The 56,135-nt window shown below is 73.4% G+C and carries 53 protein-coding genes and 1 tRNA gene (2 of these 54 running past the window's edge); 27 read left to right on the plus strand and 27 right to left on the minus strand.

Annotation, left to right across the window (positions count from 1 at the left end; all coding sequences use genetic code 11):
* Positions 1-258 carry the 3' portion of a phosphoadenosine phosphosulfate reductase domain-containing protein gene (locus ACTJK8_RS06385; RefSeq protein ID WP_440761712.1) on the plus strand. 1,020 nt of this gene lie to the left of the window's left edge, so only the last 258 of its 1,278 coding nucleotides appear in the window; the start codon falls outside the window, past its left edge; the stop codon is at positions 256-258.
* 19 nt (positions 259-277) lie between these two features.
* Here the strand turns inward: ACTJK8_RS06385 and ACTJK8_RS06390 are convergent, their stop codons facing one another.
* Complete coding sequence (locus tag ACTJK8_RS06390) at positions 278-490, minus strand: hypothetical protein (protein ID WP_440761713.1); 213 nt, start codon at positions 488-490, stop codon at positions 278-280.
* A gap of 394 nt (positions 491-884) precedes the next feature.
* Between ACTJK8_RS06390 and ACTJK8_RS06395 the strand changes: the two genes are divergently transcribed.
* The 5 genes from ACTJK8_RS06395 (at position 885) to ybaL (ending at position 6,033) form a co-directional block, all read left to right on the plus strand.
* A complete protein-coding gene (locus tag ACTJK8_RS06395) occupies positions 885-2,093 on the plus strand; it encodes a tyrosine-type recombinase/integrase (protein ID WP_440761714.1) in 1,209 nt (402 codons plus the stop codon).
* Positions 2,094-2,372: 279 nt separating this feature from the next.
* Positions 2,373-2,573: a hypothetical protein gene (locus ACTJK8_RS06400; RefSeq protein WP_059408933.1), complete on the plus strand. Its 201-nt coding sequence runs from the start codon at positions 2,373-2,375 to the stop codon at positions 2,571-2,573.
* A 55-nt stretch (positions 2,574-2,628) separates the two neighbouring features.
* The gene (locus ACTJK8_RS06405; RefSeq protein ID WP_012319089.1) at positions 2,629-3,177 is read left to right on the plus strand and encodes an HD domain-containing protein; all 549 of its coding nucleotides are present in this window, start codon (positions 2,629-2,631) and stop codon (positions 3,175-3,177) included.
* 107 nt (positions 3,178-3,284) lie between these two features.
* Positions 3,285-3,680 carry a hypothetical protein gene (locus tag ACTJK8_RS06410; RefSeq protein WP_234742019.1) on the plus strand — a complete coding sequence of 132 codons (396 nt, stop codon included), beginning with the start codon at positions 3,285-3,287 and terminating at the stop codon, positions 3,678-3,680.
* Positions 3,681-4,158: 478 nt separating this feature from the next.
* Positions 4,159-6,033 carry a YbaL family putative K(+) efflux transporter gene (gene ybaL, locus ACTJK8_RS06415; protein ID WP_059408935.1) on the plus strand — a complete coding sequence of 625 codons (1,875 nt, stop codon included), beginning with the start codon at positions 4,159-4,161 and terminating at the stop codon, positions 6,031-6,033.
* Between the two features lie 61 nt (positions 6,034-6,094).
* On the opposite strand, the gene ACTJK8_RS06420 is transcribed toward ybaL, so the two are convergent.
* Positions 6,095-7,273 (minus strand): DUF1624 domain-containing protein, encoded by a 1,179-nt coding sequence (locus ACTJK8_RS06420; protein WP_012319086.1) that lies wholly within the window; start codon positions 7,271-7,273, stop codon positions 6,095-6,097.
* A gap of 356 nt (positions 7,274-7,629) precedes the next feature.
* Positions 7,630-8,529: a cupin domain-containing protein gene (locus ACTJK8_RS06425; protein WP_440761715.1), complete on the minus strand. Its 900-nt coding sequence runs from the start codon at positions 8,527-8,529 to the stop codon at positions 7,630-7,632.
* A gap of 96 nt (positions 8,530-8,625) precedes the next feature.
* On the opposite strand from ACTJK8_RS06425, the gene ACTJK8_RS06430 reads away from it, so the two are divergent.
* Positions 8,626-9,372, plus strand: a complete 747-nt coding sequence (locus ACTJK8_RS06430) for an SDR family oxidoreductase (RefSeq protein WP_053622691.1) — start codon at positions 8,626-8,628, stop codon at positions 9,370-9,372.
* 97 nt (positions 9,373-9,469) lie between these two features.
* Here the strand turns inward: ACTJK8_RS06430 and ACTJK8_RS06435 are convergent, their stop codons facing one another.
* The 4 genes from ACTJK8_RS06435 to ACTJK8_RS06450 form a co-directional block, all read right to left on the minus strand.
* Positions 9,470-12,514 (minus strand): PAS domain-containing protein, encoded by a 3,045-nt coding sequence (locus ACTJK8_RS06435; RefSeq protein WP_440761716.1) that lies wholly within the window; start codon positions 12,512-12,514, stop codon positions 9,470-9,472.
* Between the two features lie 319 nt (positions 12,515-12,833).
* Positions 12,834-15,296: a two-component system VirA-like sensor kinase gene (locus ACTJK8_RS06440; RefSeq protein WP_440761717.1), complete on the minus strand. Its 2,463-nt coding sequence runs from the start codon at positions 15,294-15,296 to the stop codon at positions 12,834-12,836.
* The gene (locus ACTJK8_RS06445; protein ID WP_063110002.1) at positions 15,293-16,342 is read right to left on the minus strand and encodes a cytochrome-c peroxidase; all 1,050 of its coding nucleotides are present in this window, start codon (positions 16,340-16,342) and stop codon (positions 15,293-15,295) included. The genes ACTJK8_RS06440 and ACTJK8_RS06445 overlap by 4 nt, the downstream gene beginning before the upstream one ends.
* 2 nt (positions 16,343-16,344) lie before the next feature.
* A complete protein-coding gene (locus tag ACTJK8_RS06450; protein WP_063110001.1) occupies positions 16,345-17,106 on the minus strand; it encodes a response regulator in 762 nt (253 codons plus the stop codon).
* A 375-nt stretch (positions 17,107-17,481) separates the two neighbouring features.
* On the opposite strand from ACTJK8_RS06450, the gene ACTJK8_RS06455 reads away from it, so the two are divergent.
* The 4 genes from ACTJK8_RS06455 to ACTJK8_RS06470 all read left to right on the plus strand — a co-directional run bounded on the left by ACTJK8_RS06455 (position 17,482) and on the right by ACTJK8_RS06470 (position 21,310).
* Positions 17,482-17,784 (plus strand): hypothetical protein, encoded by a 303-nt coding sequence (locus ACTJK8_RS06455; protein ID WP_053622695.1) that lies wholly within the window; start codon positions 17,482-17,484, stop codon positions 17,782-17,784.
* A gap of 147 nt (positions 17,785-17,931) precedes the next feature.
* Positions 17,932-19,215, plus strand: a complete 1,284-nt coding sequence (locus tag ACTJK8_RS06460) for a glycosyltransferase (RefSeq protein WP_024830211.1) — start codon at positions 17,932-17,934, stop codon at positions 19,213-19,215.
* The gene (locus ACTJK8_RS06465; RefSeq protein ID WP_440761718.1) at positions 19,206-20,456 is read left to right on the plus strand and encodes a multidrug effflux MFS transporter; all 1,251 of its coding nucleotides are present in this window, start codon (positions 19,206-19,208) and stop codon (positions 20,454-20,456) included. The genes ACTJK8_RS06460 and ACTJK8_RS06465 overlap by 10 nt, the downstream gene beginning before the upstream one ends.
* Positions 20,453-21,310, plus strand: a complete 858-nt coding sequence (locus tag ACTJK8_RS06470) for an alpha/beta fold hydrolase (RefSeq protein WP_012319076.1) — start codon at positions 20,453-20,455, stop codon at positions 21,308-21,310. Before ACTJK8_RS06465 ends, ACTJK8_RS06470 begins: the two co-directional genes overlap by 4 nt.
* Before the next feature lie 39 nt (positions 21,311-21,349).
* Here ACTJK8_RS06470 and ACTJK8_RS06475 read toward each other — a convergent pair whose 3' ends face one another.
* Positions 21,350-21,589 (minus strand): hypothetical protein, encoded by a 240-nt coding sequence (locus tag ACTJK8_RS06475; RefSeq protein ID WP_024830213.1) that lies wholly within the window; start codon positions 21,587-21,589, stop codon positions 21,350-21,352.
* Between the two features lie 244 nt (positions 21,590-21,833).
* On the opposite strand from ACTJK8_RS06475, the gene ACTJK8_RS06480 reads away from it, so the two are divergent.
* The 4 genes from ACTJK8_RS06480 to ACTJK8_RS06495 all read left to right on the plus strand — a co-directional run bounded on the left by ACTJK8_RS06480 (position 21,834) and on the right by ACTJK8_RS06495 (position 26,010).
* Positions 21,834-23,072: a cytochrome P450 gene (locus ACTJK8_RS06480; protein ID WP_029359505.1), complete on the plus strand. Its 1,239-nt coding sequence runs from the start codon at positions 21,834-21,836 to the stop codon at positions 23,070-23,072.
* A 160-nt stretch (positions 23,073-23,232) separates the two neighbouring features.
* Positions 23,233-24,534 (plus strand): glycosyltransferase, encoded by a 1,302-nt coding sequence (locus ACTJK8_RS06485; RefSeq protein WP_012319073.1) that lies wholly within the window; start codon positions 23,233-23,235, stop codon positions 24,532-24,534.
* Positions 24,535-24,799: 265 nt separating this feature from the next.
* Positions 24,800-25,045, plus strand: coding sequence for a hypothetical protein (locus ACTJK8_RS06490; RefSeq protein WP_012319072.1), 246 nt, complete (start codon positions 24,800-24,802; stop codon positions 25,043-25,045).
* Positions 25,046-25,053: 8 nt separating this feature from the next.
* Positions 25,054-26,010, plus strand: coding sequence for an adenylate/guanylate cyclase domain-containing protein (locus tag ACTJK8_RS06495; protein WP_440761719.1), 957 nt, complete (start codon positions 25,054-25,056; stop codon positions 26,008-26,010).
* Between the two features lie 57 nt (positions 26,011-26,067).
* Here ACTJK8_RS06495 and ACTJK8_RS06500 read toward each other — a convergent pair whose 3' ends face one another.
* A complete protein-coding gene (locus ACTJK8_RS06500; RefSeq protein WP_440761720.1) occupies positions 26,068-27,672 on the minus strand; it encodes an ATP-binding cassette domain-containing protein in 1,605 nt (534 codons plus the stop codon).
* Between the two features lie 234 nt (positions 27,673-27,906).
* Here ACTJK8_RS06500 and ACTJK8_RS06505 point away from each other — a divergent pair, with 234 nt between their 5' ends.
* The 8 genes from ACTJK8_RS06505 (at position 27,907) to ACTJK8_RS06540 (ending at position 34,784) form a co-directional block, all read left to right on the plus strand.
* Entirely contained in the window at positions 27,907-28,656 is a 750-nt protein-coding gene (locus tag ACTJK8_RS06505) for an SDR family oxidoreductase (RefSeq protein ID WP_440761721.1), read from the plus strand.
* Positions 28,653-29,645, plus strand: a complete 993-nt coding sequence (locus ACTJK8_RS06510) for a sigma-70 family RNA polymerase sigma factor (protein ID WP_116656019.1) — start codon at positions 28,653-28,655, stop codon at positions 29,643-29,645. Before ACTJK8_RS06505 ends, ACTJK8_RS06510 begins: the two co-directional genes overlap by 4 nt.
* A gap of 86 nt (positions 29,646-29,731) precedes the next feature.
* Complete coding sequence (locus ACTJK8_RS06515; protein ID WP_029359510.1) at positions 29,732-30,229, plus strand: peptide deformylase; 498 nt, start codon at positions 29,732-29,734, stop codon at positions 30,227-30,229.
* A gap of 132 nt (positions 30,230-30,361) precedes the next feature.
* Entirely contained in the window at positions 30,362-31,129 is a 768-nt protein-coding gene (locus ACTJK8_RS06520) for an FkbM family methyltransferase (RefSeq protein WP_440761722.1), read from the plus strand.
* 188 nt (positions 31,130-31,317) lie between these two features.
* Positions 31,318-32,436, plus strand: a complete 1,119-nt coding sequence (locus ACTJK8_RS06525; protein ID WP_012319065.1) for a sensor histidine kinase — start codon at positions 31,318-31,320, stop codon at positions 32,434-32,436.
* A complete protein-coding gene (locus ACTJK8_RS06530) occupies positions 32,433-32,891 on the plus strand; it encodes a response regulator (RefSeq protein WP_287081595.1) in 459 nt (152 codons plus the stop codon). Before ACTJK8_RS06525 ends, ACTJK8_RS06530 begins: the two co-directional genes overlap by 4 nt.
* Before the next feature lie 66 nt (positions 32,892-32,957).
* Positions 32,958-33,152, plus strand: a complete 195-nt coding sequence (locus ACTJK8_RS06535; RefSeq protein WP_012319063.1) for a ComEA family DNA-binding protein — start codon at positions 32,958-32,960, stop codon at positions 33,150-33,152.
* A gap of 387 nt (positions 33,153-33,539) precedes the next feature.
* Positions 33,540-34,784, plus strand: coding sequence for a capsule biosynthesis protein (locus ACTJK8_RS06540; RefSeq protein ID WP_024830223.1), 1,245 nt, complete (start codon positions 33,540-33,542; stop codon positions 34,782-34,784).
* Positions 34,785-35,041: 257 nt separating this feature from the next.
* Here ACTJK8_RS06540 and ACTJK8_RS06545 read toward each other — a convergent pair whose 3' ends face one another.
* From ACTJK8_RS06545 to ACTJK8_RS06555, 3 genes are all read right to left on the minus strand, one after another.
* Entirely contained in the window at positions 35,042-37,771 is a 2,730-nt protein-coding gene (locus ACTJK8_RS06545) for an ATP-binding protein (RefSeq protein ID WP_440761723.1), read from the minus strand.
* A gap of 78 nt (positions 37,772-37,849) precedes the next feature.
* Positions 37,850-38,887 carry an HD domain-containing phosphohydrolase gene (locus ACTJK8_RS06550; RefSeq protein ID WP_127991109.1) on the minus strand — a complete coding sequence of 346 codons (1,038 nt, stop codon included), beginning with the start codon at positions 38,885-38,887 and terminating at the stop codon, positions 37,850-37,852.
* Between the two features lie 53 nt (positions 38,888-38,940).
* Entirely contained in the window at positions 38,941-40,332 is a 1,392-nt protein-coding gene (locus ACTJK8_RS06555) for a TadE/TadG family type IV pilus assembly protein (protein ID WP_012319059.1), read from the minus strand.
* Between the two features lie 404 nt (positions 40,333-40,736).
* Between ACTJK8_RS06555 and ACTJK8_RS06560 the strand changes: the two genes are divergently transcribed.
* Together ACTJK8_RS06560 and ACTJK8_RS06565 are read left to right on the plus strand one after the other, a co-directional pair.
* The gene (locus tag ACTJK8_RS06560; protein ID WP_234742008.1) at positions 40,737-41,363 is read left to right on the plus strand and encodes a TadE/TadG family type IV pilus assembly protein; all 627 of its coding nucleotides are present in this window, start codon (positions 40,737-40,739) and stop codon (positions 41,361-41,363) included.
* The gene (locus tag ACTJK8_RS06565) at positions 41,357-41,944 is read left to right on the plus strand and encodes a TadE/TadG family type IV pilus assembly protein (protein WP_043073658.1); all 588 of its coding nucleotides are present in this window, start codon (positions 41,357-41,359) and stop codon (positions 41,942-41,944) included. Before ACTJK8_RS06560 ends, ACTJK8_RS06565 begins: the two co-directional genes overlap by 7 nt.
* Positions 41,945-42,028: 84 nt before the next feature.
* Here ACTJK8_RS06565 and ACTJK8_RS06570 read toward each other — a convergent pair whose 3' ends face one another.
* Complete coding sequence (locus tag ACTJK8_RS06570; RefSeq protein ID WP_012319056.1) at positions 42,029-42,250, minus strand: hypothetical protein; 222 nt, start codon at positions 42,248-42,250, stop codon at positions 42,029-42,031.
* Between the two features lie 444 nt (positions 42,251-42,694).
* Here ACTJK8_RS06570 and ACTJK8_RS06575 point away from each other — a divergent pair, with 444 nt between their 5' ends.
* On the plus strand, positions 42,695-42,850 hold the full coding sequence (locus ACTJK8_RS06575) for a hypothetical protein (protein WP_234742006.1): 156 nt from the start codon (positions 42,695-42,697) through the stop codon (positions 42,848-42,850).
* A 20-nt stretch (positions 42,851-42,870) separates the two neighbouring features.
* Here ACTJK8_RS06575 and ACTJK8_RS06580 read toward each other — a convergent pair whose 3' ends face one another.
* Both ACTJK8_RS06580 and ACTJK8_RS06585 read right to left on the minus strand, forming a co-directional pair.
* Positions 42,871-43,251, minus strand: a complete 381-nt coding sequence (locus tag ACTJK8_RS06580) for a cell envelope integrity protein TolA (protein WP_029360805.1) — start codon at positions 43,249-43,251, stop codon at positions 42,871-42,873.
* 87 nt (positions 43,252-43,338) lie between these two features.
* A complete protein-coding gene (locus ACTJK8_RS06585) occupies positions 43,339-44,088 on the minus strand; it encodes a sigma-70 family RNA polymerase sigma factor (protein WP_440761724.1) in 750 nt (249 codons plus the stop codon).
* A 299-nt stretch (positions 44,089-44,387) separates the two neighbouring features.
* Between ACTJK8_RS06585 and ACTJK8_RS06590 the strand changes: the two genes are divergently transcribed.
* Complete coding sequence (locus tag ACTJK8_RS06590) at positions 44,388-44,633, plus strand: hypothetical protein (protein ID WP_012319052.1); 246 nt, start codon at positions 44,388-44,390, stop codon at positions 44,631-44,633.
* A 37-nt stretch (positions 44,634-44,670) separates the two neighbouring features.
* On the opposite strand, the gene ACTJK8_RS06595 is transcribed toward ACTJK8_RS06590, so the two are convergent.
* The 12 genes from ACTJK8_RS06595 to ACTJK8_RS06650 form a co-directional block, all read right to left on the minus strand.
* Positions 44,671-45,003, minus strand: a complete 333-nt coding sequence (locus tag ACTJK8_RS06595) for a metal-sensitive transcriptional regulator (protein WP_234742004.1) — start codon at positions 45,001-45,003, stop codon at positions 44,671-44,673.
* A gap of 92 nt (positions 45,004-45,095) precedes the next feature.
* On the minus strand, positions 45,096-45,953 hold the full coding sequence (locus ACTJK8_RS06600; protein WP_116656016.1) for a manganese catalase family protein: 858 nt from the start codon (positions 45,951-45,953) through the stop codon (positions 45,096-45,098).
* Positions 45,954-46,374: 421 nt separating this feature from the next.
* Positions 46,375-46,656, minus strand: a complete 282-nt coding sequence (locus ACTJK8_RS06605) for a hypothetical protein (RefSeq protein WP_012319049.1) — start codon at positions 46,654-46,656, stop codon at positions 46,375-46,377.
* A 123-nt stretch (positions 46,657-46,779) separates the two neighbouring features.
* A tRNA-Thr gene (locus tag ACTJK8_RS06610) sits at positions 46,780-46,854 on the minus strand.
* 103 nt (positions 46,855-46,957) lie between these two features.
* On the minus strand, positions 46,958-47,392 hold the full coding sequence (locus tag ACTJK8_RS06615; RefSeq protein WP_012319048.1) for an NUDIX hydrolase: 435 nt from the start codon (positions 47,390-47,392) through the stop codon (positions 46,958-46,960).
* 226 nt (positions 47,393-47,618) lie between these two features.
* A complete protein-coding gene (locus ACTJK8_RS06620; protein WP_440761725.1) occupies positions 47,619-49,244 on the minus strand; it encodes a heme biosynthesis protein HemY in 1,626 nt (541 codons plus the stop codon).
* Positions 49,245-49,369: 125 nt separating this feature from the next.
* Positions 49,370-51,556 (minus strand): translation initiation factor 2, encoded by a 2,187-nt coding sequence (locus ACTJK8_RS06625; protein WP_440761726.1) that lies wholly within the window; start codon positions 51,554-51,556, stop codon positions 49,370-49,372.
* Positions 51,557-51,661: 105 nt separating this feature from the next.
* Positions 51,662-52,381 (minus strand): uroporphyrinogen-III synthase, encoded by a 720-nt coding sequence (locus tag ACTJK8_RS06630; RefSeq protein WP_012319045.1) that lies wholly within the window; start codon positions 52,379-52,381, stop codon positions 51,662-51,664.
* Between the two features lie 3 nt (positions 52,382-52,384).
* The gene (locus tag ACTJK8_RS06635) at positions 52,385-53,260 is read right to left on the minus strand and encodes an aldose 1-epimerase family protein (RefSeq protein ID WP_043073655.1); all 876 of its coding nucleotides are present in this window, start codon (positions 53,258-53,260) and stop codon (positions 52,385-52,387) included.
* 77 nt (positions 53,261-53,337) lie between these two features.
* Positions 53,338-55,089 carry an ABC transporter ATP-binding protein gene (locus ACTJK8_RS06640; protein ID WP_440761727.1) on the minus strand — a complete coding sequence of 584 codons (1,752 nt, stop codon included), beginning with the start codon at positions 55,087-55,089 and terminating at the stop codon, positions 53,338-53,340.
* Positions 55,090-55,168: 79 nt separating this feature from the next.
* Entirely contained in the window at positions 55,169-55,477 is a 309-nt protein-coding gene (locus ACTJK8_RS06645) for a hypothetical protein (protein ID WP_440761751.1), read from the minus strand.
* A 92-nt stretch (positions 55,478-55,569) separates the two neighbouring features.
* A protein-coding gene (locus ACTJK8_RS06650) for a hypothetical protein (protein ID WP_058607638.1) crosses the window boundary here: on the minus strand, positions 55,570-56,135 show its 3' portion. Its footprint extends 121 nt past the window's final position; 566 of the gene's 687 nt are visible here — the last part of the coding sequence; its start codon lies beyond the right edge, outside the window; its stop codon occupies positions 55,570-55,572.

The following is a 56,135-nucleotide window of genomic DNA, read 5'->3' on the forward strand; positions in this document are numbered from 1 at the left end:
CTCGACGCGCTCGACCGGATCCTCGCCATCCAGTCCGCCTGCAACGTCGAGGCTGACCGGCTCGGCCGGCCGCGCGTCGACCTGCTCAACGCCGAGGAGGAAACACGCATTCGCGAGCTGATCGCCGCCGGCACGTGGCCACAGCGGTGGACCGGCGAAGAGCCGACCGCGGACGTGCCGCTCGATGCCGTCTTCTCGGACGGGTCCGTGCAGCCACTCCTATTCACTGACCACACCGACCTCACGCCCGCGGAGTAGCAGAATGTTCGGGTTGGTCTCAGACGGTGATGTCGACCACACGCTTCTGCGATGGCGGAAGGTTCAGACCGTCCTTCTTCTCCTGAATGCTCTCATCATCGGGTCCTTGCACCGCCGCCGTAACGGTGTGCAGTCCCGATCTGTGTTCGAGTGCGGCCTCAGCTTGCGCCGATTGGATCATCTCCGTCGCCCTCACCGGCCCAACGGCGTTGATCGAGGTGGTGATCGTCATGGCTCGGACCTCCTCGAACAGGATCTGAGCACGAGACTATTGATTGATCAGTTTCGTAAATTCGGTCAATTTTTCAAATCCGTGAAAGCGCATCGAAAGAACAGTTTTTCGGCCCTCTTCTTTCTGATCGCGGAGTAGCAGCATGGCCGAGTCCAGCACCATCCCGCGCGACGTCGGGCTGAAGGGAGGGGGATGGGGCGATGCCGCGTGAGCAGTTGGCCAGCGCCGCCGACCTGGTGCGCGAATTCGGCTTCACCGAACGGCACTGGATCCGTCAGGCTGCGGCCGGGCGAATCCCCGGTGCTCGACAGCCGTTCGGTCCGCGGTCATCGTGGGTGTTCGACCTGCGTGCCGTGCGTCAGTGGTGGGATGCTTCGACGAGGACGGTGCCAGAATGGCCGACATCTACCTCCGCGGTAAGACGTGGTGGGGCCGGATCCAGAAGAACGGCCAGGACATCCGCGAATCCCTCGGAACACGATCTGAAAGCGTTGCTCGCCAACGTCTTGCGGTCTGGCTCTCCGACCTCGAAGCCCAAGCGTGGGGCGGGAAGCCGCGGCTGACGCTGAACGCCGTCATCGCGTCGTTCATCACCGACCACGGGCCGTCACTGCGCCCCAGCACGCTCCGCCGCTACGGGGTGTCGATCAACTGGCTGAACGAGCACTTCAAGGGCAGCCTGCTCCTCGAACTGCGGGCCAAGGATCTGAAGGAGTTCGAGACCGCGCGGCGCACGGCCGGCGCGTCGGCTCCAACGGTGCGGCGCGACCTCGCCTGCCTGTCGACGATCTTCGGCTTCGCGATCGAGAACGAGTGGGCCGACCTCAACCCGGTGATCCCGTTCCTCAAGCAGCGAGCGAAGCGCGGGCTGCGCGAGGCGCCTCCGCGCACCCGCTACCTCAACCGGGCGGAGGAGGGGAGGCTGCTGGATTCGGCAGTGCCCTACGTCCGTGACGCAATTCTGTTCGCGATCTACACCGGCCTGCGCCAGGAGGAGCAATTTTCGCTCACGTGGCCGCAGATCGACCTCGCCCGGAAGCAGCTCACCGTCTCGGCCGAGACCGCCAAGGGCAAGCGTGAGCGCACGGTGATCCTGCTGAAGCCGGCGCTCAAGGTGCTCGCCCGGATGCCGCGGCATCTGACCAGCCCGTACGTGTTCCATCACGGGGCGGCGACGACGAAGCGCGGAGCTGCTCGGGCAGCAGCAGCGGCGCGGCCGGAGCGCAACGACGGCGAGCGGTTCAATCACCTGGACCGCGGGCTCCGGAACGCGGCCGACCGGGCGAAGGTGAAGGACCTGCGCTGGCACGACCTGCGCCGGACCCACGGCTGCCGGCTCCTCCAAGAGGAGAAGTGGACGATGGAGATGGTGCGCGATCAGCTCGGCCACCGCAGCGTCGTCCAGACCGAACGGGCCTATGCATTTTTGGAGGTTGAGGCCCGGCGCGCAGCGGCGCATGGAGTCGGCACAAATCCCGGCACAGGGGAAGGCGGGTCATTCCCGCAGGAGATCGACGCCGCGACCGGCCTGCCGATCGTTGCACAAAAACCGGCACAGGGTCAGCGGACTGATTTGGAAAAGCGAAGGCGGGCAAGAGGTTAGCACTTGGGGACATTGGCTTTTGGTACCGCCATTCCCAGGTTCGAATCCTGGCGCCCCAGCCAAATTTCCCAAGGAAAACAGGACGTTCGGGACCGGGATTGAGCGGGCGGCCGGGTCGCGCGTGGCGTTTGCCCGCGGCGCGGAAATCCGCTCTGGCCCGAACGCCCTCCGGCGCCGGCGCTCTCAGGCGAGGAGCCTGCGCGCCGACACCGACACCGCGCCGGGGCTTCGCCGCACGAGGGTGATGGCCGCGGTCATCATGGGCTTTCCGAGACCGACATGAGCGACGTGCCCGATCAGAAGCGGACGAAGATCGCCGAGAGCGTGCTGGTTCGTCTCAGCACGTTCGCGCTGGGCGCCGGCCTCTGCGATGGCATCGCCCGGAGCATCGTCGAGAAGGTGGTTGCCGACATGCCGGAAGCCTCCGTCGAGCAGATCGCGGCGGCGGCGCGGATGATGATGCTGTTCGTGTCGGGCTGAGCGCGGTACATGGCCCGGACCGCCCCGCTGGCACATCCGGTGAAAGGATGAGCGCGTGATCCTGCCGCCCCTCCGCCGGACCGCGGCCGATGCCCAGACGGTGGCCACCGTCGTCCACCGAGGCCAAGTCGACAAAGCCGGCAGGCCGTACATCGAGCATCTGGCGCGGGTCGTTGCCGGCGTGCTCAGGCTGTCGGAAGGGTGCCCGTCCTGGTCCGATCTGGAGCGGGACGAGGCGGTGCAAGCCGCATGGCTGCACGATGTGGTCGAGGATACCAGCTACGGGTTCGGCCACTTGGCCAAAGAGGGCTTCAGCGACAACGTGCTGACCTCGGTCGCCATGCTCACGAAGCCCGGTGGGCGCGTCACCTACGCGGCCTGGATCAACAACATCGCGAAGGTGGGCACCCTTCGGGCCACGCTCGTGAAGCTCGCCGACCTGGAGGACAATTCGGATCCCGGGCGTCTGGCGCTCCTCGCCGCGGAGACTCGGGAGCAGCTCATCCTCAAGTACGAACCGGCCAAGGCCAGCCTGCGCACAGCGGCCGCGGCGAAGGGCTGGCTCGGTTCGCCGACGACGGTCGAGGGCGACAGGCCGCGTTAGCCCGGCGCCCTCCGAAGGCACCGCCGCCGGGAGCGGCACGGCACCGTCGGGCGGCCCGGTCGGGACGGGATCAGCCGCCGCGTCGATCCGCGTGCCCGGACCGCGCGATGCGGTCCGCCACGGGACATCCTGAAGAACCGGACATTTTCCGGAAGATCAACCGATCTTCTCTGCAGACCGAGAGCGTGCGTGAGCGCACGCGTTTCACAATCCCCGCCGCAGACCGCCGCGCGCGCGCGGATGAAGACCCGATGATGGGACCGTTAATACAGGGGGCCTCGATTTTGGGGAGGCAGCACGTGGGCCGCACGTATCCGAACACTCGCAGAGGGCGAGCCTTGCTGTTCAGCCGGCGAGCCGAGCCGGCCATTCGGACGTCGGATCTGGTCGGCGCCACGGCCGGGGTCGCGCTCCTCGGCGGCCTGTGCTTGCTGCTCGTGGCCCTGTTCACGAGCGAGGCGCAGGGCTTCACGGATCTCGCGTCGATCCTCCCCGGATCTTAGGTCCATCGCCGGCCCTGCCGGAGACCGGCCACGCGCCTGCATCCGCGTCGGCCGGCGGCGTCTCTCCCTCCGGCGCGGGCCGGCCCGCGACCCGCGGGGCGGGGCACGCAGCGGCCGCGCCGCCGGTCGCGGGCACCACCGGACACATGCGCATGTGGCGCGGCCTCCGACGGCGCCCGGTCGCGGCAGCGGTGAAGCCGCGGGTGCCGGGTCCCGGCCGATCGTCCCGCCCCGACCCGCCTCGGCCCGCGACCGCGCGCCGGATCCCTGCACGATGGCCGCGATTGGAGACGCGGGCGGCGCCGGCCGCCCGACCATCGCGGCGCGGCGGCCGTGGTCTCGCAACGCCCGGATGGGACGCGGCGATCGCTGACGGCGATCCGCACAGCTGTTCGGCCGGAAGAGGGTTGAATCGCGTTCGCCAGTCGAGAAGGCTCGCTCCGCCCGACCCGCATCGCCCCTCGGAGGTGAAGACCCTGTGCCGCACGCGACCGAACTGATCGCCGTCATCGCCCTCGGGCTGACCCTCGCCTTCATCTGCGGGATGGTCGCGCAGCGCCTCAGGCTGCCGCCTCTGGTCGGCTACCTGGTCGCGGGCGTCCTCGTCGGCCCCTACACGCCGGGCTTCGTGGGCGACAGCAACCTCACGGGCCAGCTCGCGGAGATCGGCGTCATCCTGCTGATGTTCGGGGTCGGGCTGCACTTCTCCTTCAAGGACCTGATGGCCGTGCGCGCCATCGCCCTGCCCGGCGCGGTGGTGCAGATCACGGCGGCGACCGCCATGGGCATCGGCCTGGCCCTCGCCTGGGGCTGGACCCTCGGCCAGGGCCTGGTCTTCGGCCTCGCCCTCTCTGTCGCGAGCACGGTCGTCCTGCTCCGCGCGCTGGAGGAGCGCGGCCTCCTCGACACGGATAACGGCCGCATCGCGGTGGGCTGGCTCATCGTCGAGGATCTGGCGATGGTGCTGACCCTCGTGGTCCTGCCCGCCCTCGCGCCTTCGCTCGGCGGCGAGGCCCGCGGCCTCGGGCACGGCACGGCCCACGCGCTCACGGACCTCGTGGCCCAGCTCGTCGGACCCGACCGCGCGCAGAGCCTCGCGCTGACCGTCGCTCTGACGCTCGCCAAGGTCGCCGTCTTCGCGGCGCTGATGCTGGTCGGCGGACGCCGCTTCGTGCCCTGGCTGCTCGATCAGGCGGCGCGCACCGGCTCGCGGGAGCTGTTCACCCTGGCGGTCCTGGCCCTGGCCCTGGGCATCGCCTTCGGCTCGGCGGAGCTGTTCGGAGTCTCCTTCGCGCTCGGGGCGTTCTTCGCCGGGATGGTGCTCGCCGAGTCCGATCTCAGCCACAAGGCGGCCGCCGACTCGCTGCCGCTGCAGGACGCCTTCGCGGTCCTGTTCTTCGTCTCCGTCGGCATGCTGTTCGATCCGGGCATCCTCGTGCGCGCGCCGCTCTCGGTCCTGGCGGTGCTCGGCGTGATCATGGTGGGCAAGTCCCTGGCGGCGGTCGCCATCGTGCTGGCCTTCCGGCACCCGCTGGGCACGGCCCTGACGATCGCCGCGAGCCTCGCCCAGATCGGCGAGTTCTCCTTCATCCTGGTGTCGCTCGGGCTGTCGCTGAAGCTCCTGCCGGAGGAAGGGCGGAACCTGATCCTGGGCGGAGCCCTGCTGTCGATCACGCTCAACCCGCTCTTCTTCGCCCTGGCGGCCCGGATCGAGCAGGCCTTCGCCGACCGGCCCGAGCTCGCCGCCCGCTTCGAGCGCGAGGGCGTGGTCGACGTCGCCGTCTCGGGCGGGGAGCCGCCGCGCCGGGACCACGTCGTGATCGTCGGCTTCGGACGCGTCGGCAGCAGCATCGGCGCGACGCTGGAGACCTGGGACCTGCCCTACGTCGTGGTGGAGCGCGACCGGCGCCGCGTGCTGGCCCTGCGCGCGGCGGGCACGCAGGCCGTGTTCGGCGACGCGACGGCGCCCGGCATCCTCGAAGCGGCCGGCATCGGCACGGCGCGCCTGCTCGTCGTCGCCACGCCCGACGCGCACCAGGCCCGCCGGCTCGTCGAGGCCGCGCGCGCGGCCAATCCGGGGATCGACACCGTGGTCCGCACGCACAGCGAGGCGGAGCGACGCCATCTCGAGGAGGACGGCGTCGGCCTCGTGCTGATGGGCGAGCGGGAGCTCGCCCTCGGCATGTCCTTCTACGCGCTGCGCAGTCTCGGCGTGCGGGAGGGCGAGGCCCGCGTCTTCATCGACACGGCCCGCGCGGAGAGCCGGAGCGACGCGGAGCGGACGGTCGGGCCGGTGAGGGGAAGCCCCGAGTTGCGCCACCAGCACGACCGCGACGGGGCGGACCTGTCCTGACGCGGGAGCACGAGGGCGGCCCGGTCTTGACCGGCCCCGGCCGGAGCGCGGGGAGCCGCCGTCAGAGGTAGCTCAGGGCCGGCCAGGTCGAGGCCCGCTTCAGGCGCACCATGGCGCGGCACGCCAACCAGAGGGGAACGCTCACGGCGGCCGCGATGAGCCAGAGCGCGAGGGGCGAGCCGGCCTCCACCCGTCCCGACGCTCCGGCGAGGCCCAGCGCCGCGGCACCGTCGTAGAGGAAGCGCAGCAGCGCGAGGTGCAGCAGGTAGAAGAACAGCGGCGCGCCGCCGAAGACGCGCAGGCCGCCCAGGAGCCGCTGCGGCAGCGTCTCGAACAGCGCCAGCAGGCCGAGGCCGAGCCCGAGCGTCAGCAGCAGGAAATCGGCCGAGGGCGGGTACTTGGTCAGGTTGACGAAGGACAGGGCGGTGGCGAGCGGCGTGGCCCCCGGCTGCCACGGCACCGGTTCGCCGTAGCCGTTGAGCACGCGCAGGGCGAGGAAACCGACCAGGGCGGCCGCCCCCAGCCCGAGGAGCCGCGCGCGCCGGCGCGCGGGATCGACCCCGCCGGCGAAGAGCGGCCCGAGGGCGTAGCCCGCCGCGATCACGCCGATCCAGGGCAGGAGCGGGTACGAGGTCCGCGCCAGGCCGCCCCAGGGCAGCGCGATCATCCCGCGCTGATGCAGGATCGACCAGAGCACGTAGCCCGGCTCGTCCGCCCGGATCGCGATCCCGTCGAGCAGGTTGTGGCCGAGCATCAGCGCCAGGGCCCCGGCCACGAGGGCGAGCCGCGGCAGCCAGAGGAGCCCGGCCAGCGCCACCATGCAGAGGCCGATCACCCAGATCACCTGCAGGTAGAGGATCGACGGTCGGACGCTGCCGGCCCAGGCGAAGCTGACGAGCGTCACCTCCAGCAGGATCAGGAGCAGCCCGCGCTTGAGCAGGAAGGCGGCGGTCGACCGCCGGCCGTGCTTCTGCCCGTAGAGGCAGGCCGAGAGGCCGGTGAGCAGGACGAAGACCGGCGCGCAGAGGTGCGAGGCCGCCCGCGTCAGGAACAGGTCGGGCGGCGTCGCGGCGAGGTCCATCGGGTCGCGGACCTGCGCGTGCAGGTAGAAGAACTCCCGCACGTGGTCGACGAGCATCAGCAGCATGACCAGCCCGCGCAGGGCGTCGATGGAGCCGATGCGCCGGGATGCCGCCGGGCCGCCGGTCGCGGCGGCGGGCGCCACGGAACGAGAGACCATCAGGAGCGCGCCGTCGTGCGGAGTGCGCCCCGCAGGCGCGCGCCGATGCCGGCTCGGACGCCGCCGGCGATCGCGCGGGACGCCGACGCCCCCCGACCGGCGCGGTCCCGGCGGCGGCCGGCACCGGCAACGATCTGGGAGCGGAGGGCCGGCGGATCGGTGATCAGGACGTTCTCCTGCGCGAAGGGGCGAGGCGCGTCGGTCACGCCGCCGCGGATGCGACGGTCGAGCGCGATGCCGGTCTCGTAGCCGAACCCGGCCTCGGGGCGAAGGGTCGACTGGCCCCGTCGATGCCGGTGTCGGGCCGGAATGAGGCCACCGCCTCGTCGCGCCCGGGCACGGTCAGCCGGCCCGGATCACCGCGCCGGCCGCCCGATCGCGTACCGGACCGGCGGCCGGCCGACGTGCCGGGCGAAGGCGACGCTGAACGTGCTCGCCGAACTGTAGCCCACCCGCTCGGCCACCTCGGCCATCCCGATCGCCTCGCGGCTCAGCAGATCCTTCGCCAGCGCCATCCGCCACGCCAGCAGGTACGCCATCGGCGCGACCCCGACCGCGCGGCGGAACCGCTCGAAGAACGTGGACCGGGAGAGCCCCGCTTCCCGCGCGAGCGCGGCCACCGTCCAGCTCTCCGTCGGCCGGTCGTGCATGAGCCGCAGCGCGGCGGCGAGCCGGTCGTCGGCGAGGCCGCGCACCAATCCCGAGGGCGCCGCCGGCCCGGCTGTGGCGCGCAGCGCCTCGATCAGCACGACCTCCAGCAGGCGGGCGAGGACCACGTCGCGGCCCGGCCGGTCGGCGCGCGTCTCCTCGTTCACGAGGCCGAGCAGGGTGGTCAGCCGGGCGGCGCCGCGGACATGCACGTACCGGGGCAGCAGCGACACGAGCAGGTCCGCGTCGCTCGACGCGAAGACGCAGTGCCCCACGAGCATCCGGACGTTCGGCGGCCCCTCGGCGGCGCCGAGCCGGAACACGCCGGGGGCCACCTCGACGGGAGGCGGCGCGGCGCGCCGCGGCGGGTCGAGGCTCGTGGTGGTGAACGCGTGGGCCGCGGGAATGAGGACGAAGTCGCCCTCTCGGAGCACGATCCCGGCCTCGCCGTCGATCGCGAGACGGCACCCGCCCTCGAGCACGGCGGCGTAGAACGGCCGACCGGAATCCGCGCGCCGCACCGCCCAGAGGCCGGATCCGGTGACGAGTTTGGACAGCGGGGCACTCGGCCGGAGGAGGCCGACCACCTGGGTGAGCGGATCGGGCATTCTCGGACGCTCGCCAATGCGAACCGGACTTGCGCACGTATCGGGTCCGGCCCGCGCTCCCTATCACCCCGTTGCCCCATCTGCACGGGAATTCCCATGAACACGATCCTGATCACCGGCTGCTCGTCCGGCTTCGGCCTGGAGACGGCCCGCACCTTCCTCGCGCGTGGCTGGCGCGTGGTCGCCACGATGCGCAGGCCGCGGGGCGATCTGCTGCCGCCGTCCGATCGTCTCAGCCTCCTGCCGCTGGACGTGACCGACCGCGACAGCGTCGCCCGCGCAATCGCGGCCGCCGGACCGGTCGACGTGCTGGTCAACAACGCGGGCGTCGGGCTCCTGAACGCGCTGGAGGGCGTCTCGATGGACGCCGCGCGGGAGGTGTTCGAGACGAACACCCTCGGCACGATCGCGATGACCCGGGCCGTACTGCCGCAGTTCCGGGAGCGCCGTGCGGGCGTCGTCGTCAACGTGACGTCGAGCGTGACGCAGCGCCCGCTGCATCTGCTGTCGGTCTACACGGCGAGCAAGGCGGCGGTGAACGCCTTCACCGAGTCCCTGGCGCTGGAACTCGAACCGTTCGGCGTGCGCGCGCGGCTGGTCATCCCCGGCCGCGCCCCGGAGACCGCGTTCGGCGCCAACGCGCGCGCCCGCATGGGCATGGACATCCCCGAGGCCTACGCGGCGGTGGCCGCGCAGGTCTTCGCCGGCTTCCAGCAGGCGGACGAGGACCTGACCCGGCCCGCGGACGTGGCGGAGGCGGTGTGGCGCGCGGCGACGGACCCGTCATGCCCCACGCGCCTGCCGGCCGGTGCCGACGCGGTGGCGTGGGCCAGGGCGGGCTGAGGGCGGGCTGAGGACGGAGTGCGCGCGGAGTGCGGGCGGCGGCGAACCGCGCCGGCCCCGGACCGGAGGTCGGGGATCCCGACGCGGAAGCCCGGGCTCAGGACGGATCCGCGGACGCGCCGGCCGTCCGGCCCAGGCCCAGGGCCTGATGCAGGATGCGGCTGAGCTGCTCGGCCGAGTACGGCTTGTGCAGCAACGTGAAGTCGTGGGCGTCCGACTGCGCGAGCACGTGGCTGTAGCCCGATGTCAGCACCACGGGCACCTGCGGCGCGCGCCTCCGCAGCTCCTGCGCGAGCGCGACGCCGCCCATGCCGGGCATCACCACGTCCGAGAAGATCAGGTCGAACCGGTTCCCCGCCCGGCCGAGTTCGTCCAGCGCCTCCTCGGCGTTGGCCGCCCAGGTCGGCTGGTAGCCCAGATCCTCCAGGATCTGTGTCGCGAACTGCCCGACGCCGACATTGTCCTCCACGACCAGGACGCGCTGCCCGCTCCCGAGCGGCGCGCGGTCCGCATCCTGCAGGCGGTCACCGGCCGGACGCTCCTGCGACCGCACCTCCGGCAGGTAGAGGGTGAAGGCGGTGCCGGCACCGAGGGTGCTGCGCACGTCGACGTCGCCGCCCGACTGCTTGGCGAAGCCGAACACCTGGGACAGGCCGAGGCCGGTCCCCTTGCCCACCTCCTTGGTGGTGAAGAACGGCTCGAAGATCCGCCCGATCTGCTCGGGCGGGATGCCCGTGCCGGTGTCGATCAGCGACACCGCCGCGAAGGGCTTCTGGGACCCGGCATGGCCGCGGATGGCCGGCAGGGCCGCGCCGCAAGTCGCGCGCAGGATCAGCGTCCCTTCTCCGTCCATCGCGTCGCGGGCGTTGACCGCCATGTTGACGAGCGCGGTCTCGAACTGGCTCACATCCGCGCGGATCAGGCAGGTCGTCTCCGGCACCTCGGTCACGACCTGCACCCGCGCGCCCGTCAGCGTGTCGAGCATGTCGGCGATCGCCCGCACCCTCTGGCCGACGTCGAACACCTCGGGCTTGAGGGCCTGACGGCGCGCGAAGGCCAGCAGCTGGCCCGTGAGCTTCGCGGCCCGCTCGACGGTCTCTGAGACCGCGTCGAGGTAGCGGCGCTTGCGGACCTCCGGCAGATCGGGCCGGCGCAGGAAGTCGACGGACGAGCGGATGATGGTCAGCAGGTTGTTGAAGTCGTGCGCGACGCCGCCGGTGAGCTGGCCGACGGCCTCCAGCTTCTGGGACTGGCGCAGCGCTTCCTGCGCCTGGGCCAGCTCGGCCTGGCCGCGCAGGCGCTCGGTGACGTCCACGACGAACTGGTAGCAGCCCGCGCGCGCGCCCCGCGCGTCGCGCAGGGTGCGGAAGCTGATCTCGTAGTGGGGACGCGCCCGCCCGGCGTCGCCGAACGCCTCGACCAGGGTGATCTCCTCGCCGGCGAGCCCGCGTCCCCACACCGCCCGCACCTGCGCCTGGTGCTCCGGCTGATCGGCCAGCAGGTCGAGCATGTTGTCGCCCACCTTCGGCCTCACGCCGTAGATGCGCGCGAACTCGTCGGCATTCGCCTTGTTGATCGCCAGGATGTTGTAGTCGAGATCGGCCGCCATCACCATGATGTCGGTCCTCTCGACGATCGTGGCGAAGAGATTGCGCTCCGCGGTGCGCTCGGAGACCTGCAGCTCCAGGGTCTCGTTCAGGTGCTGGAGGCGGCGCTCGCTCTCGGCCAAGCGCTGCTCGGCCTCCTTGCGCCGGCTGAGATCGGCCGTGACGATCAGCAGGCTCTTGAGCCTGCCGTCCGCGTCGTCGAGGCGCCGGATGCTGCTGCTCGCCCAGATCGCGCTGCCGTCCGGGCGGCGATACCGCTTGTCGAGGGCGACGCTGCGGTCGGTCTCGAGGGCCCGCGCCATCGCGGCCGCGCTCGGCGACCGGTCCGCGGGATCGGTCACGTCGCCGATGCCGAGCCGCAGCAGCGCCTCGGCCGGCCGGTCGAGGATGCGGCACAACTCGGTGTTGACACGCAGGAAGCGCCCCGCGGCATCCACCTCCGACAGGCCGACGGAGGCGCCGGCGAAGATCGCCGCCAGGTGCTCCTCGCTCTTGCGCAGGGCCGCCTCGGCGCGGGCGCGCTCGATCGCCGCCTTCACGCGCTCGCCGACGTCGCGGATCAGGTTACCCTCGGCGGTGGTCCAGGCGCGCGGGACCGCGCTCTGCACCGCCAGCAGGCTGACCCACTCAGCGCCGCGGAACAGCACGACGTCGACGAAGGCCGCGACCTCGCGCGACCCGAGGCCGGCGCGCGCCGCGTCGCTGAACCGGAGATCGGCGGCCACGTCCTCGACCGCGACGACGTTCCCGTCGCGGTAGGCGGCCAGCAGGTCAGGGCCGAACGCGGCCAGGGAATGCTCCCCCACGATCGAGCCGACGCCCCGGGCGTATTCGCGCTCGACCTTCATCAGGCTGCCGCAGATCTCGGCGTAGAAGACGCGGCTGGCACCGAGGCGCTCGCCGAGGCGCCGCGAGGCCACCTCGACGATCTCCGCCGACGCGGTCAGCGGGCGGAGCGTGTCGCTGAGATCGAGCAGGAAGGATTGCCGCTCCTCGTTGTCCCGAAGCGACGCCTCCGTCTCGCGCGGACGGCGCGCGGCGGGCTCCTGGCCGGCGAGCGCCGTGCAGGCCCCGTAGAGGCCGGCGACGTGCCCCGCCGTGTCCCGGACGGGCACCAGGGAGAGGGCGAAGCGCGCCGCGCCGGCCCCGTCGCCCCCGTCGTGGAGGACGTGCTCGCCATCCGCCGTGTGGACCGGGCGGCCGGAATAGGCCCTCTCCACGAGGGGGGCGAGACCGGCCCCGATCGCGCCCCAGACCTCGAGGTAGTCCCGGCCGAGGGCCGCGGGGTGCCGCCCGCCGAGGATCTGCGCGTAGAGATCGTTGTACAGGAGCCGCCGCTCCGGACCCCAGACGATGAACATCGGCTGGTTCGCGCCGAACATGACCGCGACGAGGGTCTTCAGGGATTCGGCCCAGGCGAGCGGCGCGCCGAGGGGCGTACTGTCCCAGTCGTGCGCGCCCAGGAGCACGCCCATCGCGCCGCCGTCGGCCAGGAAGGCCGGGCCGCGGATCGGGGCGTCAGATCTGCCGTGCATGACGTCCTGGCGCGGCTTCGAAGGGCATCGGGGAATCCTGGGGCGACGGGGTCGGATGCCGGTCTCGCCCGCTCCCTCGGGCGGCCGGCCGCGTTGCGGCGCGCGCCGGCGGATCATCGCACGCGGAGGTTACCGCGAAGGTCGACCCGGTCCGTTCGGTCGTCGGGGCGGCATCGCGCATCTGGTCGCCCGGCATGCCAGAGCGGTCCCACGAGACGCCGAGCTTGTCAAAGCCGGGTCCGCGATCGCGATCCCCGCCTCGCAGAATCCTGATACAGCCGGGGACCGGACAAGCCGGGCCGCGCGCCGTCCAGGCCCCTCAGGAGACGGCGGCCGGGCCGCGCGCCGGGCGGGTGGAGGCGAGCTGGCCCTGCAGGGTCAGCGCCAGGGCGTTCGAGCGCCACGGCCGCCGGACGATGTCGGCGATGGGAACCGCCGCGAGCACCTCCGGCTGCACCGCGTCGGTCGCCGACAGCGAGAGCACGATCGGCCGCACGGAGATCTCCGCGGCCCGGTGCGCGAAGGCGAGGCCCGAGGAATCGGCGAGACGGTTCTCGACGATCAGCAGATCGAACCGCTGCGGATCCCGCCGGAGGACGGCCAGGGCCGCCTCGGGATCCGCGTAGCCGACCGGCTCGTAGCCCAGGGCGGCCAACGTCTCCTCGTCGTCCTGGACCGACCCGGGCGTGCGCCCGACCAGCATCACGGTCCCGCCGGCCGCCGCCCCGCCCTCGACCTGCGGGATCACGGGCAGCCAAACCGCGAAGGCGCTGCCCCGGCCCGGTGCGCTGCGCACGTCGAAGGCGCCGTCGTGCTCCTGAACGAACTCGTAGGCCGTGGCGAGCCCCAGGCCGGTCCCGGCCGGACGGGTGGTGAAGAACGGCTCGAAGATCCGCGCCAGCGTGGCCTCGTCCATGCCGCGGCCGGTGTCGGACACGCGGATCCGCACGTAGTTGCCCGGCCGCAGGGTACCGTGGGTCAGGGCGCCGGGACCCGGCAGGGCGACGCGGTCGAGCCGCACGTCGACGGCCGCGCCCGGCTCGGAGGCCTGGACGGCGTTGCGGATGAGGTTGTGGACCACCTGCTGCAATTGCGCCGGCTCGCCGCCGACGCGGGCGCCCTCCGCGGTGCCCGAGAGCTCGATCGTGGCCGGGCCGGCCGTGGAGGCGCGGATCTGCGCCACGGTCTCGTGGACCACCGCGTCGGCCGCGCTGGTACACTGCGCGGAGCGCCCGCGGCGGCCGAAATCGAGGATCTGGCCGGCGATCTCGCGCGCGCGGCCGCCGGCCTGGACCAGCAGCCCGACATGCTCGGCCGCCCGACCGGGATGGGCCGGCAGGGCGTCCCCGGCGATCTCGGCATGGCCCAGCATGACGTTGAGGACGTTGTTGATGTTGTGGGCGACGCCGCTCGCGAAGGTGCCGATGGCCTCGAGCCGCTGCGCGCGGCGCAGGGCCGCCTCGATCTCCCGGCGCTCTGCCCAGACGTGCTGCCGCTCCAGGGCGGCCGCGAAGCTGTCGGCGACGACCTGCAGCAGGCCGCGCGAGTGCCGCAGCCACGGCGGCAGGCCGGAGGTGGTGCGCTCGAAGCAGAGCAGGCCGACGATGCGCTCGCCCCGGCGCAGCCGCGCGCAGGCCCACGAGACGACGCCGCGCGCGGCCAGGGACCGGCGCAGGGCCGGCGGCCCGGTCTCGTCCGCCACCTCGACGAAGATGAGATCGCTGGCGGCGGCCGCCACGTCGTGCACGAGAGCCTGCTGCGCCACCGGCCAGCCGCTCGGCGGCGCGAGGCCGGGCCGGTTCCAGAGGTAAACCGCGCCGGTGCCGTCGAGCATGAGGACGTAGCCGTGATCCGTGTCGAGCCCCTCGCCCACGATGGCGAGGACGTCCACGATGCGCGTGGCGGTCTCGTCGGGCTGACTGGCCAGGAACCGGTTCGCCGCCCGCGCCACGACGGTCTGGAAGGCCACGGTCCGGCGCAGGATCCGGGTCCCGGCCCGCATCAGCAGGCCCACGCGGACCACGAGGGCGAGGAGCGCGAGGGCGACGGCGTAGAGCGCGAGGCGGAACCCGTCCGCCCGGGCCTGGCGCCGGTCGCGGAGGCCGCGGCGGGCGTCCAGGAGCGCCTCGCGGGCCGCCTCGCTCGACGAGGCCGGCAGCGAGCGCGTGACCGCGTCGACGTGCGGCAGCAGTTCCAGGAGCTGCCGCCCGTGCAGGACGATGGCGTCGACGTCGCCGGCCCGGGCGGCCGCCCCGTCGGCGGCGTGCAGCGTCTCGAGGCGGCTCCGGATGTCGGCGAGGCGCGCCGGCGTCGAGTCGCGCACGAGTTCCGAGACCCGGATCTGGAGCGCGGCCACCGCGCGCGCGAGCCCGGGAGCGATGTCGGACTCGGACAGACGGTCGCTGAGCGAGTCGAAGTAGGCGATCGAGTTCTGCACCAGGGCGTTGCCGGTCTTGAACCGCTCGACCATCTCGGCCTCCCGGTCCACCGCCTCGGCCAGCACCCGGACATCGGCATCCCCGGCATTGCTCGCCTGCAGGTCGGCCACGGCCTTCTGCATCTCGCGCAGGTGCGCGACGATCGGATCGTAGTTGCGCAGCAGGCCGGTCCGGGCCCGCAGCACATCGTGCTGCATGCGCGACTCGGCCAGCGCCAGGGCGTCGACGGTCCGCTGGGTCGCCACGTAGGCGGCCTCCATCCCGCCGCTGCCGTTGATCAGGAGCCATGTCAGCAGCGCCGCGAGCAGCGCGCCGAGCGTGACGGCCTGCAGGGTCAGTCTCATAGCTGCGGCTTGCCGTCCGGGCGCGCGCCGTCCTGCAACCCCGCGCCGGGCGCCGGCGGCGCGGTCAGGGGCCGGCCCTCGTAGGTGCCGGTCAGGGTTCCCAGGAAGGCGACGATCCCGTCGACCTGCGCCGGGGTGAGTTCCCGGCCGAGCTGCGCCCGCGCCATGAGCCGGACCGCCTCGGGGAGCGTGGCGACGCCGCCATCGTCGAAGTAGGGCGCGGTGACCGCGACGTTGCGCAGGCTCGGCACCCGCAGTACCTCGGCGACCTTGTTGGGGATCGTGACGAAGATCCCGACCTTCTCGAACAGGTTGCCGCCGACATTGACGCCCTGGTGGCACGCCGCGCAGCCGATCCGTCGGAACAGGTCGTAGCCCGCCCGCTCCGGGCCGGTGATGGCGCGGGCGTCGCCGCGCAGCCAGCGGTCGAAGCGGCTGTCCGGGGTGAGGAGGGTGCGCTCGAAGCTGTTGATCGCGTCGATCACCGCCTCCCGGTCGGCCACGCGGCCGTAGGCGGCCTGGAACATCGGGGCGAGCACCGGGTCGTCGCGGACCGTGTCGAGGATCCGCGGCCAGGAGCCGCCCAGGAATTCGGGCCGCGTCAGGGCGAGCTCGGCCTGCTCGCGCAGGCTCGGGATGTCGCCGGCCCAGCCCAGCCGGAAGCTGAGCGCCGCGTTGAAGGCCGTCGGCGTGTTGCGCGGAACCGGCGTGCCGTCGGCGGTCAGGTTCCGGGGCACCGCGCTCGCGCCGCTGGTGCGGATGTCGTGACAGGTGATGCAGGCCCGGTCGCCTCCGCGCGACAGCCGCGTGTCGGTGAAGAGCAGCCGGCCGATGGCGGCCCGGTCCGGGTCCGCCCCCAGGGTGCCCGGCACCGGCGTGATCACCCCCAGGGCATCCGCGGCCTCGGCGGAGAGTTCGGCGTCGGCCGGCCCCGCGTGCGGCCCCTCGTGCGGCCTCTCGTGGGCGGCCGCCGCGAGGATCGCCAGCGCGCTGGCGAGGAGCGCGGCGACCGCGACGCGGCCGCGGCCGGGACGGAACCGGGCCACGGCTACAGCTTCTCGACGGTCGCGGTGAGGACGTAACCGACGCCGCGCTCGGTGACGATCAGGCGGGGCGCGCTCGGATCCGCTTCCAGCTTGCGGCGCAGCCGCAGGATCTGGACGTCGATGCTGCGGTCGAACACGTCCTCGTGGACGCGCGTGGCCTGGAGGAGCTGCTCGCGGCTCAGCGGGCGCTGGGGCGCGTCGAGGAAGGCCACCAGCAGCGCGTACTCGCCCTTGCTGAGCGCGACCTCCGCGCCGTCGGGATTGGTGAGGCGCCGGCGGCGCCGGTCCAGCACCCAGCCGGCGAAGCGGCTGCGGTGGGGCTCCTGGACCCGCGCCGGGGCGGGCGCCACCTCGGCGCGGCGCAGGATGACCCGCACCCGCGCGAGCAGCTCGCGCAGGCCGTAGGGCTTCACGAGGTAGTCGTCGGCACCGAGTTCGAGGCCGATCACCCGGTCGATCTCGTCCCGGCGATGGCCGGTGGTGATGATCACCGGCAGGTCGCTCCGGGTGCGCAGGTCGCGCAGCAGGTCGAGCCCGTTCTCCGAGCCCAGCCGCAGGTCCAGCACGACGAGGTCGAATTCGGCCTCCGCGAGCCGCTTCTCCGCCTCCGCCCGGTCGGTCGCCGCGGTCACGGCGACGTCGTGATCGGCGAAGTGGTCCGAGACGATGCGCTGCATGCCGGCGTCGTCCTCGACGAGGAGGATGCGGGTCGCGCCGGCGCGCGCGCTCCGACCCTGAACTCGGTCCAGACTGGATTCGATCATGGCCACCTCCGGTTCGCGGCGGCTCGCCGCGACGGCACGATCTCGACGCGCCGGCTCCCGGGGCGGGAGGAGTGTCCGGTCGGGCGGATATCGCCGACCGGAAGACCTTCGCGTCCGTCGCCGGTCCGCCCCGGCGGCCTACCTGGGCGCGTCCGGTCATCGGGCCTTACACGGCCGAGTTGATATCACGCCCCCTAAAAGATTGCGCCCTTCGCATTGTGCGTGACAGCACAGCGCGAGCATTCGAACGGTCCCGTACCGTATCGAACCAACGAAATTCGGACCCGTTACCGTTGTAACGGAAAACATCTTGCCCGGACACGGGGATGTAACTCGCGAAAATCACGATCACGCTCTCGCAATAGAGAGGTGACCATGCCTGACGCCGCGATCCTAGAAATCCGCCCGCGCCGTCGGCGACACTTCGGCAAGTCCGGGCCCGACTTCCGGAATGCGCCGGCTGACCTTGTCGGGCCGCCGCGACGCCCGCCGCGGGAGCGCGACGGTCCGATCTCGTCTCCGGTCGCCGCGTCGCAACCGGCGCGCGGCGGCCTCGGACGACGGCTGCTCGACGCGCTGGTGGTCAGCTTCGCGTTCGGCGGGTGCATCCACAGTATCCACCCGGATTACGTCGACTTCCTGCGCGATATCAGCAGCACGAATCGGCACGCGCTCTGATCTCTCCGCTGTCGACAGAGCAACCTCATCCAGATCGATCCAGCCAGGTCCGCCTCGTCGCGGCCTCACCGCGCCTGCGCCGCGGGACGTGCCCCCGAGCAGGGCGGGCATGACGCCCGCCCGCGATCATCTTGGGACATCCAGATCATGTCGCTCAACGTCCTCTGCATCTCGTGGGGCACCACGGGCAACCTCAGCCCTGTACTCACGGCGGCCCGGCAGCTGCGCCGCGCGGGGCACCGCCCGCGCGTCATGGCCGACCCGGCGATGTGCGGGGAGGTCGAGGCCGCGGCCTTCCCGTTCGTCGGGTGGCGCCGGGCCCCGACCGGCCTCGATGCCGATCCGGCCGACTTCTCGGATCTCGCCGACTGGCTGCGCCGGACGATGTTCGCCCCGGCGGGCGCCTACGCGGCCGACACGCTCGACGAGATCCGCCGCCTCCCGACCGACGCGGTCCTGAGCCTCGACCTCCTGCCCGGCTGCGCCCTGGCGGCCGAGGCGGCCGACCTGCCGCACGCGGTCCTGTCGCCGCATATCAGCATCCGCCCGCTCCCCGGCATCCCGCCCGCCGCGAGCGGCCTGACGCCGCCGCGGACCGAGGCGGAGCGGGACGCGGTGGACGCGGCGACGGCCGCGATCGTGTCGGCGATGGAGCAGGGTCGGCCGGCGCTCAACGCCGCGCGGCGCGCCTTCGGGCTGCCGCCGGTCGCCAGCGCCTTCGCGCATTTCGATCGCGCCGACCGCGTCCTGCTGGCCGTCAGCCGCGCCTTCGACTTCGACACGCAGGCGCTGCCCGCCAACTATCGCTACATCGGCCCGCTGCTCGACGAGCCGGGCTGGTCCCGCGGCGCGCTGACCGCGTGGCCCGGGGCGCGGCGGCCGCGGATCCTCGTCGCCGGCAGCACCGGCGCCCAGAACCAGACCGCCCTGCTGCGGCGGGTCGCGCGCGCCGTCGGGACGGTCGAGGCCGAGACCGTCGTGACCACCGGCCCGAATGTCGGGGCCGCGGACCTGGACGCTCCCGCCGCCGTCCGGGTCGTGGCGGCCGCCTCCCACGACGCCCTGATGGCGCGGGCCGATCTGGTGGTGTGCCAGGGCGGTCACGGCACGGTCAGCCGGGCGCTGCTGCACGGCGTGCCGCTGCTGGTGATCCCCCTGGCCCGCGACCAGGCCGACAACGCCGCCCGCGTCGCCCTGCGCGGCGCGGGCCTGCGCCTTCCGGCCGGCGCGGACGAGGCCGAGATCGCCGCGGCGGCGCGCCGGCTCCTGGCGGAGCCGGGCTTCCGCAGGGCCGCCGAGGCCCTCGGGGCGGCCGTGCGGGCGGATCTCGACGCGGGCGGCCTCGTCCGCGAGATCGACGCGATGGTGGCGGCGCGCCGGGATCCCGGGGCCCGGGGTGTCGCTCGGGGCGGAGACCGGCTTTGGGCCTGACCCGCGCCACCCCGGCGCATCCCCGCATCCGCCCCGGCTCGGCCGCCTTCTCGGCGCTGCTCGGGCTGCTGGCGGCGCTCCCCACCTTCGGGATCGACATGATCCTGCCGAGCCTGTCGGACACGGCGGCCGCGCTGCATGTCCCGGCCACCGCGATGGGCGCGGCCATGGGCGTCTACCTGCTCGGCTTCGGCGGCGCGCTGCTGGTCTACGGTCCGGTCTCGGACCGGCTGGGCCGCAAGCCGGCCATCGTCTGCGGCTGCCTCCTCCTCGTCGTCGGCAGCCTCGGCTGCGGCGCGGCGCGGACGCTGCCGGACTTCCTGCTGTTCCGGGCCGTGCAGGGGATCGGCGCGGCGGGCCCGGGCATGGCGGTCCTCGCGATGGTGCGCGACCTGTTCGAGGGCGAGGCGGCGCGCGCCCGGATGTCGTTCGTCGTCCTCACCATCAACGTGGTGCCGACGGTGGCCCCGACCCTCGGCGCCGGTCTGATGCATCTCGGCGGCTGGCGCCTGATCCACGCCGCGCCGGTCGCCGCCGCCCTGGCGGCCCTGGTGGCGATCCGGCACGTCGACGAGCCCCTGCGGCGCGCCGCGGATCCCGGGCCGGCCTCCGGGATCCTGCGCGGCTACGGGCGGATTCTGGCGAGCCGGGTCTTCCTCGGCCACGCCCTGTGCAACGCCGCGGCGGCGGGGGCGGTCTTCGCCTACATCACCGGCTCGGCGCTGGTCTTCGTCGACGCCCTCGGCCTCGACCCGCTGGCCTACGGGCTGGTCTTCGGGGCGAGCTCCCTGTCGGTGATGGCGGGCGCCTTCCTGAACGGGCGGCTCGCGGCCCGGGGCGTCCCCCCGCCGCGGGTGATCGCCGCCGGCCTCGCCCTGGCGACGGGCGCGGCGGCCGCGCTCCTCGTCGCCGCGCTGGCCCGGCCGCCCGCGGCCCTGCCGGTGATCGCCGCGATGGTCGGCGTGGCCCTGGCCTTCGGCCTCGTCTCGCCCAACGCCATGCACGGCGCGACGGAGCGCAACCCGGAGGACGCGGGCGCGGCCAGCGCCGTCGCGGTCTTCCTGCAGATGCTCGCGGCGGCCATCGCCAGCGATCTCGTGGCCCGGTTCTTCGACGGCCGGTCCGCCCTGTCGATGGCCGCCGCGATGCTCGGCTGCTGCCTCACGGCCGCCGCCGCCCACGCGGGTCTCGCCCGATCGGCACCCCGCGCCCCCTCCCAGCCCCACGGAGAACCCGCATGATCTTCGACCCGCCCCCCTGGCCGCCCCTCTACCTGACCCGCGAGGACGGCCGGCTCGCCCATATCGAGGCCGGGCCGCTCACCCCCGAGGGGCAGCCGCTGCTGCTGATCAACGGCTGGACCGGCGATCACGGCATCTTCACGCCGCAGATCCGGCACTTCGCGAAGACGCGCCGCGTCGTGGCGGTCGACTTGCGCGGCCACGGCGCGAGCGACGCGCCGGAGCGGGCCTACACGGTCGCGGGCTTCGCCGAGGACGTCGCGTGGCAGTGCCGGACGCTGGGCCTCGTGAAGCCGATCGTCATCGGCCACAGCTTCGGCGGCGCGGTGGCGCTGGAGCTGTGCGGCCGCCACCCCGACCTCGCCGCCGGCCTCGTCATGATCGACTCGATCGTCCTGCCGTCGGCGGACAGGGCGGGCGCCGGCGCGATCGAGGGGCTGCTGGCGGGCGTCGGCGGCCCGGATTACCGGTCCGTCGTCCGGGAGATGGCCTGGGCGATCGGCGGCGACTACGACCACCCGGCCAGGCGGAAGGCGATCTTCGAGACGTTCATCCTCGGCGGCTGCCAGCGGACGCCGCAGCACGTCGCCTACGCGGCGCTGCGCGACATGGTGCTGGGTCACGACCCCGTCCCGGCCGCGCGCGCCTGCCGCATCCCGATGGCCTACATCTCGGCGGACGTGCCGCTGGTGGCAGCGGCCCGCGACCTCGACCGGCTGCGGGAGCTCTGCCCGCAGCTCGTGACCGCCCAGACGCTGCTGGCGGGCCACTTCAACACGATCGAGGTGGCCGAGCAGGTCAACGCGATGATCGAGCGCTTCCTGGCGGTCGGCCTGAGGCCGCGCGGGCCGTAGCGGGACGCCGCGGGACCGTCGCCGGACGGGCGGGGCGCGTCAGGACGCCCGGCCCGCCTCCGTCCGGTCGCCCAGGAGGCGCCGCGCCGACGAGATGACCTGGAGCGTCTGGGAGCTCAGCTGCTCCTCGCGCGCCCGCAGCGCGTAGTGTCTCAGACGGACGATGAGCTGGTCCTCGTCCGGGACCCCGTGGTCCATACCGCCCATCACGAAGTCGGTGATCGTCCGTCGGAGCAGCGTCTCGAAGACGTCGTCCGTATTCGCCCGCCCTGCAACCATGAGGACTTCTCCTTCTGCGAAGCGGCGCCTTTTTCGGAGCGTTAAGTTACGGCATGATTTCGGAACATCTCACACACCAAACCCGCGGCGCCCGGCGTGCTCTTCCGCACAAGGCGGGCGCGTGGGTGCCCGGCCCGCCGGAACGCCGAATGTTATGGCTGTAATCATCGGCCAAGCTCCCGCAATCATCCTGTAGCTCGGGCTTCCGAGAGTTCTCGCGCAACACAGCAGCGAGAATTTCCGGATGAATGCGACCGAAGATCTGACCCGACAGGCCGGGCCGCCCGGCTCCCCGGCCGATGTCCCGACGCTGACGGTGGCGGAGCTCGAGGCCGACCCGCACGGCGTGTTCCGGGCGTGGCGGCCCAGGCTGCCCTTCGTCGGCCACGAGATCGCGGGCGTCCTGATCCTCCGCGCCCGCGACGTCGATCTGCTGATGCGCGACCCCCGCGCCCAGGCGACGGAGACGCTCTATCCGGAATCGCGCGCGATCCCCGAGGGCGCGCTGTTCGACATCTTCGCGCACGGCATGCTCACCGCCAACGGCGCGGTCCACCGCCGGCGCCGCTCGCCCTTCACCCGCACCTTCGCGGCCCGCCTGATCGAAGGCCTGCGCCCCCGGATCCGCGTCGCCGCGGAGGGCCTCGTCCGCGACTGGCTGGGGGACGGAGAGGTCGACCTCGTCGCGCGCTACACCGCCCAGATCCCCGCCCAGGCCATCGCCGACATCCTCGGCCTGCCGCGCGACGACATTCCCCGGTTCACGCACCTCGCCTACGAGGTCTCGCGGGTCCTGAGCTTCACCTTCGGACCGGAGGACATCCCGGACCTCGAGGCGGCGGCGGTCGCGCTGCAGGACTACGTGGCCGCGATCCTCGCCGCGCGCCGGTCGGCGCCCCGCGACGATTTCCTGTCGCGCTTCCTCGCGGAGGCCGAGGCGGCCGGCGAGCTCACGCCGCAGGAGGTGGTGATCCAGCTCGTGCAGATGATCATCGGCGGCACCGACACGACCCGGGTCGCCGGCGCCATGCAGGTGGCGCTGCTGCTGCAGCATCCCGAGCAGTGGGCGGCGGTCAGCCGCGATCCCGAGCTGATCCCGGCCGCGGTGGCGGAATCCCTCCGCTACGAGCCGAGCGCCGGGTCCGCCGGACGCGTCGCCCGGGAGGACATCCCCCTCGACGGGCACGTCGTGCCGGCCGGGAGCCTGATGCTGCTCTCGACGCTGTCGGCGATGCGGGACGAGACGGTCTACGCCCGTCCCGACACCTTCGACATCCGGCGCACCGACCTCCCGCGCCTCCACCCGGTCTTCGGCGGTGGCGCGCACCGGTGCATCGGCGAGGCCCTGGCACGGATCGAGCTGGAGGAGGGGCTGGGCGCCGTGCTGCGCCTCGCCCCGCGCCTGCGCCTGACCGGTGCGATGCCGGTCCTCCGGGGCCACAGCGGCATCCGCCGCATCGACGCGCTGCGGGTCGCCGCCTAGCGCCCGCGCCGCCTCCCGCGCGCCCGTTGCAGCCGTAGCCACTTCGGCTCCGCGCCGCAGCCACGCCGTAACGGGCCGCCCCCAGCCTCGCTCCCGGACGCCCCGACGATCGTGCCGCGATCGCGCGGCGCCCTCACGTCCCACACGGAAAGGACATGCGATGAAGGTCCTCCTCTGCTCGACGCCCGCCACGGGCCATCTCAATCCCCTCCTCGCGATCGCCCACATGCTGACCGCCGACGGTCACGAGGTCATGGTCCTCTCGGGCTCGGCCTTCCGCGACCGCGTCGTGGCGGCCGGCGCCCGCTTCATGGCCCTGCCGGGCGCGGCCGATTTCGACGGCCGCGACCTCCGCGCCGTCGTGCCCGAGCTGGCCCAGATCGCGCCGGGGCCGGACTGGCTGCGCGTCGCCATGGAGCGCATCTTTGTCGACCGCATCCCCGACCAGGCGCGCGGCCTGCGCGCGGCGCTGCGGGCCTTCCCGGCCTCGGTTGTGATCGGCGACGACATGTTCTTCGGCGTGCTGCCATCGCTCCTGGGGCCCCGCGCGGAGCGCCCCGCCATCGTCCTGTGCGGCACCTCGATCCTGCACTGCGCGCGGCCCGACCGGGCTCCGGCCTTCCTGGGCCTCCCGCCGGCCGAGACGCCCGAGCAGGAGGCCGCCTACGGCCGCATCGCCGAGGCCTACGACGCGGCGGTCGACCGGCCGGTCGGGCTGAGCCTCGCCGCCAAGCTGGCGGAACTCGGGCGCGCCGCCCCGCCCTGGCCGCTGTTCGACGCGGTGGTGCGGCTCGCCGACACCTACCTGCAGCTCACCGTCCCGAGCTTCGAGTACCCTTTCCCGCTGCCGCCGACGGTGCGCTTCATCGGGGCGCTGCCGATCGTCCCGGGGCAGGCGGCGCTCCCGCCCTGGGCGGCCGACCTCGACGGCGCGCGCAAGGTCGTGCTGGTCACGCAGGGCACGGTCGCGAACCACGATTTCGGCCTGCTCGTCGGCCCCGCCCTCCGGGCCCTCGCCGATGAGCCCGACATCCTGACCGTGGTGACGGGCGGCGGCCGGGGGCTCGACGCCATCCCGGGCCCGATCCCCGCCAACGCGCGGCTCTCGCCCTACCTGCCCTTCGAGTGGCTGCTGCCACGGGTCGACGCCATGGTGACCAACGGCGGCTACGGGAGCGTGAACCAGGCCCTGAGCCACGGGATCCCCCTCGTCGCCGCCGGCCTCACCGAGGACAAGGCCGACGTCAACGCCCGCATCGCGTGGTCGGGTGCCGGGATCGACCTCGCCGCGAACGACCCGGCGCCGGAGGCGATCCGGCAGGCGGTGCGGACCGTGCTCGACGCGCCCGGCCATCGCCGGGAGGCGCGGCGCCTCGCCGCCGAGTTCGCCACCTACGACGCGAAGGCCGAGATCCTGCGGCTCCTGTCGAGCCACGGCGGCCGCGCGCGCAGCGCCGCCTGACCGGTCCCGCACCCGACCCGAGGGCCGTCCCGGCGCGGACGACCCTCTCATCCGCGCCCATCACGGCACCCGGTCCGGCGGACCGGGTGCCGTTCGCGTCTCGGGGCGACGCGTCCGATCTCCGGTCGCGATCGTCCCGGCAACGATCCTGAGCACACCCGTCGATCGCGCCACATTTCTGCTGTCATTGTTTTCCGATCCGCCGAAATCGCGGTGAAAGATCGGGTTTTTACTTTGTCTCCTCCACCACGAGGAGCACCAGATCATGAAATCTCACCGCACACGCTCCGCCGCGCCCCCCGCGATCGGGACGCTGCTGATGGTCCTGGCGGCCCCGACCGAGGCGCGGGCGCAGCCGGTCCCGCGCTTCGCGCAGCCCGACGTTCAGCGCCTCGCGGCGATCATCCATGCACGCCCGTTCCGGACGGATCTGGACCTCCGCTCCCCCGCCGTGGCGCGCGAGCACGCGCGCGCCCAGCGCATCATCGGCCGCGTCTGCACGGGCTGCTGATGCCCGCGATGGCGCTCCGGCAGCCCCGCGCGGACAGAGCGGACGCCTGTCCCGGCCGCGCGGGGGGTGCCGGGCGACGGGCGGGGACCGCCCCGATCCGCCGACGCCTCGCCGTCGCGGCGGCGGAGCACGGCCGGCTCCTCGCCGCGGCGCCCCTGCCGCTGCTCCTGGCGCTCGCGGCCACGACGACGCCGGAGCCGGTCACCCTCGGGCTCGGCGGCCTCGCCCTGGCGTGGCTCTCGCTGCGGGTGCAGCGCCTGCGCGGAGCCGCGCGCGCCGCGACGCGCCAGCGGAACAACCTCGCGCGCCTGACCGCGCCGACGGTCGCCCGATGGGTCGCCGAGACGGATCGCGCCGCCCGGCGCCCCGGCTGGGAGCAGGAGGCGACGGTGCTCTTCGCCGACATCCGCGGTTTCACCCGCCTCTGCGAGGGCATGGCGCCCGGCGAGGTCGCGGATTTCCTCGCCGCGTTCCGGTCCCGCGCCGCGCGCGCGATCGAGGCGGCGGGCGGGCTCGTCGACAAGTTCGTCGGCGACGAGGTGATGGCGGTGTTCGGCGTGCCGGACGCGGCGGCCGGGGACGCCGAGCGCGCCGTCGCGGCGGCGCGCGCGCTCGCGGCCGCGATGGCGGCCTGGAGCCGGGAGCGCGGGGAGGCCGGCCAGCCGCCGGTGCGGCTCGGCATCGGACTGCATCGCGGCCCGGTCTTCATCGGCGTCATCGGGACGGAGCGCATCGAGTTCACGGCGGTCGGCGACACCGTCAACGTGGCCCGTCGCCTGGAACAGATGACCCGCGCGCTGCCCTGCGACTGCCTCGCCTCGGAGGCGGTGGTGCGGGCCGCGCCGTCCGGCGGGGCGCGGCTGATCGCCGTCGGGCCGGTGCGCGGCGCCCGCACCGTCCTGCGCCTGTTCACCCTCCGGCTCGACCCGCCGCGGACGCGTGCGGAACGAACCGGCGCGTCCTGAAGACCCGGCGGGGCAGGGGGCGGCGACCGCGGCCCGCCGCCGTTCCGGATGCCGCCCTCACGCGCGGGGTGCCTCGGCGAGATCGTCGAGGTCGACGCGCCGGGTGATCCCCAGCGCGTCCAGGAAGGCCGCGTCGTGGCTGACGACGAGGAGCGCGCCGTCATAGGCCGCCAACCCGGCCTCGAGGGCCGCGACCGCGTCCAGGTCGAGGTGGTTGGTCGGCTCGTCGAGGAGCAGGAGGGGCGGGGGCGCGCGGTTGCCGAGCGCGCAGGCGAGGGCGGTCCGGACCTGCTCGCCGCCGCTCAGCGCCGCGACGGGGCGGTCGGCGGCGGCCGACCGGAACTGGAATCGCGCCAGGGCCGCCCGGCACCCGTTCGCGTCCTCCCCCGGGTTGAGACGCGCGAAGTTCTCGGCCACGGTCCGGTCGCGGTCGAGCAGGTCGAGGCGCTGGTCGAGCAGCGCGGCGCGCACGCCGACCGACACGCGGCCCGACCACGGGCTGAGGCGGCCGGCGACCACGGCGAGCAGGGTCGACTTCCCCGACCCGTTCCGCCCGCAGAGGGCGACGCGCTCCGGACCCGTGACCGCGAGGGACACGGCCCTCAGGACCGGTTGTCCCGGCCGGTAGCCGACCGTCACATCGGTGAGCGCGAGGACGCGCCGGTCGGCGTGGAGCCCGCTCGGCGGGACCGCGATCGCGGCCGGCTTCACCGACGCGATCCGGTCCCGGGCCTCGATCAGTTCGGCCTCGGCGCCGGCGCGCTGGCGCTCGGTGAGGCGCGCGCTCCCGCCCGCCGTCCGCTCGGCGTTGTCCCGGCGGGCCCCGGCCAGGATGCGGGGCAAGTCGCCCTTCGCGGAGCGGCGATGCCCGGCCGCGTCGCGGCGCTGCTGGCGCTCGACCCGCTCCTGCGCCCGGCGGGCGAGGTCCGCCGCCCGCTTCTCGGCGACCGCGAGGTCGTGCTCGGCCGCGGCGAGGCGCGTCGCCTTGGCCTGCCGGAAGGCCTCGAAATTGCCCCGGTAGCGGGTCGCCCCCGCCGGCGCGAGGTCCACGATGGCGTCCATCGCGTCCAGCAGGGCCCGGTCGTGGCTGACCACGACCGCGCCGGCGCGCCAGCCCTGCAGCACCTCGCGGACCGCCCGCCGCCCGTCGCGATCGAGATCGTTGGTCGGCTCGTCGAGGAGCAGGAAATCCGGCGCGGCGAAGATCGCCGCGGCGAGCGCCGCGCGGGCGCGCTGCCCGCCGGAGAGGCGCCGCAGCGGCGTGTCGGGGCTCACCGGCACGCCCGTCCGCGCCAGCGCTCCCGTCAGGCGCTCCGCGAGCGTCCAGTCGGCGAGGGCGAGCTCGTCGGCCTCCGCCGCACCGGTCTCCGCGCGGCGGAGCAGCGCCAGGCCCGCGGTCGCGCCGAACAGGTCGGCGACGGTCTCGTCCGCGGTCGGGCCCGCGAACTGGCGCAGCAGCGCGACCGTGCCGTCGCGGTGGACGGTGCCGCTCGTCGGCGCGAGGCGGCCCGCGAGGAGGCTCAGGAGCGTGCTCTTGCCGGCGCCGTTGCGGCCGACGATGCCGGTCCGCTCCCGCGCGAAGCTGGCGGTGATGCCGGAGAGGACCGGGCGCCCGTCAGGCGCGGTCCACGCGACGTTCAGGAGGGCGAGCTGTGCTGGCATGCGGAGAGACGGTCCTGGCGGCAAGGCGGGGCGGCGTTGCAGTCAGGGTCAGTCTCATCGGCGTCTCGGCTCCGGCGGGGCGCCTCCGTAGCGCCGGCCGCGCCCTCCCGCAATGCCGCCGTCGCTTTTTTCGCCGGGATGTCACAAACCGGGACGCTGCATCGTCTCGTCGCCGACCGGGAGGCCGGAGCGGCAGGGTGCCGCTCGGCCCGGTCCGCGCCGGAGACGGGAAACATGAAGATCGTGGTGATCGGCGGCAGCGGGTTGATCGGCCGGCATCTGACGGCCGAGCTGGAGCGCGCGGGCCACGAGGCCGTCCCCGCCTCTCCGAGCACGGGCGTCGACGCCGTGACCGGCGACGGCCTCGCCGAGGTCCTCGTCGGCGCCGACGCCGTGGTCGACGTCGCGAACGCGCCCTCCTTCGAGGACGCGGCGGTGCTCGACTTCTTCGAGCGCTCGAGCCGCAACCTCCTCGCCGCCGGCCGGCAGGCGGGCCTCAAGCACCACGTCGCCCTCTCGATCGTCGGCACGGACCGCCTGGACGGCAACGGGTACTTCCGGGCGAAGGTCGCGCAGGAGCGGCGGATCGCGGCCTCGGGCCTCCCCTACACCATCGTCCGCGCGACGCAGTTCTTCGAGTTCATCGCCACGATCACCGAGGCCTTCGCGGTGGGGGATCGGATCGTCGTGCCGGACGCGGATTTCCAGCCCATCGCGGCCACGGACGTCGCCGCGGCGCTCGCCGCGGTGGCGGTCGGCGCGCCCGCCGACGGGACGATCGACGTCGCGGGGCCGGAGCGCTCGTCGTTCCGGGCGTTCATCGCCCGGCGCATGGCGGCCGCCGGCGACGGCCGCGCGGTGACGGTTGACAACGCGGCCCGCTACTTCGGCGCCCCGCTGGCGCGGGGCTCCCTGGTTCCCGACGACGGGGCGGCGGCCCGCCTCGGCGGCACGCGCTTCGAGACCTGGATCGCGACGGCATGACGGGACCCGACCGTCCCCGCGGACAGGTCCGGCCGCGACGCGTCCGGGCGTCCGATCCGGTCGCGCGGCCGGTGCACGGGGACGGGACCGCCACCTTCGAGGCCCACCGCCCCCGGCTCCTCCGCATCGCCTACCGCATGCTCGGCTCGCGCAGCGAGGCCGAGGACGTCGTGCAGGACGCGTGGCTGCGCTGGGTCGCGGCGGACCGGACCGGGGTCGCGGCGCCCGACCGGTTCCTCGCGCGCGTCGTGACGCGGCTCTGCCTCGACCAGATCAAGTCGGCGCGCGCGCGGCGTGAGAGCTATGTCGGCCCCTGGCTGCCGGAGCCGCTGGTCGAGGCGGCGGCGGACGGCGTGGACGAGGACGACCTCACCCTGACGCTGATGCTCGCGCTCGAGCGGCTGTCCCCCTTGGAACGCGCGGCCTTCCTGCTCCACGACGTGTTCGGCCTGCCGCTCGGCGACGTCGCGGAGACGCTCGGGCGCGCGCCGCCGGCGGTGCGCCAGCTCGCGGCGCGCGCGCGCCGGAACGTCCGGGCCGCGCGCCCGCGCTATCCCGTGACCCGCGACGAGGGCGAGCGCGTCGCCCGGGCGTTCTTCGAGGCCTCCGCGAGCGGCGATGTCGCGCGGCTGCGGACGCTGCTCGCCGACCGCGTGACGCTGTCCTCGGACGGGGGCGGCAAGGTGCTCGCCTTCATCAATCCGATCCGGGGGCTGGAGCGCCTGCTCCGGCTCTACGCGGGCGTGCGGCGCAAGTGGGGTGACGGCCGGGCGGCGCTGGTCGCGTTCGTGTGGATCGACGGGCTTCCGGGCTATGTCAGCCGCGAGCGCGGCGGCCTCCTGCAGACGACCGCCCTCGCGATCGAGAACGGCCGGATCGACGCCATCTACGTCACGCGCAATCCCGACAAGCTCCGCCACGTCGCGCGCGCCGTCGCGGCCGGGCCGACGCGCGGCGGCGCGGCCGCGACCCGAGCGGGCCCGTCTTGACGACCCGCCCCGCGGCGCGGCTTGCATGGCGCGCGGCGGGCCCTCGCGTCGCCGCAGGTGGACCGACCCACGCGGACTGATCAACCATGCCGGCGCGCCCGCTCGTCCTGTTTCCCGATCCGCGCCTGACGCGCCCGGCCGAGCCGGTCGACGCGTTCGGGCCATCCCTGCAGGCCCTGGCCGACGACGTCCGGGACACGCTCATGGCCGAGAGCGCCATCGGCCTGACGGCCCCGCATATCGGCGTCCCCGCGCGCCTCGTGGTGGTCCGGATGTCGCCGGACGAGAGCGCCCGCATCTACGTGAACCCCGTCGTGTCCTGGGCGTCCCCCGAGACGGCAACCCACGACGAGGGCAGCGTCAGCATGCCGGGGGTGCGCGAGCGGATCGCCCGGCCCGCCCGCATCCGCCTGAGCTACCGCGACCTCGACGGGTCCGCCCGCGAGGCGGAGACGGAGGGCTTCCCGGCCGCGGTCCTCCAGCACGAGATCGACCAGCTCGACGGCGTGTTCTGGATCGCCCGCCTGTCGCGGCTGAAGCGCGAGCGGCTGCTGAAGCGGTTCGAGAAGGGCCGGCCCGCCTAGACAGGTCCGGGCCCCGCCGGCGGGAGCCGGCGCCCCGCCGCGAGCGTGCTGGCGGAGCCGGCGCAGGGAGGGCTAGGATGAGGGCGACGTCGCCAGCCCTCCGGACTTGTCTCCGCAGAACGGACCTTGCGCATGCATCCTGCCGTGGCCGCCGCCACCGCCTTCAAGGCGGTTCACGAGACCGGTCAGGTCCCGGACTACGAGCGCATCCTGCGGCAGGGCTACAGCCGCTTCCTCGCCCCGGGTGACGTCGTCGTCGATGTCGGCGCCCATACCGGGCTCCACCTCGTCGCGTTCGCCGACCTCGTCGGTCCGACCGGCAAGGTCCACGCCTTCGAGCCGATCCCGTTCCTGATGAAGGACCTGGCGCGGCGGTTCGGCCGGCGGCCCGAGGTGGAGCTGCACGACGTCGCCCTCTCCGACACCGCGGGGCGGACCGCATTCACGGTCGCCAGCGTGCCCGGCGAGAGCGGGCTCCGCGCCCGCTACTTCAGCAGTCCCGCCATCACGTCGAAGACGATCACGGTCAGGACGGCGAGGCTCGACACCATCCTCGGTCATCTCCCCGCGGTGGCCTACATCAAGATGGACATCGAGGGCGGGGAGCTGAACGCCCTGAGCGGCGCGGCCCAGCTCCTCCGGCGATGCCGCCCGATCGTCAGCGTGGAGTACGGCTGGGCCGGCTACTCCGCCTACGGGCACGCGCAGGACTCCCTCTACCGGTTCGCCGAGAGCCACGGCTACATCTGCGCGGACATCACGGGAAACCTGATCGACGACGCGAGCACGTGGCTCGCGGTCAGCGACTGCGTGACGTGGGATTTCTTCCTCGTCCCGCAGGAGCGTCGACCGGACTGGGGCGCGATGTTCGCGCTCCGCCCGGTGCCTGGACCCGCGTGATCCGGACCCGGGCGGGACAGCGCGACCGGTCCGGATCACGCGGCGGAACAAGCGCCGCGCATGGTGCGTTGCACGCTCCCGCTTCTGCGCCGTCCGGCGTGGCCGTCCGTCCATCGTGCCCAGTCCCGAAGGTCCGTCAGGACCGCGCGCAGGGTATCTCAGACCAACCCGCGTGAAGGGTCGTGACCGTGCCGAAATCGCGGCAGCCGCTGCAATCCTCGTCCGCCGCCAGCGCGCCGCTGGTGAGCCTGCGTCGCGGATCGGGCCAGCTCTTCGAGAGCGAGCGTCGCCTCAACGCGGTCCTCGACAACGCCTCCGTGTCGATCTTCCTGATGGATGACCGCCAGCATTGCATCTACATGAACCGCGCCGCCGAGCAGCTGACCGGCTGGACGCTGCGCGACGTTCTCGCCCGCGACTGCCCGCTGCACGACATCGTCCACCACAGCTACCCGGACGGCCGGCCGTTCCCGCTGGAGGAGTGCGCGATCGACCGCGCCTTCCCGGAGAACAACCAGGAGCGGGGCGAGGAGGTGTTCGTGCACAGGGACGGGCACTTCTTCCCCGTCGCGTTCACCGCCAGCCCGATCCGCGACGACGCGACCAACATCATCGGCACGATCATCGAGGTCCGCGACATCAGCGACGAGAAGGCGGCGGCCGAGCGCCAGCGCCTGCTGATCAACGAGCTCAATCACCGGGTGAAGAACACCCTCGCCACCGTGCAGTCGATCGCCGCGCAGACCTTCCGGGGGCAGACGGACCAGACGGCGCGCGCCGTCTTCGACGCCCGGATGGCCGCCCTGTCAAACGCCCACAACGTGCTGGTCGAGGACAATTGGGAGAGCGCCAGCCTCCGCAGCGTGGTCGAGCGCGCGCTCGCCCCCCACCTTTTGGCAGAGGTCGATCCCGGCCGCTTCCGGTTACAGGGACCGGACGCGCGATTGCACCCTAAGGTGGCAGTGACGCTGGCAATGGCCTTGCACGAGTTGATGACCAACGCGGCGAAGTACGGCGCCCTGTCGACGCCCGAAGGCCAGGTCGCGGTGACGTGGTCCCTGCACGACCGGGATGACGGCCGGCAGCAGCTCGACCTGCTCTGGGAGGAGCGGGGCGGCCCACCGGTCGCGCCCCCGACCCGCAGGGGGTTCGGCTCACGGCTCATCGAGCGGCAATTGCCGCTGGAGTTCGACGGCAGCGCGGCGATCACCTACGCGCCCGCGGGCGTGACTTGCCAGATGCGGATCCCGCTGACCCGCCTCGGCTGGATCGGCCAGGAGACGGTCGAAGGACCGCGCGCGCCATGACGCCGCTCGCCGGACGCCGGGTGCTGCTGGTCGAGGACGAGAGCCTCGTCGCCATGCTGGCCGAGGACATGCTGCTCGACCTGGGCTGCGAGGTCGTGGTGGCGATGCGCCTCGACAGGGCCCTGGCCCATGCCCGGAGCGAGGCGTTCGATCTGGCGGTGCTGGACGTGAATCTCGGCGACGCGCGCAGCTACCCGGTCGCCGACCTGCTGCTGGCGCGCGGGACGCCGTTCCTGTTCGCCACCGGGTACGGGCAGCACGGCCTGGACGCAGCCTATCAGGCCGTTCCGGTGCTTCAGAAGCCCTATCAGGCGGCGCCGCTCGAGCATCTGCTGCTCCGCCTGCTGAGCGGCGAGGACGCGTGCCGCGCGGACCCGACCAGCCTGCCGCCGTCCTGCCGCTGTCGGGCATCCGAGCCCGCCCACGGGCAGTTCCGCGCCGATCCCATCCGCTGAGGCGGCCGGGCCGATGCGGGGACCGAAGCGACGGCACGGCGCCGACCGGCAGGGAGGGGCACTACCATGATCGATCTCAACACGGCGACGGCCGAGGAGCTGGACAGCGTTCCGGCCCTGAAGGGCCACGGCTTCGAGATCGTGCGTTACCGGGAGGAGCGCGGCCGGTTCACCAGCCTGCGGCAGCTCGACGAGGTGCCGGGCCTCAGCGGCAAGACCGACGGCATCGCCGATCAGGTCACGGTCGCGGAACACCCTTAGCGCCGGTTCCGAGCGGGCTGGGACCGAGGCGATCGCCGAGCCCGTGCCGCGAGTGGCGCGGGTCCCTTCTCCCGTACCGGAGAGGGGCATGGTGCGGCGGTCCCGACCGGGGGCGCCGTCCTTCCGAAACCTCGCGACAGGATCGGGAACGGCTGCGGCGCCGGACCCACGGGGTCGCACCGGTTCAGCACCGCCCGCGTACGCACGGATCTGCCCCTGCGGCGGATCGCGGGACCGCTGGCCCAGCGGGATGGCCGGGCGCGGCCGAACCCGGAGGATCGCGGCTGACATGCTTTCGCCGCCTGTCCGTGTGATGGGCTGCGCGAGCGGTGTGAACGCCGCGCGGGCCGACGATGCCCGCGCAAGCCCGAGCTTCGAGAAGCAACGATGAACATGCAGGTCGAGAAAGCCCAGGGCAGGCCTCTGAAAGGCATCGACCGGAACAAGGTGATCGCGCAGTCGCTGCGGCAGTTCGCGCGCCTCCCGGGCCTGCCCGACACCAAGAAGGGCGTGCGCTCCTATCAGAGCCACGTCAAAAGCGACCCCTGGCTGCCGCTCCTGTTCGTTGTCTGCTTCGTCCTCCCGACCCTGGCCGCCGGGATCTACTACGGGCTGATCGCCTCCGACCGCTACGTCACCGAGGCGCGGTTCGCGATCCGGCCGACCATCGGAACCGCCGACAAGGCGACACCCGACACGGTCGGCACGAATGCCGGCGTGATCAAGGCGACCGTCGCCCAGGAAACGCTCATCGCGCAGGAGTACATCCACAGCCGGCCGATGGTCGAAGCGGTCTCCGCGGAACTCCCGATCCGCGCGTGGTTCGGTCGGGACGACATCGACATGTTCTCCCGCTTCAACCCTGAGAAGCCGGTCGAGAAGTTCCTGCGGTACTGGCGGCGCCGGGTCGATGTCGACGTCGAATCCGCGTCCGGCATCATGTCGCTGACTGTCGAGGCCTTCGATCCCGACGAGTCGCTCGCCATCACCAAGGCGGTCATGGCGGACACCGAGCGGATGCTGAACGAGCTCAGCATGCCGTCCCGGAAGGACGCCCTCGACGTGAGCACGCGCGTCCTGAAGCTCGCGGAGGAGCGGGAGGCCAAGGCCAACGCTGCCCTGAACGAGCTGCGCAACCGCGAGGGCGTGCTCGACGTCATCAAGTCGAACACCGCCACCATCAAGTCTGTCTCGGAACTGCGGGAGACGCGCACCAAGCTCGCCGTCCAGCTCGCGGTGCTCCAGCGGGACCTCGGCCCGCAATCCCGCAGCATCGTCGACCTGAAGCAGCAGATCGGTGATCTCGACGCGAACATCGCGCGGGTCCAGCAGCAGCTGGCCGGCACCGCGCCGACGGAGAAGCGGCGCCTGTCGGACGCGCTCACGCGGTTCGAGGATCTCGAGCACGAGCGCGAGAACGCCGAGAAGTATCATCGCGACGTGCAGCTGGCCTATGACCGGGCCCGCATCGTCGCCCAGCAGCAGGTCGTGGCCCTGGTGCCGATCGTGGAGCCCATCAAGGCCGGGTCCTCGACCGAGCCCCGCCGCATCCTGATGACGAGCATCATCACAGCCGCCGCCGCCGTGCTGTTCGCGGCCGCGATGTTCACCCGCCGCATGCTCATCACCTGATCCCGGGTCGGGCCGGCACACGGCCGGCACCACGAAAAAGCCCGCCGCGGCGGACCGGGCGGGCTGAGGGAGTGCTTGGGAGGAAGCGGAACCGTACGGCGGATCCCTCTGGTATGCCAGATACCGGATCGCAGGGCAGGTCTGCGAAATCGCGCGGTCTACCGAGGGAATACATTTCCTGAACGAGGCATCGGGCCGGCCAGACCGGGTGTCGAAGCTGTCGGCGACAGCGGTCTTCGGCTGCGCCCGCGCCGCTCCTAGGCAGCCGCCGCCCGGGGCCGGGTCCGCTCCTCGAGGCCGCGGATCGTCGCGGTGAACAGCCTGTCCAGGGCGTCACACGCGTCCGCCCGCTCGGCGCAGGCGGCGCTCCGGGCAGCCTCCTCGATGACGCGCAGCCGCGCCACGAGGGCGCGCGCGCCGACATTCGCGCTCATCGACTTGAGACTGTGCGCGGCCCGGGCGATGGCCGGCTGATCGGAGGCGGCGAGGGCCGCCCTGAGATGGGCGAGCGCCACCGGACCCTGGGCCCGGTACAGGTCGAGGACGCGGTCGAGGAAGGCGCCGTCCCCGAGGCCGAGCAGCCCGTCCAGGACCTCGGCGTCGAGGAGGTCGTCGGCCGCCTCGGGCGGCGCGGCGACCGGGCCGACCGATTCGGGCGTGCCGGTTCGCGCGGGGGCGTCCGCCGGCGCGCCGCGCAGCGCCGGCACCTGCGCCTGCAGCAGGTCGGCGAGCTGGCGCAGGGTGAAGGGCTTCAGGAGCGTCCCGTCCATGCCGGCCGCCGCGGCGGCGTCCGCGGCCTCGCCGAGGACGTGCGCCGTGAGGGCGACGATCGAAACGCGCCCGCCGGCGGTCGCCTCGCGCTGCCGGATCCGCCGCGCGGCCGCGAAGCCGTCCAGGACCGGCATGCTGCCGTCCATCAGGATCAGGTCGAAGTGCCGCGCCGCGGCGGCCGCCACGGCCGCGGCCCCGTCCTCGACGGTCACGACGTCGGTCACGCCGCAGCGGGCCAGCGCCTCGCGGGCGACCTCGCAATTGACCGCGCTGTCGTCGGCGACGAGCACCCGCGCGGCCGGGAATTGCGGGAGCGCCTCGGCCGTGGCGGCTGTCGCGGCCGAGGGCGCGGACGCCGCGAGGGCGTCCCCGGCGGCCAGCGCCGCCAGGACGGGTTGCCACTCCGCCTGGGTCACCGGCCAGCGCAGCACCGCGTCGGCGAGGCCGGCGCTGAGCACCGCGTCGGCCGCGCCGTCCCCCGGCCCCGCGACGGCGAGCACCCGCCCGGCCCGGTCCGGCCGGCGGCCCGCCGCCACGAGGGCGGCCGCGTCGCCGATCCAGTGGGCGGCGGTGCCGCTCCCCGGCGCGACCGGCGCGACCGGTGCGAAGCCGGCCGCGCCCAGGCCGGCCGCGAGGGCGGCGCGGGTGGCGGGGCCGGCCGCGTCCAGCACGATCGCGGCCGGCACCGCCTCGCGGCGCCGGACCGGGCGGGCCGGCTCCGCGACGGTCACGGGGATGCGCGCCGAGAAGGTCGAGCCCGCGCCGACGCGGCTCGTCACCGCCACGGTGCCGCCCATGGCGGCGACGATCTGCTGGGCGATCGAGAGCCCGAGGCCGGTGCCGCCGAACCGCCGGGTCGTCGACTGGTCGGCCTGCGAGAAGGCCGAGAAGATCGTGGCCAGCTTGTCCTGCGGGATGCCGATCCCGGTGTCGGAGACCGCGATGACGAGGCAGCCGTCGCCGGCATCGATCGCCATCCGGACGGAGACGTGGCCGGCCTCGGTGAACTTCAGCGCGTTCGACACGAAGTTGCTCAGCACCTGCCCGAGGCGGACCGGGTCGCCGAGGATCGCGCGCGGAACCTCCGGCGCGACCTCGGCCGCGAGGTCGAGCCCGGCCGTCCGGGCCCGCTCGGCGAAGAGCGTCACCGCGGTGTCGGCCAGTTCGGCGGGGCTCACGGGCACGCGCTCGAGCTCGAGCTTGCCCGCCTCGACCTTCGCGAAATCGAGGATGTCGTTGATGATCGCCAGCAGCGACCGGCCGGACCGGGCGATCACCTCGGCGTAGCGGCGCTGGCGCGCGGGCAGGTCGGACCCGGCCAGCAACTCGGCCATGACCAGCACGCCGTTCATCGGGGTCCGGATCTCGTGGCTCATCGTGGCCAGGAAGGCCGACTTGGCGGCGTTGGCGGCGTCGGCGACCTGCTTGGCCTCGCTCAGGTCGGCCGTCCGGGCGCTGACCTCGGCCTCGAGGTGAGCGCTGTGGGCGGCGAGGCGGTGATCGCGCTCGTTCACCGCCGACAGCAGATCGTTGAAGGTCCGCGCCAGCGCGCCGACCTCGTCGTCGCCTCCCACGGGCGCGCGCTGCGCGTAGTCGTGGCGCAGGCGGGCCGCCTCCATGGTGCGGGCGAGGGCGGCGAGCGGGCGCGTGACGCTGCGCTGCAGGTAGAGCGACACGCCGACGCCGATCGCGACGGCGAGCAGCGCCGCCAGCGCGGCGTTCTGCGCGGCCGCCCAGATGTGGCCGAGGATGTCGTCGGTCTCGCCGATCAGCACGACCCGGCCGACGGGCAGCCCGTTCTCCACGATCGGCGCGGTCGCCTGGAGGCTCCGGGTGGCGAGCAGGTGCAGGAGGGACAGGTCCGCGCCGTCCTGGGCGGCGTCCCGGGTCAGGCGCAGGCCGATCCCCTGCTCGGCGAGGACGGACCCGTCCAGCCGCTCGATCGCGCCGTAGACGATGGACGGCACCTTGCCGATCGCCCGCAGCGACGCGTCCGCGCCGTCGGCGTCGCCCGCGGCGGTGGCCCGGGCGCCGCCATGCGCGAAGACCTGCGCGACGGCTTCCAGCGCCGCCTGCTTGTCGGCGGCGTAGCGGGCGACCTCGCGCCAGACCGACAGCGCCGCCGCCAGGACGAGCGCCGCCGTGACGGCGCCGGTCACCGCCAGAGCCAGCCGGCCCGCCAGGGAGCGCCTCGGCCTCAGCCACGCGAGATGCACGCTCTGCTCCTTGAGGTGGCCCGGTCGGGCCCGAACGCGGGGAGGGGCGGGGAAGGGGGGACGGGAACGGGGATGGTGTCAGGCGGCGGCGCGCAGGCAGGTCCGCGTCACCGCGTCCCAGCCCGCGAGGAACGCCTCGACGCAGCGGGGATCGAAGTGGCGGCCGCTCTGGTCCGCCACGAAGGCCCGCGCCCGCTCGAGCGGCCAGGCCGCCTTGTAGGGCCGCTCGGTCACGAGGGCATCGAACACGTCCGCCACCGCCACGATGCGCCCGGAGAGCGGGATCGCCTCGCCGCGCAGACCCTTCGGGTAGCCGGTGCCGTCCCAGCGCTCGTGGTGGCTCTCGGCGATCTCGGCGGCCAGCCGCACGACGTCGGAGGTGCTGCCCTCCAGGATCCGCCGGCCGCGCTCGGCGTGCTTCTCCATCTCCGCGCGCTCCTCGGCCGAGAGCGGTCCCGGCTTGAGCAGGATCGCGTCGGGCACGCCGATCTTGCCGACATCGTGCATCGTGGAGGCGAGCTTCAGGATCCGGATCTCCTCCGGGTTGAAACCGAGGTTCCGGGCGATGACGCCCACGTAGCCGGCCACCCGGGCGATGTGGTCGCCGGTATCGGTGTCGCGGTGCTCGGCGGCGCGCATCAGGAGGGCGATGATCTCGCGCTCCCGCGCCTCGATGACGGCGACCGCCGCCGCGACCTCGCGGGCGAGCCAGGCGGCCCGGTCCTGCTCCTGCCGGTGGGCCGCGCTGATCTTCATCAGGTTGGTGATGCGTGCCTGGATCTCCACGGGATCGCAGGGCTTGCCGAGGAAGTCGGTGGCGCCGGCGCGGAGGGCCTCGTGGCGCAGGCTGCGCTGGTCGAGGCTCGTCACCATCACGATCGGCACGTGCGCGAAGCCCGGGATCGCCCGCGCCGCTGCGATGACCTCGAGGCCCGTCAGGCCGGGCATGTCGTAGTCGGTGACGACGACCCCGATCCGGTCGACATGCGCCCGCAGGAAGTCGAGCGCCGTCACGGGGCACGTGAAGGCGACCGGCTCGCAGTCCGCCACGGGCTTGAGCGCCTGCATGATCAGCAGGTTGTTCATCTCGGAATCGTCGAGGATCAGCGCGAGCACCGTGTCACTCCCAGGCGACGAGTCGTCGACGCAGGATCCGCATCGCGTCCTCCCTACTGGGACAGCAGCAGCTTGCCCGAGAGGGGTCCGACCCCCTTCGGCACCGGCACGCTGGTCCCGTCGTAATTCGCGTTCAGATAGAGGTTCGGGCCCTGGTACAGGTTGACCTGCTGAGCCACGATCACCGTGTAGGCCGACTGGTCCGCGACGGGCTTGTCGGCGTCGATCACGACGCGGCCGGCCGGCAGGTAGAGCGTCCCCAGCATGGTCCGCGCGTTGTCGCTGATGATGCGGTAGGTCCGCATGGGCTTGGTCGCGGCCAGCGGCGGCGGGGTCGGCGACGGGGGCGACGGGGGCGACGGCAGCAGCGGCGCGACGGCCTGGTCCAGGCCGGCGAGGATCGCCGCGGGATCGACGGGATCGCTGACCGTGCGCTCCTCCATCATCAGCAGGCCGGCCATGGGGCCGGTGGTCGGCGCCGACAGGCTGACCGTTGTCTTCTTGTCGAAGAGGAGACCGCCCTTGTTGCCGGTGAAGTAGAAGGCGACGTCGGTGCCGGACATGGCGGCGCTCTGGTCGACGATGAGCGGCCCGTCCTTCATCACGTAGGTGCCGGCGCGCAGCGTCACCGAGGCGTTCTTGGTGATGCGCAGGCCGCCGCAATAGGTGCCCGGCTCGAGGGTGGCGCTCTGGTCGACGAGGTTGCCGCCGGTGTCGCGCTTGCTGTTGGCCGAGGACGGGATCGCCGTGCACGCGCCGACCGGCGGCGCCGCCCGGTCCTTCAGGGGGTCCTGGATCGGCGGGCAGCCCGTCTGCGGCGGCGGCGCGAAATTCGCGCGGGCGCCGTCGAAGCCGCCGGCGGTGCAGATCGTCTGCGCCCGGGCATAGGCGCTGTCCTTGCCGACCATGCCGCGCGGGCTCTGCGAGTTGCTGTAGAGGGAGCAATCCTGGGCGGTCACCTCGGCGCTCTTCTCCAGCTCGAACGCGCCGGCGGCGAGCGGGTCCAGCGTCAGCAGGCAGAGGCGCATCTTGCCCACGACGCGGACCGTCGAGCGGACCGAGACCTTGACGGCGGGCACGCCGACGAAGCCGCCGAACGCGAGCTTGACGGTCTCGTCCACCGTCGTGGCGACGCTGGTCTTGTCGTCCGCCACCTCGACCCGCAGGGCGTAGGGGCTCTCGGGGCGCGGCGCCGCCTGGGCGTGGACCGTGTCGACCACGATGCTCTTGGCCGCCGCCGAGGTCGCGACGGCGAGCTTGAGGTAGTTGCCGGCCGCGAGGACGCCGGCATCGGCGGCGTTCTGAAGCTGGCTGCGCCGGGCGGCGAGGCGGGCGTAATCGATGCCGCCCCCGGTCAGGCCGAGCAGCACAACGGCGCTCAGGCCGAAGGTCAGGGCGACCGAGCCGGACCGGTCGGTCACGGCCCGCGAGCCCGCGCGGAGCACTCTCCAGAAGGGGGAAATGGACGCGTCTCCCAGGGCGGGACCGGATCGGCGGCTGCGGCGGCACCGGCCACCGCTCCGGCAGGCGTAGAGTCCAGCTCCTAAAATTCCGTCGCGCCGGAGCCCCGGAAAGCTGTCGGAGCTCGAGTAAGGCCCCTTTAGCTGTGAACAACGTCTATACGCTGCCCTCCAAGGCCCGCCGCCGCGCCGACGACTGGCCGCATCGGGACCAGCACCGTGAGAGGATACAACAATACACAACCTGAGGGCGAATCTGGCCCCTCATCACGCGTCGCGCCCGCAAAATCTTCCTGAACACGCAATTTCTACTCAGATTTGAACCGTTTTTAAACGGCCTCGTCATAGGGTTATTTCGTCCGCGCCTCTGCGTCCGGACAGCGGCAGGCGTGGACCTGCAGAGTTCGTTCGGCATGATGGGCATCTTGCGGCGCGTCGCGACCGGCCGCCGTCCCGGCGGGACCGAGGGCACCGCCCGGCGCGTTCGGCGGTTCGCCGGTCACCGGACCGGCGCCTCAGCTGTGGAGTTCGCGCTCCTGGCCGCGCCGTTCCTGGCGCTCCTGGGCGTCGTGGCGGAAGCCGGCGTCATCGCCATCGAGCAGCAGACGCTGGACATCGCGGTCGACCGGAGCGTCCGGCAGCTGCGCACCGGCACCTTCCAGGACGGCTCCGACGGCAGCGATCCGAGTGAGCGCCTCCGGAAGATCGTCTGCACCGGCCCCTCGGCGCTGTTCCCCTGCGCCGATCTGCGCCTCGACGTCTCGCGGACACCCTCGTTCGCGACCTCGCAGCCGGCGGAACCGTTCGACAAGACCACGAAGAACTGGACGCCGGGCTTCGGCCAGCGGTTCGAGTGCCCGCAGGGCGGCGACACCGTCACGGTCCGGGTCGCCGTGCCGGTGATGCGGCTGTTCCAGATGCTGGATTTCACCGGCCGGATCATGGCCGACAAGACGCAACTGCTGGTCACGACCGAGATCTTCAGGGCCGAGGATTACGAGCCCAAGCCGTGCTGAGCGGCCGTCCGCGCGCCTGCCTGATCCGCCTGATCGGCGACCGGGAGGGCGTCAGCGCGATCGAGTTCAGCGTGATCGCCCCGATCCTGCTGCTGATCCTCATGGGGTCGATCGAGCTGCCCCGGGCCTACATGATCGGGAAGCGGCTCGACAACGCGGCCGCCACGATGGCCGACCTGATTTCCCGCGGCAGCTACGCCGACCTCAAGCCGGTCTTCGCCGCGACGGGCGCGATCTCCAACCCCTACGACGTGAGCCGGGCGAGCATCGTGCTGACGGCGGCTGGCACCTACAGCGACGGCAGCTCGGCGACGACCAAGGTCTGCTCGAGCGCCGAGTCCAACGGACAGGCCCGCACGGCGGGCTCCTCGCTCGGCGCACCGCCCGCCGGGATGACCCGGAACGGCGACCGCTTCGTCGTGTCGGAAGTCACGATGACCTACCACCCGATCTTCCCGGTCCTCTCGAACCTGACCCGGTGGACCTTCCGGTACAAGAAGATCTGGCCGGTGCGCGGCGGCGAGATCTACAACGGGCAGAGCGAGGTGGTTCTGCCCGGGGGCAAACCCTGCCCGGCCTGACGGGCGGGCGCTTCGCGCCGGGCCGGCGCCGCGGCCGGCGCCACCGGATCGCCCGGTGGCGCCGGATCGCGGCCACGCCCCGCCTCAGCGGGCCGAGACCGCGGTGGCGACGACCCGCCGCGAGGCCGGGCTCGCCGGGACGAGGCGCGGCGTCGTGGTCAGCTCGGAGGCCGGCCGCACGGCGGCCGTGGGACGAGCCTGCTCGCGGTAGAGCGGCGGGGTGAGCGCGATGGTCTCGTCAGCCCGGGCAGTGCCGATCATCGGGACGGCGGTGAGGGCGGCGAGAACGATGGTGCGAACGGTCATGGTCTGAAGTCCTCTCGTTGTCCGGGTGGTGCCCGGCTTCGAGGGGTTATCTACGTTGCAGCGCATCATGATCCAAACAGATGCGATCGATTCTCATTATCGATCGTGTCAATGCCAGGACCGCCGCCGGTCCGCCGCATCGCCCCGGTGGCCCGCTTTCTGCTCGCGTGCGGGCTGCCCGATCGGCGTGGGGCAGAGTGGGCCTGCGCGACGCCGATCACTGACGAACCGCCCGGGGGGCCCGTCGAGTTAATGCTAAATTAAATCTCACCCTCGAAGGTCGGGCACGCAGTCGAAAATCCGTGAACTGCCAGAGGTTTAGCGCGTAAAAGTTTATCTATTCGCGCGGAAGGAGACGGCTCGTTGCTGGTTGCGGCCCTGCTTTTCGCGGTGGGCATATGGGAGGGCTGGCGGTATCGGGCATCGGTTCTGGTGGCCAGCTCGATGCTGGTCACCCTCGCGTGGCTGGCCCTCTGGATCTTCGTCTGGGCACAGCTCGACACCGAGAAGGTCCTGCTGCTCTTCGCCTATCTCACAGCCCTTCAGGCCGGCTATCTCGTCGGGGCCTATCTCGGCGTCGACACCGATCCGAATTGCTGACCGGACGGGCCGAGGCATGCTCAGCGGCCGAGCGCGACCGGGATGCTGAGATCGACGATCCCGTCCTCACCCAGGAGTGCGGCCGGCGGCACGGGCGCCGGGCTGATGCCCTGCACGGCGCGGAGCGCGCGCTCGTCGAGTCTCGGCGAGCCCGAGCTCTCCTCGATCTCCGCGCCCTGCACCGCCCCGTCGGCGGCAATCTGCACGTGGACGATGACGGTTCCGCGGCCCCGGTCGGGACCCGGCCGCGTCCCGGCGCGGTCCGCGGCATCGATCCGCGTCACGAGATCCGAGAGCCAGGCCCGCGCGGCGGGTCCCGGGGCGGTCCGCGCCCCGGCCGCCCCGGGCGACAGGGTCAGACCGAACACGACGGCAGCGGAGATCACGGCGCGCGGCGACATGGGCAACGGCGGCTCCTCGAGCCCGGGATCGGGGATCGACCCTACGCGCAGAGGCGGGTCCCTTGCGACCCCTCCCGCCGGTCGCCGTCACGAGACAGCGGTGGATTTCCGCCCCTTCGGCCCCGCGGCGGCCAGCATGACGTCGTCGCTGCCGACCTCGAGACCGGTATAGCCCAGCATCTCGGCGAGCTGCGTCCGGGCCCGCCAGACCCGGCTCTTCACCGTGCCGATCCGGCACTGCATGACGGCGGCGGTCTCCTCGTAGGTGAGGTTCTCGATCGCCACGAGCACGAGCGCCTGCCGCATCGGCGGCGCCAGGCGGTCGAGGGCGGCTTGGACGTCGTTCAGATCGAGGTGGCCGCCCTGCTCGGGCAGCGAGACCATCCGCTCCGCCTGCGCGCCGTCCTCGTCCTGCACCTCGCGCCCGCGCTTGCGGTGCTCGTTGTAGAACTGGTTGCGCATGATCGTGAACAGCCACGCTTCCAGGTTCGTGCCCGGCGCGAAGCTGGCGCGCGAGCGCCAGGCCCGGAGAAGCGTGTTCTGGAGGAGGTCGTCGGCACCGACATGGCTGCGCAGGAGCGAGCGCGCGAAGCGCTGCAGGTTCGGCACCATCGCGAGGAGCGAGGCCTGGAACGCCTTCTCGCGGCCGTCCTGCGCCCGGCCGAAAGCGCCGTCGAGCAGCCTCAGCAATTCGGCGAAGCGATCCGCGATGGTCGGCTCGACGTTGTCCTGCGCGTAGGTCGCCGCGAGCAGATGGCCGAGATGATACTGCACGCTGTCGGGGAGCCGGGGGCCCTGCGCGTCGATTGTATCGGCGTCGAGCGAGAGTTCGAGCATGATAGCCGATCACCTGAGGAGTATGATAAATCGCGTGGTGCCATTAATCGCTGATTATGCCGTATCCGCCGCAACATAGATCAGCGGACGGGCACATCTTCGGGCCGATATATGCTGGGATCCGCGGCAATCGCGACAGATATGCCGACGGAAAGAGGGAGTTCGATGAGGTCATACGTACCGGAAAACTGTTCGCCGCGCGGCCGTATCTGCGGCAGCGCACGCGGAGATCTCGCTGCTGCGAATGCCCATCCCGACCCGGTCGGGCGCGGGACGCCGCGGACCGCGGGATCGCGCCCATGACCCGGCTCTCGGATCTCGAGGACGACCCCGCCTTCCAGGAGGCCGTCCTGGCCGTGCGGGGCGCGGCCAGCACCCTGAGCGGCCGGGCCGTGACTCTGGAGGAGGCCCGGTTCCTCGTCGGCATCGCCCTGACGACCTTCGCGCATGCCGGCGGTCTCGAGGAGCCGAGCCGCAGCCGGCTGGCCCGCTTCTCGGCGCGCATCGGGCCGGGCACCGTCGTCGAGACGCTGACCAAGCACTGAGCGCGACCGCCGGAGGCGCGGGCCGGCGGCCCGACGCCTATCCGGCCTCCGCCATGGCCGCCCGCAGAACCCGGAGGAGGTCCGCCATGACCGCCTCCCGGTCCGGATCGCGCGCCGCGAGGCGGAGCCCCGCGGCGACGTGCTGGTCGATGATCAGGAGGCCGACCTCGCGCAGGGCCGCGGTGGCGGCCCGGATCTGCTGGATCTCGTCGAGGCAGTGCCGGTCGGCCTCGACCATCGCCCGCAGGCCCCGGACCTGACCCTCGATCCGCCCCAGCCGCCGGACCAGCGGCGCGCGCTCCGCGTCGGTCCGGGCGAGGCAGACACGACCATCGACGAGCGTGCCGCGTGTCACGGTTCTGCGAGCCACCTGTTCCCGTCCGCGCGGGTCGCGGCGCGCCGGGGCGCCGCGACTTCGGATGGAGCCGTCCCGGCCGGCGGACCGGCCGGGTGCCCGGCGGCTCAGCCGATCTGCTGAGCCTCGGCGCCGCTGTCGGGCCGCGCCGGGCCGAGGACCGGCTCCTCGCCCATCGGCTGGTTCTGGACGACGCTGAACTCGCCCTTGCCGTCCAGCGACGGTCCCTGCGTCCAGCGCCCGGCCGGCGGCGGCGAGCCGTCCGCCGACGTCGAGAAGAAGTTGTAGTTGAACTTCTGGTTCTCCTTCTCCTGCGGGAAGGAGTTCGGGATCGGCAGCGTGCCGGCGTGGCCGCCGAGTTCCTCGATCACCGCCAGCCATTGCTGCTGGTGCATCGTGTCGCGGGCGATGAGGAAGCTCCACATGTCGCGCATGCCGGCATCGTTGGTGGCGTTGTAGAGGCGCACCGCGAGGACGCGGCCTGTGCTCTCGGCAGCGACGTTGCAGTACATGTCGGCCGCGATGTTGCCGCTGGCGTAGATGTGGCTCATGTCGAAGGATTGGCCGTCGGAATTGCCCGGGAAGGCGGCCATGCCGGTGGAGAGCAGCGTCTTGTGCAGCATGCCCTCGGCGATGTGGCGCGGGTTCTCGCCGCCCATCACGGCACCGACGATCACGTCGGCCGCCCCGGCCTCCTGGACCTTGGTGGGGGCGTTCTCGAGGTTCAGCGCCACCGCGGTCGCGAGCATCTCGATATGGCCGATCTCCTCGGTGGCCGTATTGAGCAGCATGTCGCGGTACTTGGTCGTCGGGGCGCGGTTCCCCCAGGCCTGGAAGAAGTACTGGAAGGCGACCCGGATCTCACCCTCGATGCCGCCGATCGCCTGCTGGAGCATGCGGGCGTAGACCGGGTCGGGACTGTCGACCCTGACCGGGTACTGAAGCCGCTTGTCGTGATAGTACATGATGTCTGTCCCTCGCGAGAGGCACGGCGTGCTCAAGCCCACCGCACGATCGGCCGTCGGCCCGGTACTCCGTGGGAGCATCGAGCCTCGCACCCTGTCCAACCCGGCTTCGGGACCACGGTTCGATCTTTCGCGAATTTTATAACGATCAATATTTGACCGAACTCGTTTTATCGCGCCAAGCCAGGCTATTGGCACGAAAATCCGCGATCAAGGCCACGCTTAATCGGCCCGTATTACACAATGTATGTTAAGGGCGCCTCATCCATGTTGAGGGGGCGCCGCGCATGACCGGATCGCCGGCCGCTCTCTCTGGCCGCGCGGCCCGATGCGTGGGGACGCCCTGGTGCGGCGGGGGCAGCTCACTCGGGAGCGTGGATCGCCGGCCGCGCGAACGCGGACCGCGCGGCGGTCGGGGCGCCTACAGGAGCCCGGTGCGCCGGGCGAGCATCATCCCGAAGGCGAGGCAGGCGGCGAGGCTGACCGCCAGCATGGCGACGTTGGTCCAGAACCGGACCGGCCGGCTGGACCCGTCGATCCCGCTCGCCCGGAGCCGCACCCACGGCACGTAGAGGTAGAGGGCGATCAGCGTCAGGATCAGGAACGCGAAGGTGGCGATCCGCCCGGTGATCAGGGCCGCGCCGGCCAGGACCGCCCAGCCGATGACGAGGCCCAGCATGGTGAACAGGGCTGTCGAGTTCACGTCCGCGCGTCCCCTTCAGCGGATGGTGTCGGCCGGGCCGCCGCCGCGATCCTCAGTCCGCGACAGGCTCCGCTAGGGAACCCTTAGCATCGTCCGGACTGATTGCGAGATCGGGAAGGTTTCTGGTGCTGCGAGAGAGGATTGAACTCTCGACCTCTTCATTACCAATGAAGTGCTCTACCACTGAGCTACCGCAGCAGGTGACCGGGGCGCCCCCGCGGGGGGCGTGTCCGTCCGGCCGAGTGGGGCCATAACGGATCGCCGCCGCGTTGGCAACGCCGCGTTGCGCGTTCCCGCCGTTTTAGGTGCGCGATGCGGCCCGGATCAGGGCCGCGAGGCCGGGCTCGGACACCGCCTCGGCGGCGTCCGACGGGGTGAACCAGCGCAGCTCGCGCTGGCGCGCCTCGGGGAAATGCTTGAGCTGCTTGCGCACCTCCAGGGGGAACACCTTCACCTGGCAGAGGACGGTGTCGAGGTTCCTCAGGCGCTTCTGGTAGAGGTACAGCCCGATCGGGCGCTTGCCGACCGCACCGCGCAGGCCGGCCTCCTCGTAGGCCTCGCGCGCGGCCGCCTCGAACGGCTTGCGGCCCTTCATCGGCCACCCCTTCGGGATGACCCAGCGGCGGCTCTCCCGCGAGGTCACCAGCAGGATCTTGGTCTTGCCGTCCCGCCCGTGCCGGAACGGAAGGGCTCCGACCTGCCGGCGCGGCTCGCCGTCCTCGTCGAGGACGGTCACGGCCGCACCGCGCGACGCGGGACGCGGCCCCGATCCGGCCGGATCGACGGCGCGCGCGGGCTGTGAGCGGGCTGGGGGATGATCGGATCCTCGGTCGACGACTCACGACAAGCTACACGGCGAGTCGGCTCATTCAACTTGCAATAGTCGAGCGCCGCGGCGTGACCGTGACCCCGCGGCGCTCCTGTCATCCCGCGTCCGGATGGCCGGAGCGCGCCGCGACCGGTCAGCCGATCCGGCGGACTGCGCGCTCGGCCGAGCCGGAGGGCGGCAGCGCCGCGGCCGCCATCCCGGCCGAGACCGGGTCGGCGCCGGCCGCCTTCGGCGCGCCCGCCTTCGCCGGAAGGACGGTCGGGATCGGCGCGGCCGGGACTGGGCCGGCGGAGGTCGACGCCGCCGACGCGACCGAGGCCGAGACGGTGGGGACGGCCGGGGGCGACGTCGTGGCCGTGGGGGACTTCGACGCGGGGGCCGGTTTGGCGACCGGCGCCGCGGCGTTCGGGGCCGCCGGCACGAGCGCCGGACCGGCGGCGTCCGCCTCCGGCTCCACCGCGGGCGCGGCACCGAGCGTGTTCGGCGGCTCGCGCCACGCGAAGGCGTCGAGACGCCCGGTCACCGGCGAGACCGGCGCCCAGGTATCGGTGGCGATGCCGTCGGCGATCCACACGCGGTCGCGCGGGGCGCGGGCGGCCCTGGCCAGCCACTCGCGGGCCTGACCGGAGGCGGCCCCGTGCTCGGCCTCCTCGATGGCCGCCATCATCAGGCAGGCCCGGGCGGTCGGACGGTCGGAGAGCAGGGGCTTCACGGCCTCCCGGGCCCGCTTGTAGTCCCGCGCGTCGAGGGCGGCCTGGCCGAGGGCGAGACGGGACTCAGGGTCCCAGACCGACAGCTTCGCCAGGACCTCGGCGCGGGCGAGGCGGTCGCGGACCGAGTCGCCGGGCCGCAGGCCCAGATAGACCTTGGCGAGGTCGGGGTGAGGATTGGCCTTCCAGGCCGCCTCGACGATCCGGGCGGCCTTCTTGACGTCGCCGCGGCGGGCGAGCAGGCGTCCGGCAATGCAGGCCGCCGGCACGAGGTCGGGGGCGAGCTTGACCGCCTGCAGGACCCGCTCCGTGGCGAGTTCCGGCTCGCCGGCCTCGCGCTCGCCGGCGATCGCGGTGAGGAGCACCGCCCGCTGGCGCCGGGCCGCGGCCTTGTCGATCAGTCCGAGGGACGAGCGGCGCTCGATCGTCTCCAGGGCCGCCGCCCAGTCGCCGTCGGCGCTCTGCGCCTCCAGCAGGGCCTCGTTGGCCCAGGTGACGCTCGGGGCGAGGCGGGCGGCCTCGGTGGCGTAGGCGCGGGCGGCCGTCTCGTCCTCGCGGCGCCGGGCCTCCACGAACAGGCCGCGCAGGCCCAGGACCCGGGTCTCGGGATCGTCGACCATGCGCTGGAAGGCGCTCTCGGCCGCGTCCCGGTCGCCGGAGATCTGCGCCGCCTGCGCCTTGAGCAGCAGGGTCAGCGGCTCGGTGCCGAGGAGCCGCTCGGCGTCGCCCGCGTAGCGGCGGGCCGCCAGGGGATCGCCGGAGCCCACCGCCACCATGCCGCGGGAGAGGGCCGAGAGGCCCTTGGCCCGGCGCCGCTCGGCCGAGCCGCGGACCAGGGCCTCGGGCAGGCCGATGACGCCGCGCACGATCGCCCAGAGCAGGCCCAGGACGATCGCCGCGGCGATCACGCCGACGAGGGCGACCGCGAGGCTGGTGCCGATCTGGTAGCCGTTCCAGACGACGGTGACGGTGCCGGGCCTGTCGGCGATCCAGACCGCCCCGAAGGCGGCGAGTGCGAGCAGGGCCAGGAAGGCGAGGGCGCGCCACATGGGGTCAGTATCTCCTGTCGGCGGCCGGCTGGCGGCCGTCGCGGGGTGCGGGAGGAGCGGGGCGCCTGGGCGCCCGCTCGGAGATGGTGCGGCCGCGCAGCGCGCGGATCGGGGCCCTCACCGGACTAGCGCCCGGGGGCGGCCTGAGCCGGCTGGGCGGCCCCGACCGGCAGGGCCTTGAAGGCGCCGTCGAGCAGGGCGCGCACGGCCTGCTCGGCCTCGGCCCGGGCCTTGAGCTTGGCGCCGAAATCCCCGGCCTGCTCCCGGGCCTCGGCCGGGAGCGCCGCGAAGGCCGCCGAGGCCGCCGTCAGGTCGCCGCGGTCGAGGGCCGCCTGGACCTTGCTCTCCGGATCGTCCGCGGCCTCGGGGGCGGGCGCGTCCGCCTTGCGGATCTGCACGAGACCGTCGGCCATGCTGAGGAGCTTGGTGCGGAAATCGCCCGTCTCGGCCGCGCTCTTGGCCCGCTGCGCCTGCCGCTTGGCCGCGATCCGCTCGGCGATCGGCCGGAACGTGTCGGCGAGATCCCCCGCCGAGGGGGCACCGCCCTCGGCGAAGGGCGCCAGGGCCTTGGCCTGCGCCTCGGTTCCCGGATCGAGCTTGCGCAGGGTGGCGAGCGGCTCGGCGTAGGCGGTGCCCGATTCCAGGGCGGCCGCCACGCGGTCGGCGACGACGACCCGGAGCGCCGCCTGGACGGTGCTGGCCTCGGCGCGCTGCGCCACGCTCTTGTCCAGGGCGGCGATCTGGTCGGCCTGCTCCTGCAGCCGCCGGTCGACCGCCTTCGCGGCCTCCGCCGCCTGGGCCTGTCCGGCCTCGGCGGCGGTGCGGCTCGCCTGGGTCGCGGCCTGGACCGCCTCGGTGGCGGCCTTCACCCGCGCGTCGACGGCCTGCTGCAGCGCGTCGAGCCGCTGACCCAGGGCCGCGTCGGCCTCGGCGTTCGCCTTGATCTTCTGCTCCACCTCGCTCTGCAGCGCCGCGACCTTGCGGGCGGCCTCCTCGGCCGCACCCTTGCTGGCGCCGCCATCCTCCACCGCCTTGAGGCGGGTCTCGAGGTCGGCGATCTGCTTGGCGTTGTCCTGGACCGCGCCGAGCTTCGAATCGGCCGGCTGGTCGCGGCCGGGCTCCTGGCCGGGCTCCTCCTGCAGCGCCGCGACGCGCTGGTCGAGGCTGTCGAGGCGGGCGACGAGATCCGGCGGCACGGCCGAGGCCTGGCCGGAGGCCTGACCGGCCGCTTGCCCCTCGGCGGCGGCAGCGGGCGCCGCGCCGGACTTGTCGAGCGCCTGCTTGGCGCTCGCCTCCGCGGCGGCGACGCGCTTGTCGAGGGCCGTCACCGCGTCGCGCGGGGCCAGCCCGTCGAGGCGCTTGTCGAGGGACGCGAGCTGGCTGGAGAGCCTCTGGTCGAGGGCGTTCAGGCGCGGGTCGGGACCGATCCCGGCCTTCTCGGCGCCGAACAGCAGGCCAGCGCCGATCACGCCCCCGAGCAGCCCCGCGGCCGCGAGCGAGCCGAATCCGGCCCGGGCCCGGCCGGCGGGTGCGGCGGCGCTCCTGTTCGCATCGACGGCGGCCGCCGCGGGGATCGGGCTCTTCGCGGATTCCTTCCCGTCCCTGGCGGCGTCCTTGGAAGCATCCTTGGGAGCGTCCTTCAGAACGTCCCTGGGAGCGTCCTTGGGAGCGTCCTTGCCCGGCTCCTTGCCGGCGGCCGGCGGATCCGGGATCCGCTTGGCCTTCAGGTCGATGATCGGGCCGGCCGTCACCGCGCTGGCCGCCGCCGGGCCCGCGGCACCGGAGGCGGGCCCGCCCGGACGGGGACCGCCCTGCGGGCCGGTTCCGGGCTGCGCGGCCTTCGGATCGATCCGCGCCCCGGAGGCCCCGGACGCGCTGGTCGAGGCCGTCGACGACGACGAGGCGGCGGTTCCGGCCCTGGCGTCGGAGGCCGACGACGCGGCGCCCACCGTCACGGGATCGGGCTTGGCGCCGGCCGTCCGGGCGGCCGGGCCGGTCGACGGCTTCGCGCCGTCGGCCCCGGTGGCCGGTTGGCCCGCGTCGGTCTTCGGATCGATCGTGCCGGGCTTGGCGGTCACGACCAGGTCGGTCGCGGGCTTGGGCGGCGTCCCGGGCGCGGATCCCTGCGGCCCCTTCGCGCCGCCGGCGGCGGTGGAGGCCGTGGAAGCCGACGTGGAGGCGGTGGACGCCGACGTCGTGGCCGGTCGCGACGCGCCACCGGGCGGGCTGGATGGCCCGGGCTTGCCGGGCGCGGCGTCCGGCTTCCGGCCGCCGGGGCCGGGCTTGTCGGCGTCGCTGGGTGGTGGCGTCACGGGCAAGTCCTCCAACTCTACGGCGTCGCCGCGCCCCCCTAGCACCGCGGCGGCGCCGGGCGCGAGGGCGAGATACGGCGGCCCGGCCTCCCTGTCACCGCGCGGTTAGCCCGGTCGCCGTGCCAGGGCGTCGAGCAGGTCCGCTTCGCGCGGGCGTGCCGCGACGAAATGGACCGGAACACCGGCCGCTTCCAGGGGTGCCGCGACATCCGGCGATAGGCAGTAATGCCTCAGCCGGCGGAAAGCTCCGCCGTGCTCCGAACCATCCGCGAGGGCAAGGGCGACGGCGGCGCTGCGCCGGGAATAGTGAAGGGCCGCCTCGAGGCGGTGTTCGGCGAGGTCGCGGCCGACCGCCGGCGGCAAGCGCTCCAGCGCCTCGGCCCGGTAAGCCACGAAGGCGGTGATCCGAAATCCGGCCGCCGTCAGCGCCGCCGCCGGCTCCGGTTTGCGCTCGGCCCCGGTCGCGTGGAGGAGCGGTTCGCCGGGCGGCAGCGACGCCGCCACCAGGGCGGCGAGCCCCGCGGCGTCGCCGGGCCCCTCCCGCACGGGGCCGAGACCGGCCTCGCGGGCCAGGGCGGCCGTCCGCGCGCCGACGGCGAAGACGGGAAGGCCGCGCAGGGCCGGCGCGTCCCGGAGCGCCGGCCGGAGCGCCGACACCGCGTTGGCGCTGGTGAGGAGCAGCGCGGCGAAGGGTCCCACGGGCAGCGCCGCCGCGGTCGGCCGCACAGCCAGGACGGGGGCCACGAGCGGCGCGTGGCCCAGGACCGCGAGGGCCGCTCCGGTCCGCGTCGCCCCCGGCTCGGGCCGCGCCACCCAGATCCGCAACGGCTAGGTCTCCAGCGTCAGGCGGACGCCGTGACGCGCCGCGGCGCCCGGGGCGAGCAGGCGCTGCGAATCGCGCGCGGCGAGGTCGCCCGCGAAGTCCGACCAGTCGGCGTAGCCGGTCCAGCACTCGAGCGACAGGAACGGCGCGGTGGGCTTGGTCCAGACCGCCAGGTGGGGGAAATCCGCCATCTCCATGCGGATCGCCCGTCCGGGGCCGGTGAAGCGCATCCAGCGGCTGCGGGCGTTCCGGAACACGAAGGCCTCGGTGAACAGTGCCGGATCGAGGGGCAGCGTGTCCCCGGCGAGGGGGATCGGCTGCTCGTCGCGCAGCAGGAGGCCGCCCGGGCCGACCTGGGGCGCGAAGGGCCGCTCCGCCTGCTCGAAGGCCACCGCGTAGCCACCGTCCCGGGCGCGGCTGCCGCCCGCGAAGGGCCACGGGAAGGCCGGGTGGAAGCCGAGGGCGTAGGGCAGGGGGACGTCGCCGGGATTGGCGACGGTCACGTCGAGGTCGAGACCCGCCGGGCGAACCCGCGCGGCGATGTCGAGCCGGAACGCGAACGGGTAGTGCGCCCGCGTCCCGGGCCCGTCGGTCAGGCGCAGGGTCACCGCGTCGGCGCTCCGGTCGACCACCGCGAAGGGCAGGTCCCGCGCGAAGCCGTGCTGGGCCATCGGGTAGCGCTCGGACCCGACCGTCACGTGCCCGCCCGCCGAGGCGCCGACCACCGGGAAGAGCCAGGGCGCGTGGCGGTTCCAGTGCGCGGGGTCGCCGCTCCAGAGATACTCGGTCCCGCCGACCCGCCAGGAGACCGGCTCGGCCCCGTGGGTCGCGAGCGTCGCGGTTGTGCCGTCCGGTGCGGTCAGCTCGATGCGCGTGGTCACGGTGCTCTCCCGGTCTGCCTCGGAAAGCCGAGGTAACGGAGGCGGGGCCGGACGCAAGGCCCCCCACGCGGGGTCGCTCACGCGGCCGTGCCGAGCCCCGGCAGGACCGCCTCGGGCGGCCCGGAGGCGACGATCCGGCCGGCCTCCAGGACGTGGACCGCGTCGGCGCCCTCCAGGGTCGAGAGCCGGTGGGCGATCAGGATCAGCGTCCGCCGGCCCGAGAGGGCGCGCAGCGCCCGCATCACGGCCGCCTGCGTCTCGTCGTCGAGGGCGGAGGTCGCCTCGTCGAACACGATGACGTCCGGGTCGTGGTAGAGCGCCCGGGCGATGCCGACGCGCTGGCGCTGGCCGCCGGACAGCCGCGCCCCGCGCTCGCCGACCCGCTCGGCGTAGCCGTGCGGCAGGGCCGCGACGAAGTCGTGGGCGCCGGCGAGCCGCGCCGCCCGCTCGACGGCGGCGAGGTCCGGCGCGTCGAGGCCCAGCGCGATGTTCTCCGCCACCGTGCCGTCCACGAGGAACACCTCCTGCGGGACGTAGCCGATCCGGTTCTGCCACGCGGGCAGGGTGCCGGCATCGAGGGGCCGGCCGTCCACGGTGATCCGCCCGGCGGTCGGGCTCAGGACGCCGAGGATCAGGCCGGCCAGCGTCGACTTGCCCGATCCGGTCCGCCCGGCCAGGCCGACCGTGGCGTTGACCGGGATGGTCAGGTCGATCCCGGCGAGGGCCGGGCGGCCGGTGCCGTAGTCGAAGCCGAGGCCCTCGAGCCGGATCGCCCGCGCGAAGGGCAGCCGCTCCGCGCTGCGGGGCCGGGGCTCCCGCTCGTCGGCGAGCTCGTCGACGATCACCCGCACCGCCGGCAAGGTGAAGCGCATCAGCGCCACCGAGGTGAAGATGTTCTGGAAAGCCGGCAGCATGCGGTAGCCCGCGAAGGCGAACAGGCCGAGCAGCGGCAGGATCCCGGCGACGTCGAGCCCCTGGGCGAGCGCGAACAGCACCACCACGATCACCCCGCCGAAGGCCAGGGCCTCGATCACGAAGCGCGGCATCTGGCCGGTGAGCTGGCTCGCCGCGGTGGCGAGGGCGTAGGCCCGGGCCGGGGCGTCGAACCGCGACGCGAACGCCTCCGCGCGCCCGTAGAGCTTCAGCTCGGTGAGCGCCCCGAAGGTCTCCTGCACGATCCGGAAGCGGGCCTCGTTGTCGGCCACGGTGCGGCTGCCCAGCCGGGCCAGCCGGGCGCGCATCACCAGGTAGATCCCGACATAGAGGCCGCCGAAGCCGCCTCCCAGGATCAGCGCGAGCTGCGGCGCGTAGGCCAGCAGGAAGGCGATCACCGCGAGCGCCGAGCTCGCCCGCGAGGCGAGCACCGTGGCGGGCGTCAGCGCGCCGATCACGAGCCGGTCGGTCTCGGACAGCACGTTCTTGGCGAGCTCCGCGCTGTTGCTCTGCGCGAAGAACAGCCGCTCCCGGTCGAGGTAGCGGAACAGCAGCCGCCGGCTGAGGCTGTAGCCCGCCAGGTGCGTGAACCGGAGCTGCGCGTAGGTCAGCCCGGCATTCACGAGTGCGGTGACGAGGATCGCCGCGAGCGCGGCCCCGCCGGTCACCAGCAGGAAGCCGCGCTCGTCGGTCAGGCCCAGGGCGCCCCGGGCCTGGGCCAGGTAGGGGATCCGGGTCGCCGCCGACGGGTCCCCGACCAGCGTCAGGAACGGGATCACCGAGGCGACGCCCACCACCTCCAGCAGCGCCGCCCCCGCGAGCCCGAGGGCGATCAGGGCGAGCCGACGCCGGTCGGCCGCCCGCATGGCGCGGACGAGGTCGATCAGCGCGCGCATGGCATCGCGGGGTCTGGCGGGACGGCTCGCATGGTCGGGCCGGGCTTAAGCGCGCCGTCCCGGCCTGTCCACGCCGGGCTCAGTCGAGCTTCTTCAGGGAGCCCAGGTCGACCTCGCCGTCCTGGCCGGTGAAGATCAGGGTCTTGGCGGCCCCGTCCGCCTGCGCGACGCCGCCGATCCGGTGGTCGCCGCTGTCGTAGGTCGAGACCTGCCCGTCGCGGTCGACGAGGAGGCGGCGCCTGTCCGGGAAGAACGCGTACTTCATCCCGTTCTGCGCGCCGCTGGTCGCGGGCTCGCCGAGATCCTTCGGCCACCAGGGCTGCACGCCCTTCATCGGCTCCATCGGCTTCATGGGTTCCATAGGCTTCATGGGTTCCATCGGCTTCATCGGCTCCACGGCGCGCCTCCTGTCGGTCGAGAGACAGGAGGACGCGGCAGGCGCGGAAGGGTTGCACGCCGACCCTCTCGCCCGGGCCGGGCTCAGAGCGGCGGCAGCCCCGGCGCCGGGCGCTCCCGCACTCGGCCGTCGAAGCCGACATGGAGCTGGTGCTCGCGGCCGTCCCGATCCCTCGCGGCCACATCGAAGTGGCGCGGACCGCGGCCCGTGACCCGCACGTCGCCGTAGCCGGCTGCCTGGACAGCGGCGGTCGCGGCCGCCATGTCGGGCTTCGGTCCGAGACCGAGCCGGTCCCTCGCCCAGTCGAGGCTGCCGGTCGGAGGACCGCCGGCCGGCCCGAGCAGCAGCGTGCGCCCGTCCCCGTGGGTCAGGACCCGGGCGTGCAGGAAGCCGGTCTCGAAGCGGCCCTGCACCGTCACGGTCTCGCCCTTGGCGACGAGGCCGCCGCCCTCGCCCGCGCGGCCCGTCTCGACGAGGGCCCGCCCGGTCCCGTCCTGCACCACGAACTTGTTGCCGAAGATCTCCGCGACCTCGCCCTTGATGGCGGTCGCGCCCGAGGGAGCCAGGGCCTGGATCGCCACCGGCGCGACGGGCGTCGGCTGGAACGGCGTTCCCTGCGCGAGGGACAGGCCGACGGCGCCCAGCGCCA

The sequence above is a fragment of the Methylobacterium sp. 22177 genome, assembly GCF_052045615.1.
GTDB classification, from domain to species: domain Bacteria; phylum Pseudomonadota; class Alphaproteobacteria; order Rhizobiales; family Beijerinckiaceae; genus Methylobacterium; species Methylobacterium radiotolerans.

Coding starts and splice junctions, on each gene's coding strand:
- ACTJK8_RS06390 (WP_440761713.1), bottom strand. CDS start 490: ATGACGATCACCACCTCGATCAACGCCGTTGGGCCGGTGAGGGCGACG.
- ACTJK8_RS06395 (WP_440761714.1), top strand. CDS start 885: ATGGCCGACATCTACCTCCGCGGTAAGACGTGGTGGGGCCGGATCCAG.
- ACTJK8_RS06400 (WP_059408933.1), top strand. CDS start 2,373: ATGAGCGACGTGCCCGATCAGAAGCGGACGAAGATCGCCGAGAGCGTG.
- ACTJK8_RS06410 (WP_234742019.1), top strand. CDS start 3,285: ATGCGGTCCGCCACGGGACATCCTGAAGAACCGGACATTTTCCGGAAG.
- ACTJK8_RS06420 (WP_012319086.1), bottom strand. CDS start 7,273: ATGGTCTCTCGTTCCGTGGCGCCCGCCGCCGCGACCGGCGGCCCGGCG.
- ACTJK8_RS06425 (WP_440761715.1), bottom strand. CDS start 8,529: ATGCCCGATCCGCTCACCCAGGTGGTCGGCCTCCTCCGGCCGAGTGCC.
- ACTJK8_RS06430 (WP_053622691.1), top strand. CDS start 8,626: ATGAACACGATCCTGATCACCGGCTGCTCGTCCGGCTTCGGCCTGGAG.
- ACTJK8_RS06435 (WP_440761716.1), bottom strand. CDS start 12,514: ATGCACGGCAGATCTGACGCCCCGATCCGCGGCCCGGCCTTCCTGGCC.
- ACTJK8_RS06440 (WP_440761717.1), bottom strand. CDS start 15,296: ATGAGACTGACCCTGCAGGCCGTCACGCTCGGCGCGCTGCTCGCGGCG.
- ACTJK8_RS06450 (WP_063110001.1), bottom strand. CDS start 17,106: ATGATCGAATCCAGTCTGGACCGAGTTCAGGGTCGGAGCGCGCGCGCC.
- ACTJK8_RS06455 (WP_053622695.1), top strand. CDS start 17,482: ATGCCTGACGCCGCGATCCTAGAAATCCGCCCGCGCCGTCGGCGACAC.
- ACTJK8_RS06460 (WP_024830211.1), top strand. CDS start 17,932: ATGTCGCTCAACGTCCTCTGCATCTCGTGGGGCACCACGGGCAACCTC.
- ACTJK8_RS06470 (WP_012319076.1), top strand. CDS start 20,453: ATGATCTTCGACCCGCCCCCCTGGCCGCCCCTCTACCTGACCCGCGAG.
- ACTJK8_RS06475 (WP_024830213.1), bottom strand. CDS start 21,589: ATGGTTGCAGGGCGGGCGAATACGGACGACGTCTTCGAGACGCTGCTC.
- ACTJK8_RS06480 (WP_029359505.1), top strand. CDS start 21,834: ATGAATGCGACCGAAGATCTGACCCGACAGGCCGGGCCGCCCGGCTCC.
- ACTJK8_RS06485 (WP_012319073.1), top strand. CDS start 23,233: ATGAAGGTCCTCCTCTGCTCGACGCCCGCCACGGGCCATCTCAATCCC.
- ACTJK8_RS06490 (WP_012319072.1), top strand. CDS start 24,800: ATGAAATCTCACCGCACACGCTCCGCCGCGCCCCCCGCGATCGGGACG.
- ACTJK8_RS06495 (WP_440761719.1), top strand. CDS start 25,054: ATGGCGCTCCGGCAGCCCCGCGCGGACAGAGCGGACGCCTGTCCCGGC.
- ACTJK8_RS06500 (WP_440761720.1), bottom strand. CDS start 27,672: ATGCCAGCACAGCTCGCCCTCCTGAACGTCGCGTGGACCGCGCCTGAC.
- ACTJK8_RS06505 (WP_440761721.1), top strand. CDS start 27,907: ATGAAGATCGTGGTGATCGGCGGCAGCGGGTTGATCGGCCGGCATCTG.
- ACTJK8_RS06510 (WP_116656019.1), top strand. CDS start 28,653: ATGACGGGACCCGACCGTCCCCGCGGACAGGTCCGGCCGCGACGCGTC.
- ACTJK8_RS06515 (WP_029359510.1), top strand. CDS start 29,732: ATGCCGGCGCGCCCGCTCGTCCTGTTTCCCGATCCGCGCCTGACGCGC.
- ACTJK8_RS06520 (WP_440761722.1), top strand. CDS start 30,362: ATGCATCCTGCCGTGGCCGCCGCCACCGCCTTCAAGGCGGTTCACGAG.
- ACTJK8_RS06530 (WP_287081595.1), top strand. CDS start 32,433: ATGACGCCGCTCGCCGGACGCCGGGTGCTGCTGGTCGAGGACGAGAGC.
- ACTJK8_RS06535 (WP_012319063.1), top strand. CDS start 32,958: ATGATCGATCTCAACACGGCGACGGCCGAGGAGCTGGACAGCGTTCCG.
- ACTJK8_RS06540 (WP_024830223.1), top strand. CDS start 33,540: ATGAACATGCAGGTCGAGAAAGCCCAGGGCAGGCCTCTGAAAGGCATC.
- ACTJK8_RS06570 (WP_012319056.1), bottom strand. CDS start 42,250: ATGACCGTTCGCACCATCGTTCTCGCCGCCCTCACCGCCGTCCCGATG.
- ACTJK8_RS06575 (WP_234742006.1), top strand. CDS start 42,695: ATGCTGGTCACCCTCGCGTGGCTGGCCCTCTGGATCTTCGTCTGGGCA.
- ACTJK8_RS06580 (WP_029360805.1), bottom strand. CDS start 43,251: ATGTCGCCGCGCGCCGTGATCTCCGCTGCCGTCGTGTTCGGTCTGACC.
- ACTJK8_RS06585 (WP_440761724.1), bottom strand. CDS start 44,088: ATGCTCGAACTCTCGCTCGACGCCGATACAATCGACGCGCAGGGCCCC.
- ACTJK8_RS06590 (WP_012319052.1), top strand. CDS start 44,388: ATGACCCGGCTCTCGGATCTCGAGGACGACCCCGCCTTCCAGGAGGCC.
- ACTJK8_RS06600 (WP_116656016.1), bottom strand. CDS start 45,953: ATGTACTATCACGACAAGCGGCTTCAGTACCCGGTCAGGGTCGACAGT.
- ACTJK8_RS06620 (WP_440761725.1), bottom strand. CDS start 49,244: ATGTGGCGCGCCCTCGCCTTCCTGGCCCTGCTCGCACTCGCCGCCTTC.
- ACTJK8_RS06640 (WP_440761727.1), bottom strand. CDS start 55,089: ATGCGCGCGCTGATCGACCTCGTCCGCGCCATGCGGGCGGCCGACCGG.
- ACTJK8_RS06645 (WP_440761751.1), bottom strand. CDS start 55,477: ATGAAGCCGATGGAACCCATGAAGCCTATGGAACCCATGAAGCCGATG.